Source organism: Mycobacterium colombiense (assembly GCF_001672755.1).
Taxonomy (GTDB): Bacteria; Actinomycetota; Actinomycetes; order Mycobacteriales; family Mycobacteriaceae; genus Mycobacterium; species Mycobacterium colombiense_C.
The window spans coordinates 1-55,797 of sequence record NZ_LZKI01000131.1 but is presented as its reverse complement, the minus strand read 5'-3'; the positions used below and the strand labels follow the sequence as shown (position 1 = coordinate 55,797).

The window sequence follows — 55,797 nt, the reverse complement described above, 5'->3', positions numbered from 1 at the left end:
GATCCGCATCCGCATCGCCGAATGGCATGGGACGGCTTCTCACTGGCGCGTTGACCTGGCACGCTAACCCTCATGCATGCCGAGACCGAGCAAGTCATCGAACGACCGAGTGACCTCACCGCCTCCTGGCTGGCCGCGGTCATCGGCACCGGACCCATCGCCGACTTCTCGGTGGAACGCATCGGTACCGGTCAGATGAGCGAGTGCTACCGAGTCCGGCTGAGCTATGCCGAGGGGCCCTCGGAGGGACCCGAGTCGGTGGTGCTGAAGGTCGCGGCCACCGACCCGATCAGTCGGCAGACGGGGCTGGCGCTAGGGCTCTACGAGCGGGAGGTGCGCTTCTACGGCGACATCGCGCCGCGGCTGGGTGGGCCCATCGCGCCCTGCTACCACGCGGCGGTCGACACCTCGACGGGCGTGTTCGACCTGCTACTGGGTGATGCCGGGCCGGCCGTCGTCGGCGATGAAATCGCCGGCGCCACAGTCGAACAGGCCCGCCTGGGGGCGGACGAATTGGGCCGGCTGCACGGGCCCCTGCTCGGCGACGCCTCGCTGGCCGAGGCGCCGTGGCTCAACCGTGAGCCTCCGCTGAACCAGGCCGTGATCACCCCGCTGTACGCCGGCTTCGTCGACCGCTACGGCGACCAGATCGCGCCGGAGCACCGCGTGGTGTGCGAACGCCTGGTGGCCACGTTCGACGGCTACCTGGCCCAGGAAGGGGAGGAGCCCGAGCGCCGCCGCCTCCAGGGCCTGGTGCACGGCGACTACCGCCTGGACAACATGCTGTTCGGTATCGACGGCGCCGATCGCGCGCTGACGGTGGTCGATTGGCAGACCGTGTCCTGGGGTCCGCCACTGACCGACCTGGCCTACTTCCTCGGTTGCGCGTTGCCCACCGAGGACCGCCGGCAGCACTACGGCGCGCTGCTGCGTGCCTACCACGAGGCGCTGGGTCCGCAGGCACCGCTCACGCTGGCCGATGTCGCCGGCGGGGTGCGCCGGCAGAGCTTCTTCGGGGTGATGATGGCGATCGTCTCGTCCATGCTGGTCGAGCGCACCGACCGCGGCGACCGGATGTTCATGACGATGCTGCAACGGCACTGCGACCATGTGCTCGACACGGACGCGCTGTCGACCCTGCCCGCACCGGTCGCGCCCGAGCCGTTGCGGCCGTCGGACGAGGACGAACTCGCCCACGATGCCACCGCCGAACCGCTGTGGAGCGAGAGCTGGTACGCCGACTTCGCCGACGCGGCACAGGGTTTGGGCGGCTGGTTCCGCCTGGGCCGGGTGGCCAACGAGCAGACCGCCTGGGTGCACGTCCTGTTGTGCGGCCCCGACATGCCCACCGTCGCCGTCGACGCGCAGGTGCCGCTGCCGTCGGACCCGTGGGCGGTGCGCACCGAGGACTTCGAGCTCGGCCATTCCGCCGAGGTGCCGCTGCAGAGCTACCGCGTCGACGTGCGGGCGCGGGGCCAGGCCTACGCCGATCCGTCCGCGTTGTTGCGCGGGGAGCCTGGAACGCCGGTCGAGATGGTCCTGAACCTGGTGTGGGCCACCGACGGCACGCCGTACAAGTACGGGCTGACGACGCGCTACGAAATTCCGTGCACCGTGTCGGGCACCGTCACGATCGACGACAAGGGCTACCGTCTGGAATCCGTTCCCGGGCAGCGTGATCACTCGTGGGGCGTGCGCGATTGGTGGGGCATGGACTGGATCTGGAGCGCGCTGCACCTGGACGACGGCACCCACCTGCACGGCGTGAACATCCGCATTCCCGGGGCACCCGCGTTCAGCATCGGCTACGAACAGGGCGCCGACGGCAAGGTCACCGAGCTGCAGAACGTTGACTCGCGAGAATCGTTCGCCGACAACGGTTTACCGCTCGATGCGACTTTGCGGCTCGCGCCGGCGGAGATCACCGCGGACGTGAACGTGCGCGGTCAGGCGCCGGTCCGGCTCGTCGCGACGGACGGGCGGGTCAGCCAGTTCCCCCGGGTCTGGGCCACGATCAGCACGGCCGACGGGCGCAGCGGTGTGGGCTGGCTGGAATGGAACCGCAATCTCGGCGACCGCACGTAGGTGAACGGATCGGCCCCCGTCGTGGTGATGGGCGTCTCCGGATCGGGCAAGTCGACGGTAGGGGCGGCGCTCGCGCAGCGCTTGCGGGTTCCGTTCGTCGACGCCGACACCCTGCATCCGGCCGCCAACATCGCCAAGATGGCGGCCGGCGAGCCGCTCGACGATGGTGACCGCTATCCCTGGTTGGAGCGGGTCGGCGACTGGTTGGCGGCCCACCGCGACGGCGGCGTGGTGAGTTGTTCGGCGCTGAAGCGCAAATATCGCGACCAGTTGCGCGCGCACTGCCCGGGCGCGGAGTTCCTGCACCTCTCGGGATCGGCCGAGCTGATCGGCGGCCGGTTGGCGACCCGGACCGACCACTTCATGCCGGCCGCGCTGCTGCGCTCGCAACTGGACACGCTGGAACCGCTCGGTCCCGACGAGGCCGGCATGACCGTCGACGTGGGCCCCGATGTCGACGCGATCGTGGATACCGTCGTACAGACTCGCGGGTAGCCGGGACCTGCCCAACCGTGTAGCATTGTGCTACAGATTGTAACGAAGTGTTGCATTGGAGGAAGCCATGGCCGAGGCGCTCGATCGTGTCACGCGGGTCGCGTCCGACCTGATGGACAGCGCGGCGGCTGAGGGTGCCCGGCAGAGCCGCTCTGCCAAGCAGCAACTCGACCACTGGGCGCGGGTCGGGCGCGCGGTGTCCAGCCAGCACACCGCTTCGCGGCGACGGGTGGAAGCCGCCCTTGCCGGCCAGCTCGCTACCAGCGAGCTCACCGTCGAGGAGGGCGTGGTGTTCAACGCCGAGATCTCCGCGGCCATCGAAGAAAGCCTGGCGCGCACCAACTACGGGGCGACGCTGGCCGGGCAGGGGGTCACCACGGTGGCCCTCAATGATGACGGCGAGATCGTCGAGCACCGGCCCGACGGCGCCGCGGTGGTGCTCGCGGTCGGGCGCTGACCCGGCGATCGTCGGCGGTTCGGCGGCCCGATGGATCGACTTGATCTGGTGGTCGGGCCGAACGGTGCCGGTAAATCCACGTTCATCGCGTTCACCCTGGCGCCGCTGTTGCCGGGAAGCCTCGTGGTCAATGCCGACGAGATCGCGCGGCAGCGCTGGCCGGAGGATCCGGCGTCGCGTTCCTACGACGCCGCGCGCATCGCCGCCGAAACCCGCGCCAAGCTGATCGAACTGGGTCGGTCCTTCGTCGCCGAGACGGTGTTTTCCCATCCCTCCAAGCTGGACCTCGTCCATGACGCGCGCCGCGCGGGCTTCACCGTCGTGCTGCATGTGCTCCTCATCCCGGAAGACCTTGCGGTGGAACGCGTCCGGCACCGCGTAAGGGCCGGCGGTCATGACGTGCCGGAAGCCAAGATCCGTGAGCGCCACCGTCGGTTGTGGACGCCGGTTGCCGAGGCCATCGCGTTGTCTGACCTCGCGACGGTCTACGACAACAGCCGGCTGCGCGGCCCGCGCGTCGTGGCGCGGCTCAGCGGCGGCCTGACGGTCGGCGCACCCGAGTGGCCTGCGTGGGCGCCGGAGAACCTGCGGGCCCGCTGGCCCGACTAGCTCGAACCGGGCTGACCGCTCCCGTGACTACCAGGACAGCTTGCGGCGGCCGGTGTCGACCTGACTGCCGACTCGCTCGCGCGCGGTGTCGGCCAGATCGCTGCCACGCTGACGGGCGGTTTCGGCGAATTCCTCGCCGCGTGCCCGTGCCGTGCCGGCCAGCTTCTCGCTGCGTTTGCGCGCCTTCTTGGCCAGTTTCTCACTGCGCTTGCGGGCCTTCTTGGCCAGCGGCGCGGCGCGGTCGGCGGCCTCGTCGGCGAGTTCTTCGCTGCGCTTGCGTGCCTTCTCGGCCAGGTACGCTGCGCGGTCGGCGGCCTCGTCGGCCCATTCCTCGCCACGCTTGCGCGCCTTCTTAGCCAACGGCCTGCTGCGTTCCGCCGCGGTGCTGGCCAGTTCGCGGCCGCGTTCGAGTGCGGCCTCGGCGTAGGGCGCGCCACGCTCGGCGGCGGTGCTGGCGAGTTCGCGGCCCCGCTCGGCGCCGACCTGCAAGCCGTGTGCGATCCGATCACCCAGCTCGGAGAAATCGGCATCGAAGGCCGAGTCATCGGAACCGGGCCACGCCGACGACACCCGCTCGGAGAGCCGTTCCGCCGCCCGCCGTCCGCGCCACCCGAGTGAGGGCTTACCGGCGGTGTCGGCGGAGGCGATCAGCAGGCCGCCCAACAGGCTGAGGTCGGTGAGAAATTGTTGGCGTTTCTGGGCTTTGGCCACCGGGTCGCTCTCGTTCCAGAACGAGTGCGTCCCAAGGTTGGCCGGCAACACCGTCACCGCGAGCGCCGCCGACGCGATGCGGGGGAGTTTGCCCGTGGCAAGCAGCAGGCCGCCGCCGATTTGAACCGCCGCGGTGATCTGCGCGACCGTCTCGGGGTCGCTGGGGATGCTGCTGCTCACCGAATCCGGCAACGCCTGAAGACCGTCCACCGCCGGGGCCGCGGCCTCGGCCGCGGATTTGGGATTGAGCAGTGAATTGACTCCTTGCCCGATGAAAGCCACTGATAACAGGGGTCGCGCGATTCTCCTGAGCACCATGGCGGGTGTATTACCCGGCTGCCTGTCGAGCAAACCGTGGGGTCGATATCCCCAGCTAGACCGGCATAGACATGGAGGTGCACACCGATAGGGTGGAGCGCGTGCGAGCGTTGATCATCGTCGACGTGCAAAACGATTTTTGCGAGGGCGGCTCCGTGCCGACGGCCCGCGGCGCCGCGGTGGCGCCCGCGATCAACGACTATCTGTCCGGCGATCCGGGCTACCGCTACGTCGTGGCCACCCAGGACTTCCACATCGACCCGGGTGATCATTTCTCCGACCGGCCGGACTTTTCCGCAACCTGGCCAGTGCACTGCGTCGCCGGAAGCGCGGGCGCGAATCTACGGCCCGACCTGGACATCCGGCGCCTCGATGCGATCTTTCGCAAGGGCGCTCACGCCGCCGCATACAGCGGTTTCGAGGGCGTCGACGAGAACGGGACGACGCTGCTTGATTGGTTGCGGCGGCGTGGGGTCGACGAGGTCGACGTGGTCGGCATCGCCACCGACTTCTGCGTCCGCCGAACCGCCGAGGATGCGGTGGCGGCGGGCCTGACCACCAGGGTGCTGGTAAACCTGACCGCGGCCGCGGCCGTGGACTCCGCTGCCGAGGCGCTGGCGGAAATGCGCTCCGCCGGCATCGAGTTGGTCGGGGGGCCGTAATGGTGATGCCGCTGGATCGGGAACTGCTGGCCGCCGTGGAGCGCTCGCCGCAGGCGGCGGCCGCCCATGATCGCGCCGGGTGGGTGGGACTGTTCACCGGTGACGGCCGGATCGAGGACCCGGTGGGCTCGCGACCGCACGTGGGGCATGAGCAGATCGGCCGCTTCTACGACACATTCATCGGTCCGCGTGACATCAAGTTCCATCGCGATCTCGACATCGTCGTCGGCACGGCGGTGTTACGTGACCTCGAGCTCGAGGTGGCGATGGGTTCGGCCGTGACGATGTACATTCCGGCCTTCCTGCGCTATGACCTCCGAGAAGCCAACGGCGAGTGGAAGATTGGCGAACTGCGGGCCTACTGGGAGCTTCCCGCCATGATGGCGCAGTTCCTGCGCACGGGCTCCGGCGCGGTGGGGCCCGCGCTGAATCTGTCCAGGGGGCTGCTGAGCAACCAAGGCTGGCGGGGGACCGTCGGTTTCATGACCGGATTCCGTCGGGTAGGAGCGCGTCACCAGCGGCTGGTGACCACCTTCCTCGACGCGGTCGCGCGGAAAGACACGTTTTCCGCGGCACGGCTGCTGTGCTCGGATGCCGCAATAACTGTGGGCGATCGCGATCCACTCGAGCTGGCCGAGCTGGCGCAGCAACTGGACGGGGCTGACACGACCAAGATGAACAGCGCGGGGCCCACCGTTGCGGTGTCGCTCCACTCGGGTCACGGGCGCGCTATCGTGTTCGCCGATGTGGCCTGGCGCGGCAACGCGATCAACCGGATCAGGTACTTTCCCGCCTGACCACCGCATGCCTCACCGGACCACCATCAGCGCCAGCGAAGCCGCGGACAGGCACAAAAACGCGCCGGGAAACGCGATGTTGTACAGGACGCGTGCCCTCAGGTGCGTTGCCACCGCTCCGACGAAAAACGCGACCAGGCCGGCGGCGGCAGCGATGCCCAATTCCCGCGGGCCCAGCAGGCCGACAACGATGCCGGCGGCCCCGGCCAGCTTCACTGCGCCCAGCGCGGGCAACCACGACCGCGGCACCCCGACCTGGGCAGAGTTCGCCAGCACGAATCGCGCCGGAACGAAGTCGGCGATCGCGATCGCGGCGGTGATGGCGGCAGTGATCAGCGTGATCACGACAAGTGCGGTGTTCATCTGGATCAATCCCTTGTCGCGCAGCGATTTCCGCAGCGGCGAGTCGAATGCCTGCAGTGCGCGCCGCGGCGCACAATCGGTAAGGTCATGGTGCTTGTCTCCTTTGTCACAGGAAGTCCGTTGGACGCGGTCATCTACTTGACGACTTCCGTGCGGGAAAGGTGACCCATGAGCGCAACTAAGGATCTGGCAAATCTGGCACGCCGTTTCGACGCCGATCGCCGGCACCTCAGGTCGGTCGCGTTCCAGCTGCTGGGCTCGGTGGCCGACGCCGACGACGCCGTGCAATCGGCGTGGCTCAAGGCCAGTCGTGCGGACTTCGACGCCGTCGACAACCTCTCCGGCTGGTTCACCACGATCACCGCGCGCGAGGCGTTCGACCAGCTTCGGGTGCGCAAGCGTCGCCCCGAGCTACCGCTGGGCGGGTCCGACGAACTGGACCGGCTGGCCCAGACGGCGTCGGCGGCGGCCGACGAGGACACTCTGCTGGCGGAGTCGGTGAGCGGCGCCCTGCTCGTCGTGCTCGACCGGCTGTCCCCGGCGCAGCGTGTTGCGTTCGTGCTGCACGACGTCTTCGGCATGCCGTTCGAGCAGATCGCCGGGCTGATGGATCGGTCACCGGAGGCCACCAAGAAGCTGGCCAGCAGGGCGCGCGGGCGCCTGCACGCGGAGCCGCCCGCCCCGCCCCGCCGCACGGCCGACCACCTGCAGGTGGTGGAGGCGTTTCTGTCGGCCTCGCGCGGCGGCGACATCGCCGGCCTGCTCGACCTGCTCGCCCCCGAGGTGGTGCGCACGGTCGATCCGGCCCTCGTTCCGGCGGGCGTGCCGACCACGTTGCGCGGCGCCCGCCGGGTCGCCGAGGAGACCCGCCGGTTCGCCCAGCGTGCGCGCGCCGGTGCTGTCATGCTCGTCGACGGGGCGCCGGGCATCGTGCTCGCGGCTCGCGGACGCGCTCAGGTCCTGCTGGTGATCGGCATCGGCGCCGACGATCGCATCAACACGATCGACATCACCGGCGATGCCGAGCGAATCCGTCGGGCCGCGCTGACGCTGCCGCGGTGGCCGATCCAGGAACGTCACATGCTCGTCGGGTACCAAGGACGTCAGACACAGTCGACCGGGAAACCGGACACGGGGCAAGACCGGGAGAGCCATGCTCGATAAGCCGTTCGGACGGCGCAACCTGCTGCGGGGCGCCGGCGCGCTTTCGGCGGCGGCACTGGCACCGTGGCCGGCCGGGTGCGCTTCGGACGACGACGACGCCCTGACGTTCTTTTTCGCGGCCAACCCGGACGAGCGTGACGCCAGGATGCGCATCGTCGACGAGTTTGCGCGCCGCCATCCCGATATCAAGGTACGGCCGGTGCAGTCCGGTCCGGGCGTCATGCAACAGCTTTCGACGTTTTGTGTCGGCGGGAAATGCCCCGACGTGCTGATGGCGTGGGAACTGTCCTACGCCGAACTCGCCGACCGCGGTGTGCTGCTGGACATGAACACGCTGTTGGCCCGCGACAAGGCGTTCGCCGACCAGCTCAAGGCGGACAGCATCCCGGCCCTGTACGAAACCTTCACCTTCAACGACAAGCAGTACGCGCTGCCCGAACAGTGGTCGGGCAACTACTTGTTCTACAACAAACGGCTGTTCGCCGAAGCCGGGGTGCCCGCACCGCCCAAGACGTGGGAACAGCCTTGGGATTTCACCGAATTCCTGGACGCAGCGCGAGCGCTGACCAAGCGTGACGCATCCGGGCGGGCCGCGCAGTACGGTTTCGTCAACACCTGGGGTTCCTACTACTCGGCCGGTCTGTTCGCGATGAACAACGGCGTCGCCTGGTCCAACCCGAGGCTGAACCCGACCCACTTCAACTTCGACAACGCAGCGTTCCAGGACGCGGTGCAGTTCTACGCCGATCTGTCCAACAAGTACCGGGTTGCGCCCAACGCATCAGAGACGCAGTCGATGTCGACGCCCAACCTGTTTGCCGTGGGGCGGGCGGCGATCGCGCTCGGCGGACACTGGCGCTACCAGACCTACATCCGCGCCGAGGACCTGGATTTCGATGTCGCCCCGCTGCCCGTCGGCCCGGCGCTGGGGAAGGGTCACGCCGCGTGTTCCGATATCGGCGCCACCGGACTGGCCATCTCGGCGAGCAGCCCCCGCAAGGAGCAGGCGTGGGAATTCGTGAAGTTCGCGACCGGGCCCATCGGGCAGGCCTTGATCGGTGAATCCTGTCTCTTCGTTCCGGTGCTGCGGTCGGCGCTGCGATCGGACGGATTCGCCAAGGCCCATCGACGACTCGGCAATCTCAGCGTGCTCACCGAAGGGCCGGCTTTCTCGGAGGGCTTGCCGATCACGCCGGCATGGGAGAAGGTCAATGCCTTGATGGACCGCAACTTTGGCCCCGTCCTGCGGGGCCGCGAGCCGGCTACCTCCTTGAGCGGGTTGTCCCGCTCCGTCGACGAGGTGCTGCGCAGCCCATGACCTCGATGGACGCACCTGGCGTGACCGCCCCGGCCGGGCGGGCGACGCGGAAGGCCCCGGACGATCCGAGCCCGTGGCGCCGACACGCCTGGGCGGGCCGGTTGTTCGTCGCCCCCAACATGGTGGCGGTCTCCGTGTTCATGCTCTTTCCGCTGGGCTTTTCGCTGTACATGAGTTTTCAGCAATGGGATGTGTTCACCCCGCCGAAGTTTGTGGGCCTGAAGAACTTTTCAGACCTGTTCACCTCCGACCCGCTCTTCCTGATCGCGATCCGCAACACGGTGATCTTCACCCTCGGAACGGTGGTGCCGACGGTCCTCATCAGCCTGGCCGTCGCGGGCGTGCTGAACCAGAAGGTCCGGGGCATCGGCATCTTCCGTACGATTGTCTTTCTGCCGCTGGCCATCTCGTCGGTCGTGATGGCGGTGGTGTGGCAGTTCGTGTTCAATACCGACAACGGCCTGCTCAACATCATGCTCGGCTGGGTCGGGCTCGGCCCGGTTCCGTGGTTGGTCGACCCTCACTGGGCCATGGCCTCGCTGTGCATCGTCAGCGTCTGGCGCAGCGTGCCCTTCGCCACCGTCGTCCTGCTGGCCGCGATGCAAGGCGTACCGGAAACGGTCTACGAGGCGGCCAAGATCGACGGCGCCAGCGAGGTAAGGCAATTCGTCTCCATCACCGTCCCGTTGATCCGCGGGTCAATATCGTTCGTGATCATCATCTCGGTCATCCACGCTTTTCAGGCGTTTGACATGGTCTATGTGCTCAACGGCCCCAGCGGCGGGCCGGAATCGGCGACCTACGTCCTGGGCATCATGCTGTTCCAGCATGCGTTCTCGTTCCTCGAATTCGGATACGCCTCCGCGCTGGCGTGGGTGATGTTCGCCGTCTTGCTGGTGCTGACCGTGGTGCAGTTGCGCGTCAGCCATCGACGATCTTTGGAGACTTCGCGTGGCCTTAAGTGAGGGCGCCATCAGGCACACCGTGGTGCGCGGCGGCACAGTCTATGGCGCGCTGCTCGCCGTCGCCTGGTGTGCGCTGTTCCCGATCGCGTGGGCGGTGTCGGGTTCGCTGAAGACGGAAGGCGAGGTCAGCGAGCCCACGCTGCTGCCGGCCCACCCGCGGTGGTCCAACTACACCGAGGTGTTCGCGCTGATGCCGTTCGGGCGGATGTTCTTCAACACCGTGCTGTACGCGGGATGCGTCACCGCGGGGCATGTCTTCTTCTGCTCGCTGGCCGGATATGCCTTTGCGCGACTGGATTTCCGCGGCCGCGATGCGCTGTTCGTCGTGTATCTCGGCACGTTGATGGTGCCCCTGACGGTGACCGTGATCCCGCAATTCCTGGTGATGCGGACCCTGGGTTGGGTCGATACCCCGTGGGCGATGATCGCGCCGGGTTTCTTCGGCAGCGCATTCGGCACGTATCTGATGCGGCAGTTCTTTCGCACGCTACCCACCGATCTGGAGGAGGCCGCGATACTCGACGGCTGTACGCCGTGGCAGGTCTATTGGCGAATCCTGCTGCCCCACGCGCGACCGGCGGTGATGGTGCTCGCCGTGCTCACCTGGGTCAACGTCTGGAACGATTTCCTGTGGCCGCTGCTGATGATTCAGCGCAACAGCCTGGCCACCCTGACACTGGGCCTGGTCAGGATGAAGGGCGAATATGTTGCCCGGTGGCCGGTTCTGATGGCAACCTCGATGCTTATCATGCTGCCCCTGGTCATCATCTACGCCGTCGCGCAACGCTCCTTTGTTCGCGGAATCGCCGTCACCGGGATGGGCGGCTAGCCATGGCCTCGGTGACATTCGACCAAGCGACGCGGCGCTACCCGGGAGCCGACCGCCCGGCCTTGGACAACCTGGACCTCGTGGTGGGCGACGGCGAATTCGTCGTCCTGGTCGGACCGTCCGGCTGCGGCAAGACCACGTCGCTGCGCATGGTGGCCGGGCTGGAAGTCGTGGACTCGGGGCATATCCGGATCGGCGACCGGGACGTGACCAACGTCGACCCCAAGGATCGCGACGTCGCCATGGTCTTTCAGAACTATGCGCTCTACCCGCACATGACGGTGGCCCAGAACATGGGCTTTGCCATGAAGATCGCCAAGACGCCGAAGGACCAGATTCGTGAGCGGGTGTTGGATGCGGCGAAACTCCTTGACCTGCAACCCTATCTCGATCGCAAGCCGAAGGACCTTTCTGGTGGGCAACGCCAGCGCGTGGCGATGGGCCGCGCGATCGTGCGCCGGCCGCACGTGTTCCTGATGGACGAGCCGCTGTCCAATCTCGACGCCAAACTCCGGGTGCAGACACGTAACCAGATCGCCGCGTTGCAACGGCGGCTGGGCACCACCACCGTCTACGTCACCCACGACCAGGTCGAGGCCATGACCATGGGCGACCGCGTTGCCGTCCTGCGCGACGGGGTGCTGCAGCAGTTTGCGCCGCCCCGCGAGCTCTACCGAAACCCGAACAACGTCTTCGTGGCGGGTTTCATCGGATCGCCGGCGATGAACCTGTTCACCCTTCCCATTGTGGATTCAGCGGTGTCGCTTGGCGATTGGCCCATCAAGCTACCGCGTGAGATCACCAGTAGCGCGGGCGAGGTCGTGGTCGGGGTCCGGCCTGAACATTTCGAGCTGGGTGGCCTCGGTGTCGAGATGGAGGTGGACGTCGTTGAGGAGCTGGGGGCAGACGCCTACCTGTATGGGCGAATCACCGGCTCCGGCAAGGGAATCGATGGGCCCATCGTCGCGCGGGCCGACGGACGCAACCCACCGGAGAAGGGCAGCCGAGTACGCCTGCATCCGGAACCCGGGCACCTGCACTTCTTCGGTGTGGATGGCCGCCGAATCTGTTGATCGTGCTCCCGGCACAAATCACCGCGGCGGTGGTCAATCGCTCGGCGACGCCTATCCGCGGGAGCAGCGAAGCGCATGAACGCGCCGCTGGATGCGCGCGACGTCGTCGGGGGACGGCAGCTGATTGGTGATCCGGGTGATCTCGACGCCGATATCAACGAAACCGATCGGCCAGAGCCGAAGCGCGATGAGATCCCTTGCGATGGCGGTGATGTCGTCGTCGCAGAGCCGTCGGCGCGTGAGCGCCACCAGCGGAACGTACCCGGTGGCCGGCATGCCGGCGGGGTAGCCGGCCCGCACGAAAGCCACAATGCTCGTCACCCAATGCGACAGGTCCATATGTCCACCTCGCTAACCGCCGCAAGTTGTCAAGCGGCAGTGCTTGCTTGGCTAGCAACGTACCATCGGCGAGCCCATCAGCTGCGTAACGCCACACAGTTAAACGCATTTTTTACGGCCGTAGTTGCGGGTGCACCGAGAGTGACTTGGGCGACGATTCGCCGAACGTGGCGCGCCGTAACGGCGTTTGGCCGCAAGGGTTTCTAGTATTGCCGCGTGGTGGATCGCTATGGAACCGATGTCCTCGCCGCGGGGCGACGCAAGCCGCGCTCGACCGAGCACCCGGCCGAACTGGGACTGGTGGTCGAGGACGCGGAGACGGGTTATGTCGGCGCGATCGTGCGCGTGGAATACGGTCGAGTGGACCTGGAAGACCGGCGCGGGCATGTGCGTGGCTTCCCCTTGGGCCCTGGGTATTTGCTCGAGGGGCGTCCCGTCATCCTCACCGCGCCGCGGCGGCCGGCGCCGACCGCCGGGGGCAGGACCGCATCCGGTTCGGTCGCCGTGTCGGGCGTTCGTGCCCGCGTCGCGCGGGCCAGCCGAATCTACGTCGAGGGTCGCCACGACGCCGAGCTCATCGCGCAGGTGTGGGGCGAGGACTTGCGAATCGAAGGCGTCGTCGTCGAGCAACTCGGTGGCGTGGACGACCTGGTGGACATCGTCACCCAATTCGCGCCGCGGCCGGGGCGCCGGCTGGGGGTGCTCGTCGATCACCTTGTCGCCGGTTCCAAGGAGGCGCGAATCGCCGATGCGGTGCGGCGAGGGCCGGGCGGCAGAGACACGCTGGTCGTCGGTCATCCCTACGTCGACATCTGGCAGGCCGTGAAGCCGCAGCGGTTGGGCCTGGGCGCCTGGCCGAAGGTGCCGCGGCAGGTGGAATGGAAGCACGGCGTTTGCCAGGCGCTTGGTTTGCCCCACAACGACCAGGCGGACATCGCCAGGGCCTGGCGGCACATCCGTTCGCGGGTGCGCGACTGGAACGATCTGGAGCCGGCACTGATCAGTCGGGTCGAAGAATTGATCGACTTCGTCACGGCGCCGGTCTCCTGATACGGCAGCCACCGGACCAGGGCTGATGCCCTTCGCTTCAGTTAGGCTACGCTAGCCGACAGTCCCGACCGGCGGGACAGAAACAGAGCATATGCAGGGCGTATTCGGCGTATTCATCGGCACGTTCCTCATCGGTCTCCGTGAAGGCCTAGAGGCGTCGCTCATCGTGAGCATCGTCGGTGCCTTCCTCAAGCGAAACGGCCAGTCCATCCGCCCGATGTTCGCCGGTGTCGCCCTGGCCGTGCTGCTCAGCGTCGGCGTGGGCGTCGGCCTCGACCTGTTCGCCGCCAGCCTGCCGCAGGCCCAGCAAGAGATGATGGAGACCGTCATCAACGCCATCGCGGTGGTGTTCGTGACGTCGATGATCATCTGGATGAACGGCAACGCCGCGCAGCTCAAGGGGGAACTCGAGCGCGAAGCCCGTCAAGCCGTCAACCGTGGTGGCGCGTTCGCCCTGGTCGTCATGGCGTTCCTGGCCGTGTTGAAGGAGGGCTTCGAGACGTCGGTGTTTTTGCTGGCGGCCGCCGAGACGTCGCACGGCAATCGGTGGTTCGCCGTGCTGGGCGGCGCCGTGGGCATCGTTACGTCGGTCGGGCTCGGGGTGGGGCTTTACTACGGCGGCCTGCGGATCAACCTCGGCCGATTCTTCCGGGTCACCGGGGTGTTTCTGGTGCTGATCGCCGCCGGGCTGGTGCTGGGTGCGCTGCGCACCGCACACGAGGCCGGCTGGGTGACCATCGGCCAGCAACAGGTGCTCGACCTGTCCGGCTGGATACCCAGCAATTCGGTGCTGGGCGCGGCGACGACCGGGGTGTTCGGCATCCCCGCCGATCCTCGCCTCATCGAGGTGCTGGGCTGGCTGCTGTATGCCGTGCCGGTGCTGGTCGTGTTTCTCTGGCCCGCCCGGCTCACCGCCGCTCCGCGAGCCCGCAGCAGGCTGCTGGCGGCGGCGTCGGCGGTGCTGATCATCGTCGGGGCGGCACTGGCCGTCATGACGCCCGCCGCGGGCTCGTCGCAGACGCACGGCGCTCGCACCGTCATTGACCGCGACGGCCACACCGCCGCGGTGTCGATGGTGACCGGCCCGCACGGACGCGAGCTGGCCGTCGCACCCCAGGGCACCTCGACCGTCCGCAACATCGTGCTCATCCCCGCAGACGACCAAACGGTGGACGGCGTGCCCGTACAGGTCTGGCAGGCTACCGAGGCCGCCGGGGCCGACGGTGCGCCGGAAGTCACGCTGGATCAGTTGCTGAGCATGGCGGGGGGCCGGCTGCCGGTCGGTCTCGCGGCCGGCCGCACTCCGGGGCCGTTTCAGGGTCAATGGTCAACGACCACGACGTACACCGTGTTCGCCCGGGGCGATTCCGTGATCAGTGCGCACACAACGAGCAACCGCACGGCGATTTTGACCGGCGGCGGGCTGACGGGCGCCAAGACCGTCAGTCTCGGCGGGCTGGCGACGGACTGGTCCACGTCCGCTGCCGAAGACCACGCGACGGTGGCTGAGATCGTCGCCGGTGACCGCGATCGCGGGGAGCGGCAGCTCTGGACTGTCTGGCTTCCACTGTTGTTAGCGGGATTTGCGTTGGCGTGCGCGCTGTCAGCGATAGCCTCGCTGCGCGTGGACCGCAGGCAAGAGGATGAGAGGAAATCGATTGATGGTGAGTCGCATCGCCTCGGCAACGTGCCGGTCTCGTGACTTCTGGTTGACCGCAACAGTTCTTGTTGCGGTGGCGGTGTTGCCGGCGACCGCGTGCGGCCACTCGGGCGAGAACTCGAACCATGCTCAGCAGCCGAAGCCGGGGACCGCCAATGCGGTCAAGGTGACCCTGGCCAACAACGGCGGCACTGACGGCTGCGCACTGGACACCACCAGCGTGCCCGCCGGCCCGGTGACCTTCACGGTCGCCAACACGAACGCACCGGGCATCAGTGAGGTCGAATTGCTCAGGGACCAGCGGATTGTGGGGGAGAAGGAAAACCTCGCGCCCGGCCTGGATCCGGTGTCGTTCACCGTCTCGCTGGACGGTGGCGCCTACCAGCTCTACTGCCCGGGGGCGAGCACCGAATACCAGACACTGACGGTGACGGGCAAAGCGCCGGCGACGCCTACGGGCACCGTGGCCAGCATCCTCAGCCAGGGCACCAAGGACTACGCCGCCTACATCGTGAACCAGATCGGTCAGCTCAACGACGGCGTGAAGGCGCTCGACGCGGCCGTGCAATCAGGCAACCTCGACGCGGCAAAGGCCGCCTACGCCAAGGCCCGATTGTTCTGGGAGCGTTCGGAATCCACCGTGGAGGGTTTCGTGCTGCCGGGCTTCGCGGTCGGCGACAATGCCGGCAGCCTGGACTATCTGATCGACATGCGTGAGTCGACGCCGGTCGATGCGAAGGTGGGCTGGAAGGGCTTCCACGCCATCGAGCGCGATCTGTGGGAGGGCGGCGCGATCACGCCCGGGACGAAGGCGTTCAGCACCGAATTGGTGGGCAACGTCGGCAAATTGAACGGCATCGTCGCGAGCCTGCAGTACAAACCCGAGGATCTGGCCAACGGGGCCAGCGACCTGATCGAAGAGATCCAGAACACCAAGATCACCGGAGAGGAAGAGGCCTTCAGTCACATTGACCTGGTGGACTTTTCGGGCAACGTCGAAGGCGCCCAGCAGGCGTACGCGTCGCTGCGGCCGGGCCTGGAGAAGATCGACGCCAATCTGGTTCACCAGATCGATCAGCAGTTCCAGACCGTGCTCGCCACGCTCGACGGGTATCGCGACCCGGCCGCACTAGGCGGCTACAAGACCTACACCCCGGCGCTGAAGGCCAGCGACGCACCGAAATTGACCGCGGTGATTCAGCCGTTGCACCAGAGCTTGTCCACCGTCGCCCAAAAAGTAGTCACGGCCGGCTGATCATGACCGACGACATCACCGGACCCTCGGACCGCGATCCGAACAACGCCGGCACACCGACCGACGCCACCGCGGTGTCGCGTCGGCGCGCGCTCGGCGGCGCCATGCTGGCCGGGTTCGGCGGCGCCGCCCTCGGTGCCGTCGGTGGCGGTTTCGCCGGTCACGCCATGGCGGCGGGACAACGCGGGGACGACGACGACACCGTCGATCTACGCCGCAGCTACCCCTTCTACGGCCAGCCCCACCAGGGCGGAATCCAAACGCCGCCACAGCGATACGCCATGTTCATGTCGTTCTCGGTGGCCGGCGGCGCAGGCCGTACCGAGCTGCAGACCCTGTTGGCCCGCTGGTCGGCGGCCGCCGCGATCCTGCAGCAGGGCAAGCCGGTCGGAACCGTTCAGCCCCAGGTCGAGGTGCAGCCGCCCGTCGACACCGGCGAGGCCTACGGGCTGAGCCCCGCCAGTCTCACCGCCACCATCGGGTTGGGGCCGTCGCTGTTCGGCGATCGGTTCGGACTGGCCGCCCGGCGACCCGCCGTGTTCACCGACCTGCCGCCGCTCAACGGCGACAACCTGGATCCCCGTCTGCACGGCGGCGACCTGTCCGTGCAGGCGTGCGCCGACGACCCCCAGGTCTGCTATCACGCCGTGCGCAACCTGGCCCGGCTCGGCCGCGACATCGTCTCGCCATACTGGGCGGTGTTGGGCTTCGGTCGCGCCTCCGCCGGCCCCGGCCAGCACACGCCACGAAACCTCTTGGGATTCAAGGACGGTACCCGCAACATCGCCACCGACGAGGAGTACGCCAAGTTCGTCTGGGTTGACAACAGCGACCAGCCTTGGATGAACGGCGGGACGTACCAGGTCGTCCGCAAGATCCGGATGTTGATGGAGACATGGGATGTCGACCGGATCGGCAATCAGCAGAGGATCTTCGGGCGCTCGAAAGAAGAAGGGGCGCCGCTGAGCGGCAAGCACGAATTCGATACACCGGATTTCGCCGCCAAAGGCGCCGACGGCAACCCGCTCATCGATCCGATGTCTCACGTCGGCCTTGCCGCCCGGGAAAACAACGACGGCATCATGATCCGCCGACGCTCCTACAACTACACCGACGGGCTCGACGCCAACGGCCAACTCAACGCCGGACTGCTGTTCATCTCGTACCAAAAAGATCCCCAAGATTTTATTCGCCTACAGAACCGGCTGGGCGCGCACGACCTGCTCAACGAATACATCCGCCACATCGGATCAGCAATCTTCGCGGTGCCGCCACCGCCGGCTGAAGGCCACTACATCGGGCAAAGCCTGTTCAGCTGAGCAAATCTCGCCGATCGGCGGTGGGCGGTCGGCGGCGGAGCGTTTCCGACGCGTGACATTTCGTGTCGGGCCGGTAAATCAAGCGCGCCCGCCGTCACGCATCGGCGCCCGCCGCGCACTAACTCCGTGAACCCGCAGAATCAGCGAGAAACGGAGAGAGTCACATGACCGATGCGCTCGTCATCGACGCCGCAGGCCTTGACCGGCTGTCGTGTAACGCCAAGGCCAACCCCGAAACAGGCAGAAAGACACTCAAAGCCACGACGGTGTGCGAGACCGGGTTCCGCAACATGACCTACGTCCGGGACCTGGCGCCGATGCTGGTGGGCGAGCCACCCGCGCTGCTGGGTGATGACTCGGCCCCCAATCCTTCGGAGACCGCGCTGGCCGCGCTGGGCTCGTGCGTGTCGGTGGGCCTGTTGGCCAACGCGACCCATCGTGGTGTGACGTTGACCAAGATCGAGGTCGAGATGGAAGGCGACATCGACATCTCCGCGGTATGGGGCGTGGGGGACACCCCGCAGGGCAAGCGCCTGGGATTCAGCGCGGTCCGCTGCAGGGTGAGCCTGGCCGGCGACGCCGACGACGCCACGCTCAAAGAGATCCACGACAACGCCGTCGCCTGGTCACCTGTGCTGAACACGTTTCGCAACCCGGTGATCGTCGACTCGACTCTGAGCACGGAATGAGTGCAATGACGGCGACCATCGATCCCGCGGCCGGCACGCTGGATGTCGAACTGTTGGAGGATATTCGGGCTCACGCCGCCGCGCTGGACCGCGGCGAAGATCATTCCCGTCGCAGCTTCCCCAGGCTGGGGGAGGCGGGACTGCTCGGGATCGGCGCCCCGGGCAACATCGACAACCGGCTTCCGGCGATGGCCGAGGTGATTCGGGTGATCTCCGGGGCATGCATGAGCACCGGGTTCTCGTTGTGGGCCCATCGCATGGCGGTCGAGTATTTGCTCACGGCCGCAACCGAATTCAGTGTTACTGCGGTCGCACCGTTGCTTTCGGGAACGGTGCTGGGGGTCACCGGCATGGCCGCGGCGTTCAAGGAGGTGGCCGGGTGCGGCAGCGTGGAGCTGACCGCCACATCCGTGGCCGGCGGCTACCAGGTGTCGGGCCCGATCAGGTGGGCAAGCAATCTATATCCCGACTCGACGATGGTGACCGCGGTGCGTACCGATGCCGGCGAGAAATTGATCGTCGCGCTGGCCCTGGGCACGCCCGGGGTGGTCGTCGGCGAGCATTTCGATCTGCTGGCCATGGGCAGCACCGCCTCCTCCTACCTGAACCTGGACGGCGCCTACGTTCCCGCCGAACAAGTGCTGTCGCGCGACTTCGATGGTTTCCTGCAGGCGGTGCGCCCGACATTCCTTGTCCTGCAGTCGGCCATGTGCCTGGGGCTGACCCGGACGACCCTGGATCAGGCCCGGCTGGGGCTCGACGGCGTCAACGCGGTCTTCGGTGACGATGTCGACCGCGTCACGCAGAAGCTGATCGGCGCCGAAGCCGCGCTGGCAAACCTGGCCGCGGCCGTCGGAGGAGCCGAGCCACCCGCCAAGAAGGAGCTGCTGTCCCTACGTCTTACGGCGGCCGAATTGTCCAGCGCCAGTGCTGATCTGGAGATCCGTACCGCCGGCGGAAAGGGGTACGCGAGCAGGACGCCGGCAAGCCGGCGCTATCGGGAGGCCGCGTTCATCCCCGTCCAGTCGCCGTCCGAAGGGCAACTGCGCTGGGAACTGGCCAGATGCGCCTGAGCGCGGGTCGATGGTGACTCCGGTGGCGGTGCCGCCGGAGGGCACCGAATCCGAACGCCTGGTCGGCGGGGTGCCGCTGGCCAGCCTGGTGCGCGATTTTCACCGGCCGATGGTGAATTTCGCTCGCACCATGGTGGATTCAGCGACGGTCGCCGAGGAAGCCGTGCAGGAGGCATGGGTGCAGGTGCTGCAGTCGTCGGATTCGTTTCAGGGCCGTTCATCGGTGAGCACCTGGCTGTTCGGCATCGTGAAACACACCGCATCCCGGCACCGGCGACGGGAATCGCGGATCCGTCACCATGAGGTGCTGGCCGCCGCCGCGGAGGGTGAGGCCGACGACCCGCTGTCGGACCGCATGCATCCCGCCGGTCATCCCGATGCCGGGCATTGGCGCCTGCCGCCGTCGCGGCGGTTTCTCCCCGAAGATCACACCGTCGAAAACGAACTCCTCGGCTACGTGCGGGCGGCGCTGGACGCGTTGCCCGAACGGCAGCGGCAACTGGTCATCTTGCGTGACATCGTCGGAACCTCGGCGGACGAGGCGGCCGCGCTGCTCGAACTGTCCGCCGAGGCGCAGCGGGCGCTGCTCTACCGCGCCCGGGGAAATCTCCGAGCCGAATTGGAAAAGCGGTACCAACGATGACCGTTCATGACAACACCGTTCCCGCCATCGATTGCGTCGACTTCGTGCGCCTGGTCGACGATCTCGTCGACTCCGACCCGCAACAGTGGGGACCGATCGTCGCCAAGCACCTCGACGAATGCCCACCATGCCTGATCTATCTGCAACAGATGCTCGACCTCAAGATCCTGCTCAGCCACGTCTTCGACGGTGAGCAGCTCAGCGAGGACCACGTTGCCGGTGTCATCAACGCGATCAACACCTTGAGGAAAGGCGAACACGGATGACGATCAACGCGCAAGCGCCGCAGCTGAAAAGCGATGCCGCGGTCGCGGATAACGTGACCGCGTTCCCATCGGGCGTCAGGGCAAGCGGCCCGCCCGAGGATCCGTTCGAGCCGCTGTCGGTGGGCGCGATGGTGGATCGGGTGGCGGCCATGGCGGTGGAAAAGGCCGCGCACCCCTGGGCATTCCTGATGCGCTCGTTGGTGGGCGGTGTGATGGTGGCGTTCGGCGCCCTGCTGTCGCTGGTGGTGAGCACCGGGGTCAAGACCCCTGGTGTGGCAAGCCTTTTGATGGGCCTGGCCTTCGGGATGTCTTTCGTCCTCATCCTGGTGTCGGCCATGTCACTGATCACCGCGGACATGGCCGCCGGCTTTCTCGCCGTGCTCAAGCGCACGCTGAGCGTGCGCGGCTACATCGTGTTGGTCACCGTCGGACTCATCGGCAACATTCTCGGCGCGCTGGTGTTCGTCACGGTGTGCGCCGCGGCCGGCGGCCCCTACCTGGGCGCGTTCGCCGAGCGAGCCGCGACCGTCGGCACGCTGAAGGCCGGCCAGCCCTTCTGGACGGCACTGCTGCTCGCCGTCGTTTGCACGTGGTTCCTGCAGACCTCGATGTGCATGTTCTTCAAGGCCCGCAGTGACGTGGCCCGGATGGCGTTCGCGTTCTACGGGCCGTTCGCCTTCGTCATCGGCGGCACCCAGCACGTGATCGCCAATGTCGGATTTCTCGGTCTTCCTTTGCTGCTCAACCTCTTTCACCCGGTCGCACCGCGCGGCACTGTCGGTTGGGGTTTCGGTCAACACGGTCTGCTCACCAACATCGGCACCACCACGCTGGGCAACCTCATCGGCGGCACCGTGTTCGTGGCGTTGCCGTTCTGGATCATCGCGCAACTGCAACGCCGCGAGATCTAGCCGGCGACGGGAGACCTCCGGCCCGACGGTTGAGGACTAAAGCCCCACGACTGACACGCCCTCCTCGGATAGCGTGGGTGACGATGGAGGGAGAACGTAATGTCCGCACCCGTCAAAGAACTCGGTATCGTCGTCGCGGTCGACGGTTCGCCGGCGTCAACTGCCGCCGCGGCCTGGGCGGCCCGGGAGGCGGCGATGAGAAACATCCCGCTGACCGTCGTCCACGCGGTGTCGACTCCCACCGCAACGTTCCCGCCGGTTCCGTACCCCGAATCCCTCGTCACCAGCCTGGAAGACGAAGGCAAAAAGGCGATCATGCACGCGACGAAAATCGCCGAAGACGTGGTGCGGGCCGACCGCGCGGTGCCCATCGGCAGGAAACTCGTGTATTCGCCCCCGGTGCCGGCCCTGCTGAAGATGTCGGATGCGGCGGAGATGATCGTCATGGGCAGCTCCGGGCGCGGGCTGTTGGCACGTGGTCTGCTCGGGTCGGTGAGCTCGGCCGTGGTGCGGCACGCGAATTGTCCGGTCGCGGTCGTCCGGGACGGTGAGCTGCCGGATCCGCGGAATGGTTACGTCCTGTTGGGCACCGACGGCTCACCGGCGTCCGAGCTCGCGACGGAAATCGCCTTCGACGAGGCTTCGCGTCGCGGTACGGACCTGGTGGCCATTCACGCATGGAGTGACGCCGCGGTGGTCGAGGTTTTCGACATCGACTGGCCGGCAGTCGAAGGCGAAGCGCAACGCAGCCTGGCCGAGAGCCTGGCGGGCTGGCAAGAACGCTATCCCGACGTCTCCATCCATCGCTTCGTCGCCCGGGATCGGGCGGCGCGGCACCTCATCGACAATGCGGATGCTGCGCAGCTGGTGGTCGTCGGCAGTCATGGTCGGGGTGGGCTGAGCAGGATGCTATTGGGCTCGGTCAGCAACGCGGTCCTGCACTCGGTCCGGGTGCCGGTCATCGTCGCTCGGCCGCCCTCCAAATAGGCCCGTCACCGCCGTTCGCGTAGCACTCCGGTTATCCACGCGCACAACGCCGCAACGTCGCGTCCGGCCCCTGCGACGGTCCGGTCGGGGCGCACCACGGCGGCGTCGGCGCGCCCGCGGCGCAACCACGTCGCCAGGTCATCGCCGGGCTGGGCGACCAGGATGACGACGCCGCGGCGCCGCAGGGACGCTTCGTCGGCGGCCGCCGGGCGAACCGTGGTGATCAGCGCGAAACCCGCGCCGAGCGCATCATCCAGGCGCCGGCCATCGCGCAGCAAGGGATTCGGGCAGAGCCTGCCGGCGAGCCCGCGCGAATTGCACACCAGCGCAGAGCAATGCAGCGGCGGGGTCGTGGAATCGACGATCCGGTGGCGCAGGCCCGGGATGAAGCGCAGCCGCGGCAACACCAGCCGGCGGGCCGCGTCGCCCACGCGACCACCGCCGGTCATCGCCCAGCCGACGCCCAATGCCAAGCGGATCATCTGTCGGGTATGCGGCGCGCGTTCCTGTTCGTAGCTGTCCAGAACGTCCGCACCCATGGTGCCGTGCTGGACCGCGGCGAGCTTCCACGCCAGGTTGACTGCATCCCGAACCCCTGCTCCCATACCCTGGCCGATGAACGGGGGAGTGAGGTGCGCCGCGTCGCCGAGAAGGAACACGTTGCCTCGGCGCCAGCGATCGGCGATCTGAGCGCGAAAGGTGTACTCCGCGACGCGCAGCAGGGTCAGCTCGCTGTCGGCCACCGTTGCCGTCCAGGGTGTGATCAACGGCCGTACTGCATCCAATGTGCCGAATTGATCGGCGTTTTCGTCGGCCAGCAGTTGAAATTCCCATCGGTAGCGTGCATCTCCGATGCGCATGTAGGTTGCGGCGCGGGCAGGGTCGCATACCTGGTGCACGCCCTCCCACTGGGCTAGATCGGCATCGGTGGCGACATCGACGACCAGCCAGCGCTGTTCGAAGTTCAAGTCCCGCATCGTGGCATCGATGTGCTCGCGCACCATGCTGTTGGCGCCGTCGCATCCCAGCACATAGTCGGTGTCCACGTGGTCCACGTGACCGTCGGAGCGGTCGGTGAACGTGACACGGATGCCGTCGGCGCCGTCGGTGATCTCGGTGACCTCGGCGTTGCCGCGCAACCGTGCGTTGGGGTAGCGCTTGAGGTTGGCGCGCAGCAGCGCCTCCAGCTCCGGCTGGTCGAACATGTTGGCCTGCGGGAAGCCGTTCGCGACGCGCGATTGGTCGCGGTTGAACTGGGCGAGGACACCGAAATCCGCTCCCAGCAACCGTAGCCCGAGCGTGGGCCTGGAGATCGACGCGAACTCGTCGGCGATGCCAAGACGGGCGAGGACGCGATAGACCTCGTCGTCCAGGTGCACGGCCCGCGGCTGCGGGTACACGGCGGGCCAACGATCGAGCACCAGGCAATCCACGTCGTGTTGCGCCAGCAGGGTCGCGGCGGTGATGCCCGTCGGTCCGGCGCCGACTATGACAACCGAGCGGCGCCGACCGTCTCCGTCGCTCACGCGAATCGTACTGTGGCGCGCTGTGTTCCGAGATCGATGGCACCGTCGTCGGTGCCGATCGAAGCCTCCACGATGTCACCGTCTTGCAGGTAGTTCGTGTTGTCGGCCTGGCGTGAGAAGAACACCTTCCACTTGAGGTTGGGCGGCAACAGGTTTCCGATGATCTGCAGCGGCTTCGGCGGAGCGCTCAATGCGGTTCCAGCCGGGGTTCCGGTGAGCACCAGGTCGCCGGGCGCGAGTTCCTGAAACTGGGTGAGTGACTGCAGGGCCTGCAGCGGCCGGTAGAGCATGTCGGGGTCGACGAGCGCGTTCTGGCGCTCGTCGCCGTTGACGCTCAACCGCAGCCGCAGGTCGCCGAACCGCTTGAGTTCGTCCGCGCTGAGCAGCACCAGCTCCGGGCCCACCGGGGTGAACGTCGGATACGACTTGGCCTCGTAGAACTGGGTCTGGGGAAGCTGGACATCGCGCGCCGAGACGTCGTTGGTGACGACCAGCCCGGCGATGAGGTCGCCGAGGTCGGCATCGCAGACGGTGGTGCCGACCGGGATCGTGCGCCCGATCACCAGCCCGATCTCCACCTCGTAGTCGAGGAGCCTGACGTGTGCCGGTTTGACGATGTCGTCGAACGGGCCGTTGATCGACGCGGACGCCTTGCGGAAGAAGGTCAGTGGAACCGACGACGGGTCCATGCCCGCGTCCTTGACGTGCGACTCGAAGTTGGTCATCTGGGCGATCACCCGGCACGGCCTGGTCACCGGCGAGACCAATCGTAGACGGTCGAGCTCCACGATGTCGGTACTGTTGGCCGCCGCGTCGACAGCGGCCCGGTCGGCAAGCAGCCCGGCGGTGCTGGTGGCGGCGGTGTCGATCTTTGCGGCACCGTTCGCGGTTTTGAGCCACCAGGCATCGGCGGTGTGCAGGACGGAAACGGTCATGAGGTAGGCACTTTCAGTAGTCCGGCCAGGCGGCCGATATCGAATTCGTTGCGTGTGCGCAGTGCGGTGGCGATCGAAACCAGTTCGTGTCGAGCAGATTTGAGGTCCGTGCCGAGGAAGTCCCTGCTCGCCGCGGGCCCCCATTGGGCCAATCCGGAGGCGCTGAACGGTGCCCATCCGGGGTCGAGGGTGTTGTCGAAGAGGTCGCCGTCGGTGAAGTGCTCGAACAGGTAGCCGTCGGGATCGCGCCAGTAGTCGAATATCTGGCTGCCCTGAATGTGTCTGCCGATTCCCCAGGACCGGAAATATCCACGCTCGCGCAGGTATTCGCCGCCGGCGGCCAGGGCGTCGAGGTCGCTGACCTGATACGCCGAGTGGATGTAGCGGTTGGCCGGACCCAGCGCCAACGCGAGCGTGTGATGGTCGGCCGGGGTGAGGCCTCGATCGCAGCGGATGAAGCTCATCGTCGGTCCCCGGTCGCGCTGGCCGGGGAAGTGCAAGAAGTCGCTGACGATCATCCCCAGGTTGTCCAGGTACCAGTTCAGCGCCTCGAGGTACTTCGTCGACTGCATGACCAGATGGCCCAGACGCAACACGCGGGCGGGTGCCCGCGGCGGACGCTGGGTTTCGTTGAGGCGCTGCGGGTCTGCTCCGTAATTGAGCGAAAGAGGTTGCTGCGCGGATAGTTGCGGTAGCTCGATCATGCCGGCGGCAACGCTTACCGGTGTCCCGCTGGGGTCGACCAGGTCGACCGCGATGCCACCGATGGCGTCGGGAAGCGGCCGCGTGCGAGCGCCGTGGGCATCGGCCAACCTCAACACGTCCGCCTCGTCGCAGGCGCGGAACGCCACCCCGGCGAAGCGTCGCCTGTGTCCGCGACGAAGGATGAGGCACGGTCCGCCGGGCAGCGTGCCACGCAACTGCACTTCGTCCGGGGTGCGCTGGGCCGTCTGAAAACCGAAGGCCCGCGCGAATGTCTCGGCGCGTGTCAGGTCCGGTCGCTCGAACACCAGCCAGGCGATGTCGACGATTTTGATCACCGGGTCGCGCGACCGGCCGGGGTGCTCGCCGGGTAGCGCACCCTGCGGGCTGTGCGCACCCCGCGGGGCGCTGTTGGTCAGATTCATCAGCCGTCTCCCAAACTAACTGACGAAATCGTCACATACGAGTCAACGTTCAGTCAAGGTTTCTGACGGAATCCTCATAACTGATGCATACTGCTGAAGATGAGCGCAATGCCCGACCGTCAGACGCCCAACCGCTTGGCGCGGCGCAAGCAGCGCACCCGAGCGGCGCTGGTCAGCGCCGCGCAACGGCTGATCGCCGAGGGCAAGGTCAACGTGCCGGTCCTGGAGATCACCCAGGCCGCCGACGTCGGGATGGGTTCGTTCTACAACCACTTCGACAGCAAGGAGCAGCTGTTCGACGCGGCCGTCGCCGACGTACTCGACGCGTACGGGGCGATGCTGGACCGGCTCACCGACTCCATCGACGACCCGGCCGAGACGTTCGCCACCAGTTTCCGGCTGACCGGCCGGCTCTTCCGGCGACGCCCGCAGGAGAGCCAGATTCTGTTGGCCAACGGGTTGGCGCTGTTGTCCTCGCCCGATGGGCTGGCGCCACGCGCGCTGCGCGACATCAAGGCGGGCGTCGAGGCCGGCAGGTTCACCGTGGACGATCCCGAACTCGCCCTCGCCATGGCCGGGGGTGCGTTGCTGGGGCTGGGCAACCTGTTGCGGGATCAGCCGGACCGCGACGACGCGCACGCCGCCGACACTGTCACCGAGAGCGTTCTGCGGCTGTTCGGGCTCAGTGCCGCCGAGGCGCGTGCGGTGTGTCGACGTCCGTTGCCCGACAGTGTCTTCGGCGAAGCTTAGCAATTGTGACCGGACGCCCGATCACGTTGTGGCTCAAGGCATATCGACGGACATCGCTACTTATTGGACGGACCGACCGGCTAGCGTTGCGACGGCGTCGACCGAGAATGCGACATTCCTTCCAACAGCGCCATCATCACCGGCCGCGCAGGGCGTGGTCCACCGCACGTGCGCGGTCCCGCTGATCTGCAAACTGGCGCCGGTATCGAAGTCGAGGAACAGCAAGGCGGCTTTGTCGTCGACCGCCAGGTTGCCGTAGCTGTTGAACATGTTGTTCCCCGGAAAATCCGGCCACCAGAGCCGGTCCGGTGTGTCGACGCGGACAAATCCGGGTTGGCCGCCGCGGTGTGAGGCATCGCTGCCGCGGGTGGGATGGCTTGTGCCCAAGAAGAACGTGTCGGACGTTGCGATCATTGCCCGATCAGACGGGCCGAGAAGCGTTGCGCGTTGCGCGCGTTTCGAAGGAGGGGCAGCAAGACTAGCGACGTCGATGGCGCGGCGGTGAATGTACTTGGGGCAGTTGCCGTACGACTGGTCGACGCGGACGGTCATGCTCTTGTGGTCAGCGCCGACAAGTTCGCCGTTTATCCGTAGCCTGCGGCGGGTGGCGAAGTCGATGGCGATCAGTCCGACCTGCTGACCGATCTGGATCTCATGCAGGGGATCCCCGTCACGGGGAGAGGCAGACACGTGCAGGACACCCTCTGCACCGCGGAGAAAACCCGGTGGCGCGGCCAGCGGCGATACCCAGAGTAGGCCGTTGTGGTCGCGTCCGGTCAGCGCGGCGAACCGCTGTGACGCGAGAAAGCGGGCGGCGCCTCGGGACAGATCCGACGAGTCAAGCATGCTCTCGAGCCGTCCGGCCTCGGCTTCGACACCCGCTCGGCGCTGCATTGACAGTTCTCCCTCGTGGAAACCCGTCGCGGTCATGCCCTTCGTAACAACCGCACCGACGTAATGCTTCCTGGCGGCACGGGCGGGCCCGAGGGTTGTTAGCGCCAGGGTTAGGCCTCGCGGCCTTGCTGGGCCGCCTGTGCACGAGCTGCGGAGCGCGACGCCGGGCGAAATGCCGCCAGTAGCGCTCCGGCCGCGAAGATCACTGCGGTCAACCACGCAAAGCGCCCGTCAGGAGCGAAGCCCTCGGCGGCAATCATGGACAGCGCGTAGGCCGCCATCGCTGCGCCCGCCAGCATCACCGGCTCCGCCCAGCGCTCGGTGAGCGAGACACCGAGCAGGGGCAGGGGAGCGGCGAAAAGCCTTCGCGCCCAAAACAGCAGCACCATTTCGACCGCGGTCACGACGCTCAGGATGACCACCCATTCCAGCCGGGCCAGCCACCAGTCCGCGCTACCTTCGGGTGGCTGCGGCAACAGGCCGGCCGGATAACCCACAATCGCCACGATCACGACGGGAATCATGTGCCACAGGTAGAGGGCCATGATGTTGTTGTTGGCGATCGACAACGCGCGCTCCACGCGGATGGCGCGTAGCGCACGGTTGAGCGCGGGCGCGACCGCCATCGCGATTCCGGTTTGGGCGCACCCGAACGCCAACAGGGCCACGGTCGGTGGTGTCGTGTTGTCGATGGTCTGTCCGGGAACGCCGATCATGCTGACCGGATAAATCTTGAGCCAAACCAGCAGCGCCAGCGCCAATGCGGAAGCACTGGCCAGTATCCAGGGCCTGCGCCCGGCCAATGATCCGCCGTGCCAGGCGATCCCGAGCTGATACAGCGTGCCCCACCCCAGCAGATAGTTCACCCAGTTGAGGTAGGGCACGTGCCCGGCGAGCCGGGCGACATCCACCATCGCGACGGCCAACGCGAGCACACCGGGCACCAGCAGTCCCCAACGGCGTTGTGCGGCAATCGCAATCGGCGTCAGTGAGACCACGACCAGATACACGGCCAGGAACCACAGGTGCATCGCCACCGCCCAGCCGGCGTACTCGAGCACCGAGCCGGCCACCCCGGAGGCGCCAAGCGCCACCACCACCAGCGACACCAGCACGACGTACACCGCCGTCGGCCCGAGGACCCGCGCCAACCGGTGCTGCACCCAGGTTCGACGCGATACCCCGTCGGTGTCGTGCCGATGGGTCCAGGACACCGCGGCGGCGTAGCCGGCAACCAGGAAGAACGCCGGCACCGCCTGGAAGGGCCACGTCAGCCACTGGGTCCAGGGCAGGTCGACGAGCGGGTTCTGCCGCCCGAACTGCCCGTCGTGGTAGGTCACCGATCCGGCCAGCCAGTGTCCCAGCACGATCAGCACCACGCCCGACACTCGGTAGTAGTCGACCGCCAGATTGCGGGCCGGCCGCGGGGTGTTTGCGTGGTCCATCAGATCGGGGGAAGCTCGACGCGATACACAGCGCCACGGTACCGTCCGGCACTCAGCGGGGTCTCGCGCAACCGTAGAACAGGAGACATCCCATGAAATTGGCTCAACTCGCCGAATTGCAGGTCGGTCGCCTCGGATTGGGCGCGATGGGGATGTCGGTGGCCTATGCCGGCGCGGGCAGTGACGACGCCGAATCGATCCGCACCGTTCATCGCGCCATCGATCTGGGTGTCACGCTGATCGACACCGCCGAGGTCTACGGCCCGTACGTCAACGAGGAACTTCTGGCCCGTGCCCTGCAGGGACGACGCGATCAAGTAGTCCTGGCAACCAAATTCGGGCTGATTTCGCACACTGGTCGCGACGGCCTCGACAGCAGCCCCGCCAGCATCCGCGTCGCCGTGGACGGTTCGCTGCAACGGTTGGCGACCGACCATATCGATCTGTATTACCAGCACCGCCTCGACCGCCAGACCCCGATCGAAGAGACGGTCGGTGCGCTGGCCGAGCTGGTCGCCGCCGGGAAGATCCGGCACATCGGCCTGTCCGAAGTCGGCGTGGACACCATTCGTCGCGCCCACGCGGTGCACCCCGTTACGGCCGTCCAATCGGAATACTCGCTGTGGACACGCGATCAAGAAGACGAGATCCTGCCGGCGCTGCGCGAGTTGGGGATCGGGTTCGTCGCCTATTCGCCGCTGGGTCGTGGCTTCCTCACCGGCGCCATCCGCTCCACCCGGGAGCTACCCGATACCGACTACCGCAAGACCAACCCGCGGTTCTTCGACGACAACTTTCAGCACAACCTGCGGTGCGCGGACGAGGTGCGCGACATCAGCGCGGACGTCGGCGCGACGCCGGCTCAGGTCGCCCTGGCCTGGCTGCTTGCGAAAGGTCCTGACATCGTGCCCATTCCGGGAACCAAGCGTGTCACGCGCCTGGAAGAGAACGTCGGTGCCGACGCGGTGGAACTGTCCGCCGACCAACTGGCCAGACTCGATGGACTCACCCCGCCCGTCGGAGGGCACCACGCCGAGGCGCAAATGGCCTGGATCGACCGCTAGTCGACGCTCGCCAATGCCGCTGTGCCGTACTTCTTTTCGATCAGCGACCACGGGTCGGCGTAGGGGCCGCGTCCCTCGAGCCGGCGCTGAACGATCAGAACCGCACGCAACGCCGGCCGCAGCACCGGGGCAAGCACCCGCAGCAGCAGGCGCAGACGGCCCTGCGATTCGGCCATCCACGCCAGCGTCTGGCTCCAGTCGTGCTCCTGAAAGTCCAGCAGCGCCTGCGCTTCGGTGGTGTCGTACCAGCCGGTGAAACTCCAGCCGCGGTCGTCGGCCGGGTCACCGGGCAGGCTCGCCGACGGGCCCAGCGGGCCCACGCCGATGGCCTGCATCATGCTGTCCTCGAGCCCGCGCTGCGTCAGCACGTAGGACTCGTTGCCGCCGATGAGCACGACTTTGCCGGAGATGGTCGCCTCGCGATCGACCCCGTTGGCGAATGCCAGCGCCACGTCGCGCGCGTCCACCGCATGCATGCGGTTGTCACCGGGCATCGATCGCATCAGCAACAGGGAGTCGCCGTTGACGGTCGTGTGGGTGTCCGGCGAGATGACGCCGCCCAGCCGGAAGAGCGCGTACGGCAGTCCGCTGCCGCGGATGGCCGCCTCGGCGAGCACCTTGTCCTGGCCGTATTGATCGATGGGGTTCACCGGGGTGTCCGGGGTGATGCGCTCGGGCTGGCGGTAGGGGTTGCGCGATCCGTACACCGCGGCGCTGGAGGCCATCAGGAACAGCGGCGGGCGGGGGAGCGTCGAGCAGGCCGCCAAAAGGTTCTCGGTGCCACCGACGTTGACGCGCCGGGCCAGCCCGGGGTTGCGGTAGGACAGCGGGGAGACCACGGCGGCCAGGTGGACGACGGCTCCGGGCTGATGAGCCGCGACGAGCTCGCTCACCGCCTCGGCGTCCAGGAGATCGGTGTACGCGGGAATCAGCGTCCCCGGCTGCCCGCCGGCGGCGAGTTCTTGTTCGGCGGCGACCGTGTTGTCGTTGCGCAGGTCCATCGCGACGACGGTCCGTCCCCGCTCCAGCAGGATCTGCGTGCAGCGCTTACCGATCTGCCCGAACGCGCCGGTGACCAATACGGTATCGACTGTCATGGGCTTGTCACCGATCCATCAGGCGGCCGGCGATCCGGCCGATCGCCGTGCGAACCCGGGGGGAGACGTAGATCGAGAAGAACGGCGTCATGATGTCCTCGCGGAGTCGAGTTAGCTTGGAGCTCTTGATAAGCCACACGCCGGCGATGTTCTCGTAGGTCTCGTGGTAGTGGCCGTAGCCGACCAAGGTCACCCCGGGCCCGAATCGGACCACGTCTTGCAGTGCCCATATACCGCGCGCAGTCGTCGCCGAGGTGAGCTCGATTTCGGGGGTGTGCACCTGGTGGGCGGTGGGCTGCGTCGGGCGGGCAAGGGCGCGGCGGGTGAACGCCACGAAATCGTCGGCGCCGGCGATGACCTTGCCGCCGGCTTCCGACGTGTCGCTGACGAAGTCGTCGGCGAAGATCGTCCGCCATGCCGCCCAGTCCTTCGTGTCCAGGTGGCGGCAATAGCGGGCTTTGAGCTGTTTGATGGCTTCGATCGCCGGCAGCGTCTCGGCCACCAGGCCCTCCGCGCGCTCTGTCATTACGGCTCGATTCTTCGGGTAAGCGTCCCCGCGTGACGTTCCACTGGCGAAGTGTAAACCCGTCATCCTTTGAAGTAGACGATCTGATGTGTGGTGGCCAGCAGCCCGCCGTCGGCGGTCCACACTTTCGCGCTCTGGTCGAAATAGCCGCGGGAAAAACGGTTCGCATGCGCGGTGGCCAGCACGAAGTCATTGTGCAGGGCGTCGAGCTGGGGCTGGTCGGCGTGGAAATACGTGGTCAGCGAGATGGTCCCAGACGGGACGAAGCCGCCGCGACGCAGGAACACCCGCGGGTAGAAGATGTCGCACAGCGCGGCGAGTGCGGGATAGTCGACCGGGCGTCCCGCGCCGTCGCGGACCCACAGGGTGGACGTGGACGACGGGCTCGGATCCCCACCCTTGCCGGGCATCGCGCCCTCTACGTAGCGGGTGTCGTAAAGGCTGGTCCATCGAACGAGGCCCGGATCGACAGCGGGCACCTGCTCTGGCGGCGGCGCGCTCGGCGGGTGGCTCTCCGTGTCGGCCCAGCTCTCGCGCCGGACCGCGAAGATCGCGGTCGCCGTCGTCTTGACCACGTCGTCCTGGCTGAGCTCGACGATCCAGTGCTGATTGGTCCGGTTGGTGCGCGCGGCCCGCAGTGTGATGTCGAAGTCGCCGTCGGCGATGGGAGCGGCGTAGTTGACGGTCAGGGCCAGTGGTTCCCCGATGCGATCGGGGTGTGCCTCGACGGCGCGCAGCATGACGGCGGCGGTGATCCCTCCGAACGGTCCCACCATGTTGGCCCACTCCGGGTGCGTGCGGCCGCGCCTGACGTTTGCGCCGATCAGGTCGAGCTGGAGGGCTTCGTCGAAGGGATGTGTATCGGTCATGTGGGTTCCTTGTTCGCCAGGGCGGGCAGCGCCGTACGGCCGGGCCGCGCAATCGTCACAGGACCTGGCACGAGTCGACCGCAGATTACTTGCGGGTGCCCTCGCCGCCGGACACGGGGTCTTGGCGTGTGGCCGCGGCGAACACCATCGGTTGATGTACGGTCCGGCGAGCGACAACCTCACCGAAAGCGAGCCACGATGGCGACCCCCCAGGATGACGCCGCAGCCAAATCTCCCGCCGAACTGATCGACGCCAGGATCAAGGAGTTGGGGGATTGGCGCGGTGAGATGCTTGCGCGCATCAGGCAACTGATCAAGAAGGCCGACCCCGACGTGGTCGAAGAGTGGAAGTGGCGGGGCGTTCCCACCTGGTATCACGACGGGATGATCTGCACCGGCGAGACGTACAAGAACGTCGTGAAGATGACGTTCGCCAAGGGCGCGTCGCTGCAGGATCCCGCGGGCCTGTTCAACTCCAGCCTGGACGGAAACACCAGACGCGCGATCGACTTCCACGAGGGCGACAAGATCGATGAGAAGGCGTTGGCGGCGATCATTCGCGCCGCGGTGGCATTGAACGGGTCCTGAAGGCGCCGACCTGTACACCCGCGGGGCGGTGCTGTACAGTCGCCCAGCACAAGGTCGACGCTCGAACGAGAGGCCATCCGGTGACTGCCGAGTCGGTCGAGGAATTTCGGAGCCGGGCCAGGGCCTGGCTGGCCGCGACCATGCCACGACTCGATCCGGCCAAGGCGGCGCAGCTGGAGCGCGATGAGTTGCCGTCCTGGCACCGGGCTCGCGAACTGCAAAAGCTGCTGTGGGACGGCGGATTCGCCGGGATCTGTTTCCCGCGCGAGTATGGCGGGCTCGGACTGAGCTACGAATACAAGAAGGCGTTCGACGTCGAGTCCCAGGGGTATGAGACTCCGCTCCTGCTCAACGTCCCGTCGTTCGCCATCTGCTGCGCAACGATTCTCGACATGGGCAGCGAGGAGCAGAAGCGCGCACACATCGCCGCCGCATTGCGCGGCGACGAGGTGCTGGTGCAGTTGCTGTCCGAGCCCAACGGGGGATCGGATCTGGCGGGCGTCATCACCCGCGCCGAGCGCCGGGACGGACGATGGATCATCAACGGCGCCAAGACCTGGAGCACGTGGGCGTTCGCCGCCGACTATGGCCTGTGCCTGGCCAGGACCAACTGGGACGTGCCCAAACACGACGGGCTGACGATGTTTCTGGTGCCGCTGCACCATCCCGGTGTCACCATCAACCGCATCCAGCAGGTCAACGGCTCCATCGAGTTCTGCGAGGAGTTTTTTGACGACGTCGACGTGGGCGACGACGCGGTGGTGGGTGAACCGGGCAAGGGATGGGACGTCGCGTCACGGCAGCTCTACCACGAGCGGCGCACGATGGGGGACGGCTCGGAGTACACCAGCGGGCCGGGAATCGCTGAGGCCCATGATGTTTCGGTCGATCTGATATCGCTGCTCGAAAAGACGAACCAGGCCGGCAACCAACGACTCGAGGAGATGGTCGGCCGGGCGCTGGTGCACCGGGCCGTGCATGGCCAACTCAGTGAGCACGTCTTCCACGCCGTGGCCGGCGGATCACTGCCGCCCGCCGCCGGGTCCATCATCCGGCTGTACATGGCCGAGGTGCACGACGTCGAGACCGACACGGCGCTGGCCGTAGCGGGCCCGGCTGCCGTGGTCGACGACGATGGCGGGTTGGTCGATATCGGGACGCGCTACCTGGGCCGCCAGACCGCGAGCATCGGCGGCGGTACCACCGAGATGGCGCGCAATGTGATCGGCGAGCGGGTGCTGAACTTCCCGCGCGAGCGAGCCGACGACCGCGGTGTGCCTTTCAATCAGGTGCGCCGCGGCAAAAGCTAAGGAGGCGAAGGGAATTGAGCGGTCAACTTCGTGACATCCGAGAGTTGATGGGAGATTCCGACGCCTACCGCGACGAACTCTACCGGCGTTGGACGGGCCTGCTGAGCTACCGCTATATCGGTCGCAAACACTCGTCGATGAACCTGGGGGAGACCGACGACACCGTGACCATCCGCCGCGACATGCGCAACGAGGCCGGCGGAATCATGGTGGCGCCGTTGGCTATTTCCTCCCCTGAGGGTTGCCAGACCGACATGGTCGCCGTGCCCAATCCGGTCATCGCGTCGGTACAGATCGTCGATCCCGGCTACGACGTCGAAAGGATCGAGATCGTCGGGTCGGGCATCGTGCACCAGGGCCGCACCATGGGCTACGGGCGCTGCACCATCGTCGACGCCGACAACCCCACTCGGGTGATCGCCTTCAACGAGGGGCAGGGCGCGATCATCGGCATCCCGCCGGAAGGCCTGGATCGCATGGATGTTTCGGGCACCGAACTGGTGGTCGAAGACTCTCCCGATCTGCCGCCGCTGTGGCAGGCCTTCGGTGCCAGCCGTCGGGACGACGGCCACTGGATCCTGCCCGAGCTCAGCACCGAACTCGCGTCGCCGGATGCCGCGCTGCACATCGGACCCCAGCACGTCGTCCTCGAAACCGCGGCGATCGACCTCGCCGCCGAGGTCGCCGGCACCAAGAAGTTGCAGGTCGTCAGCTGGCATGTGATGTTCATGTCGCGCGGCAAGGTGGGGCCGTTCCGGGTCGAGGGCACCGCCCATCCGGGCGGACCCGGGCGCGTCGGCGTGCGCATGCTGCTGCACGACGAGGGCAACGCCGACAAGCCGGTCACCTCGGCCGCCGCGGTCTTCGACATCGTCGGCTGAGCCGGGTTCGAGCGGTCATTCGGTCAGGGACCTGGTGACGTATGGCACTAGGCGGTCGTCGCCGTCCCGTACAGGCTCAAGAGCGTGCGGGAAAGGAGTATTCGATGATTGAGGTGCTGCCGGACATGCCGGACGGCGTCACCGGAATTCGCGTCTCGGGCCGGCTGCGAGGTGATGAACTGCGCGAGATCAGGCCCATCCTCGAGGAGACGCTGAAGTCCGGTGAGGTCAGGATCGTGGAGGTCATCGCGCCGGATTTTGAGGGCTTCGGCCCCGGTGGTTTGGTCGAGGACCTCAAGCTGGGCTTGGGCACCGTCTTGACGCATTATTCGGCTTTCAAGCGAATCGCGGTCGTGTCGGATAAGGATTGGGTCGCCCACACCCTGCACGCGCTCGCGTGGATGGTCCCCGGCGAGCTCGCGGTGTTCGGGCTCGACGAGCTGGAGCGCGCCAAGGTCTGGGCGTCCGGCTGAGGCCTGGGATCTCCACGCTGCGTTCTGGCAGCTTGGTGGCACTACCCGCTGAAAGCCCGTTTAAGTCAGAGCAATTCGGCGAACTGGTGGCAATGGCTGCTGTGCGCGTGGGCTCGGTACCCGACGAAGGTCTCTCGTCCATGTGGTTGGGGACGAAAGTCTCATGACCGGGCTGAGATTGGGCCATAGCGTTGTGGATGGACTAGGAGACCGAAATGACTGAATCCACACAGCGATACGGCATCGTCGTCGGAGTCGATGGATCACCTGCGTCGAATTTCGCTGTCTGCTGGGCCGCACGTGACGCGGCAATATCTAATGTTCCGCTGAGCTTGGTCCACATGGTGAACGCCACGACGGTCTGGCCACAGGTGCCGATGGCGGCTGAAGCGGTGGCATGGCAGGAGGACGATGGCCGCCGGCTCTTGCAGGAGGCGGTCAAGATTGCCGAAGACGCCACGAGAACAGGCCGGAAGATCGACATCACGAGCGAGCTGTGGCATGCGCCCCCGGCGCCGACGTTGGTCAGGATGTCGGAAGAGGCAGCAATGATCGTCGTCGGATCCTATGGGCGCGGAGCCCTTGGTAGGGCCTTACTAGGTTCGGTCAGTTCCGGAATCGTGCGACGCGCGAGCTGCCCGGTTGCCGTCATTCACGATGAAGACCCCTTGATGCCGTACCCGCAACAGGCACCGATATTGGTCGGAATCGATGGTTCGCCGGCCTCCGAACTCGCCACGGCCATCGCCTTCGACGAAGCGTCACGACGAGGCGTCGAACTCAAGGCGGTTCATGCCTGGTGCGACACCGGAGTCTTCGAACTTCCCGGAATGGACTGGGCGGCGGTGAAGGCGGAAGCCGAACGGAGCCTGGCCGAACGCCTGGCGGGCTGGCGGGAACGCTACCCCGATGTCACGGTGCACCGAATCGTCGTCTGTGACCGGCCCGCTCGGCAGCTGATCGAGCAGTCGAAGACCGCGCAGCTGACCGTCGTGGGCAGCCACGGCCGCGGTGGCTTATCCGGTGTTCTGCTGGGGTCGGTGAGCAACGCCGTCGTGCACTCGATTCGGATGCCGGTGATCGTGGCCCGGCCGTCTTGAAGGGCGTGCCGAGCCCCCGGTACTGGTCATGCACCCTTCAGTGACATCCGACGATAATGGTCAGGCAACGCCTGGCCGTAGAGTTGACCCACGACAACCTTCCCACCGCGGAAGCGACGCAGAGGAGCGTGTTGGTCATGCAGGTCAGTATGTTCGGGCAGCTCAGCGGAACGGGCAGCGAATCGCCGATCGACGCGACGATCGCCAACCTCGCGATGCTTCGCGATGAAGGCTTCAAGCGCTTGTGGATGAGCCAATTGCCTTACGAGCCGGACCTTCTCACGATCCTGGCCATCGCGTTGCACGAGGTCGACACGATCGAGGTCGCCAGCGGTGTGGTCCCCATTCAAAATCAGCATCCGATGCAGATGGCGCAACGCGCCCTCACGGTGAGCCTCGCCTCGGGCGGGCGGTTCACGCTCGGGTTGGGCATGACCCACCAGGCGGTCACCGAGGGGATGTGGGGCATCCCGTGGGACAAGCCGGTGCGCAGGCTGAACGAATTCCTCGACGGGCTACTGCCCCTGCTGGCCGGTGAACGCGCCGACGCGACGGGGGAGACGGTGACCACTCGCGGCGCGCTGATGATCGCGGGGGCGCCGCGGCCCGACGTCTACATCGCGGCGCTGGGGCCCCAAATGCTCAAGCTCGCTGGGCGGCGCACGTCGGGCACCTGCACCTGGATGACCGGACCGGCGACGCTGGCCGGGCACGTCGCGCCCACGCTGCACCAGGCCGCCGCCGATGCCGGACGTGAGGGTCAGGTCCGCGTCGCCGCGTCGTTGCCGGTCAGCGTCACCGACGACGTCGACGCCGCCCGCAAGCAGGCGGCCGAACAGTTCGCCATCTACGGCCAGCTGCCGTCGTACCGCGCGATGCTCGACCGCGAGGGCTACGCGGGGCCGGAGGATGCCGCCATCATCGGCGACGAGGACACGGTCCGCGGCCGGCTCGACGAACTGCGCGCCGCGGGTGTCGACGAGTACGTCGCGGCGGCATTCGATCCGTCGCCGGAGGGCCGGGCGCGCACGCGGGCGCTGCTTCGGGCGTACGACTCCTGACCCGAAGAGATCGTCCAGCCCAGTCCTTCGGCTATGGCCATACATAGCTCCCGGTACGTATGGTGCATAGACGAACTCACACGACAGGAGAACGCAGTGGCAGAACGGTTGGCGGGCAAGGTCGCCCTCATCAGTGGCGGTGCCCGGGGGATGGGCGCATCGCACGTGCGGGCGCTGGTCGCCGAGGGCGCCAAAGTGGTGTTCGGCGACATCCTCGACGACGAGGGCAAGGCGGTGGCGGCGGAGGTCGGTGACGCATCCCGCTACCTGCACCTCGACGTGACCAAGCCCGAGGACTGGGATGCGGCGGTGGCCACCGCCCTGGGCGAGTTCGGCCGGATCGACGTGCTGGTCAACAACGCCGGCATCATCAACATCGGCACCCTGGAGGATTACGCGCTCTCGGAGTGGCAGCGCATCCTCGACATCAATCTGACGGGTGTGTTTCTCGGTATCCGCGCCGTGGTCAAACCCATGAAGGAAGCGGGCCGGGGATCGATCATCAACATCTCCTCGATCGAGGGCATGGCCGGTACCATCGCCTGCCACGGCTACACGGCAACGAAATTCGCCGTTCGCGGACTGACCAAGTCGGCCGCGCTCGAGCTGGGCCCGAGCGGAATCCGGGTCAACTCAATCCATCCCGGGCTCATCAAGACCCCGATGACCGATTGGGTTCCCGACGACATCTTCCAGACGGCGCTGGGCCGCGCGGCCCAACCGGTGGAGGTCTCCAACCTCGTGGTCTATCTGGCCAGCGACGAGTCCAGCTACTCCACCGGCTCGGAGTTCGTCGTCGACGGCGGCACCACCGCCGGCCTCGGACACAAGGACTTCGCCAACGTCGAGACCGACGAGCAGCCGGACTGGGTTACGTAGCGGCGGTTACCGATTCGCGTTCCTTGGCCGGCTGCGGCCAGGGTGACGGAACCGGACGCTGACGGACCCGTTGCGGCCACCAGAACCACTTGCCCAGCAGCGCGGCAATGGACGGTGTCATCAGCGACCGCACGATCAGCGTGTCGAACAGCAGACCCAATCCGATCGTGGTGCCGACCTGCCCGATGACCGTCAGCTGGCTGACCGCCATCGTCATCATCGTGAAGGCGAACACCAGCCCCGCCGAAGTCACCACCGAACCGGTGCCGCCCATCGACCGGATGATGCCGGTGTTCAGGCCGGCGTGGATCTCCTCCTTGAACCGGGCGACCAGCAGCAGGTTGTAGTCGGCGCCGACGGCCAGCAGGATGATGACCGACATCGCGAGCACCATCCAGTGCAACTCGATGCCGATCAGGTGCTGCCAGATCAGTACTGAAAGCCCGAAGGACGCTCCCAGCGAGAGCAAGACGGTTCCCACGATGACCGCCGATGCCACCACGCCTCGCGTGATGATCAGCATGATGATGAAAATCAGGCACAGCGAAGCGATCCCGGCGATCAACAGGTCGTAGGTATTTCCGTCGCTGAGGTCTTTGTAGATCGACGCGGTACCCGCGAGGTAGATCTTCGAGCCCTCCAGCGGCGTGCCCTTCAGCGCTTCGTAGGCGGCCTTCTTGATCAGGGGGATGTGCGAAATGCCTTCCTGCGACATCGGATCGCCGTCGTGGCTGATGATGAAGCGCACGGCGTGACCGTCGGGGGAGATGAAGTTCTTCATGCCCTTCTTGAATTCGGCGTTGTTGAACGTCTCCGGGGGCAGGTAGAACGAGTCGTCGTTCTTGGAGGCGTCGAACGCCTTCCCCATCGCGTTGGAGTTCTTCTGCGCCTCGTTCTGCTGATCCTGCAGACCCTTCTGGGTCGAATACATGGTCAGCATCGTCGTTTTCATGGCCTTCATGTTCTCGATCATGGAGGGCATCAGCGCCACCATCTGGGGCATCAGCGTGTCGAGATGATCCATGATCGGCAGCAGGCTCTGGATGTCGTCGGTCATCGTGTCGATGCCGTCGAGGCCGTCGAAGACCGAGCGGAGCGACCAGCACACCGGGATGTCGTAGCAGTGCTTCTCCCAGTACAGGTAGCTGCGGATCGGACGGAAGAAGTCCTCGAAATCCGCCATATGATCGCGCAATTCGTTGATGTCGATGGTCATGTCGTGCATCTTCTTGACCATCTGGTGCATGTCGTTCGACATCTGCACGGTGATGCTCGACATCTTTTCCATGCTCTCGATGGTCGTCTGCATCATGTCGGCCTGATGCAGCATGTCGGCCATCTGATCTTCCTGGTACTTCTGGTTCATCTGCTGGGTGACGCCCTGCATGCTGATCTGGAACGGGATCGAGGTGTGCTCGATCGGCGTGCCCTGCGGACGGGTGATGGCTTGCACGCGACCGATTCCCGGCACCCGGAAGATCGTCTTGGCGATCTTGTCGATCACCAGGAAGTCGGCCGAGTTCCGCAGATCGTGATCGCTTTCGATCATCAACACTTCGGGATTCATCCGCGCCTGGGAGAAGTGCCGGTCCGCGGCCGCGTAACCCTCGTTCGCGGGCAGGTCCGCGGGTAGGTAGTTGCGGTCGTTGTAGTTGGTGCGATAGCCCGGCAGGGTCAGCAGGCCCACCAGCGCGATCCCGATGGTCAGCACCAGGATCGGGCCGGGCCAGCGGACGACGAGCGCGCCGATCTTGCGCCACCCGCGAATCCGTTGCGTCCGTTTGGGTTCGAGTGTCTTACCAAAGCGCGTCGCCACCGAGATGACCGCGGGACCCAGCGTCAGCGCCGCGCCGACCACGACCACCATGCCGATGGCCAGCGGAATACCCAGCGTCTGGAAATACGGCAGGTTGGTGAAGTGCAGGCAGAATGTCGCGCCGGCGATGGTCATACCCGATCCGAGCACCACGTGGGCGGTGCCCTTGTACATGGTGTAGTACGCCTCTTCGCGGGTCTCGCCGATGGCCCGGGCTTCCTGATATCGGCCTATCAAGAAGATCGCGTAGTCAGTGGCGGCCGCGATCGCCAAGGTGACCAACAGGTTCGTGGCGAACGTCGAGAGCCCAATGATTTTGAAGTAGCCTAGGAAAGCGACCATGCCCCGCGCGGCGGACAGCTCGAGCACCACCATCACCAGCGTCAGCAGCACGGTGATGATCGACCGATAGACCAACAGCAGCATGCCGATGATGACGGTGAACGTGGCCGCCGTGATGAGCTGCAGGCTGCGGTCGCCGGCGGTGTGCTGATCCGCTGACAGCGCCGCGGGCCCGGTGACATAGGCCTTGACCCCCTTGGGGGGCTGCACGCTCTTGACGATCTTCTGGACGGATTCCACCGACTCGTTGGCCAGGGCCTCGCCCTGGTTACCGGCGAGGTAAACCTGGACGTAGGCGGCCTTGCCGTCATTGCTTTGCGCGCCCGCCCCGGTCAGTGGATCGCTCCACATATCCTGAACGTGTTCAACGTGTTTGGTGTCGGCGTCGAGCTTCTTGACGATCTGGTCGTAGTAGGCGTGCGCGTCGGCACCGAGGGGATTCTGGCCCTCGAGGACGATCATCACCGAGCTGTTGGACTTGTACTCGTTGAATATCGCGCCCATGCGCTTGGTCGCGACCACCGATTGCGCATCGTCGGGTGCCATTGACACCGAACGCATCTTGCCGACCTCGTCCAGCTGCGGAACGACGACATTCAGCACCGCGATGATCGCGATCCAGCCCAGGATGATCGGCACGGCCAAGGTGCGGATGATCCGGGGGATCTTGTCATGCACGGGTTCTTTGACGACGGGGATGGTGTCGGTTCGGGTGTCGTCGACTGTTGTGCTCATGCGGATTTCACCAAGCAGAAGGTCAGGGCGTGCACGCCGTTGGTCATGTTCTCGGCCTTGACTTCGTCATCGATCGTGATGCGGCAGCCGAGGGAGTTGCCATCGCTTTGTGCCGAAAGGTTCGGGAAGACGGAGGGGGCGGTCGTGCTCAGGACCAGCGTCCACGGCAGCGGCGCGCCGTCGACCCGCCTCGGATCGGCGGACAGGTCCAAGTAGTTCACGTTGGCCTGGCTGGCCGAGCCGAAGACCTCGTACTTGACGACCTTGGGCTTGAACGGCTTCGAGTCATCGAGCCGCGGGCTGCTCATGATGCCGGTGTCGTGGGCACCGAAAAACGATTTCACCCTGACGACCGCAAAGCCGCCGACCACCAGGACCGCCACGATCAACAGCGGCAACCAGGCGTTGCGCACAAGTCTCGATATCTGCACCTAGGTGGTCCCTTCCCCGCCACGCGGTCGTGACGTGGATCAGCGTCTGCGCGACCGGAGGTCGTGGGCGGGTGAGTGCCCACAAGTCGCATTGCTCAACAACGAAGTACGTCGATTGCTACGGTTCGCGCGCTGGAGCGCCGAGCGCGGTGAATGCTGCCCACCCACACCGGCTGACGTTCCCGGCACCGACACCCGGCTCGCCTTCTTGCTCAAGCCTCCCCGGGTACCGCCACCAGCGCATAGTACATAATGTGCATATCTTGCAGTGCATGCAACTTTTGCTACTGGTGTTTCAGGTCACTTTGTGAAGATGCTGTTGACCAGCGCCGCGGCACGCTCAACATAGGGCATCGGCGTGTCGGCGGTTTCATTTGCCTCCCCGCTGGCCCACCTCTCGATGCCGGAACGCACCGCCGTCAGCGCCAGTGCGGAGATCAACGCCGCCATCTCGTCGTCCGGCTTCATCGCCTGGCGACGCACGATGATGTCGGTCAGCTGCTTTTGAAACCGCTCCAAGTCGGCGAGGAACGCCGCCAACACGGCGGGAGAGGTCTTGGCGAGTTCCAGCATGTGGGCCGCGTGTTCGCGTTGCGGCGGCACGTCGCGGAGGTGGTGTGCGGCCAGAGTGATCAGCTCCGCCAGCACCACCGAGTAGGGGGCAGGACCTGCGGCGACGAAGTCCGCCACCAGTTCGGGAGGTATGTCCGAGGGGCCGTAGGCGAGCGCGGATTCCTTATTGGGGAAGTAGTTGAAGAACGTTCGCGTGGCGATTCCGGCTTCGGCACAGATCTCGTCGACGGTGACCTTGTCGAATCCGCGTTGCAGCGTGAGGCGCACCGCGGCGTCGCGAATGTCGGCGCTCGTCTGGCGTCGACGGCGCTCGCGTAGCCCCACGGGATTGCCCATGCCCATATAGTTGCACGTTGTGCACACTTTGCACCCAAAAGGTGCCGAGTTCGGGGGCGACGGCGTCGTCCGTCACGCCCGGCAGCAAAGATCGGCCGGTCGAGCCCAGTGGCCGAGGCGACGCGCCGGCTAACCCGACATCGGGGCACAAGCCGTTGTCGCATAACGTAATTCGGCTGCGTGCGGCGGATGATGGGCTGAATGATGGCGGTCATCCGCTGGGAGTAAGCGCGCCCCGCAGGTAATCGCATTGGCTTTCGAAGAACCGCGTCGATATCGGCGCCTTCTCCGCGATCTGATCGAACGCGTGAAACGCGCCCGGGACGATCTCCTCGTGCACCGGCACGCCTGCCTCGCGCAGGCGTCGCGCGTACTCGAGGCTCTCCTGATAGAAGAGGTCCAGGGTTCCGACTCCGATCCAGGCGGGCGGAAGACCCGATAAGTCTTTCCGGCGAGCCGGTGCCGCCTCTTCGGGATCGGCCCCGTTGAGGTACCACTGCCAGGCCAGTTGATTGTCGGATTCGGTCCACATGATGCGCCTGGGGCCGTCGCGCTTGGCGCCGGTGCGATCGTCGAGCATCGGATAGACCAGCATTTGGAAAGCGATTCGGACGTCGTCGCGGTCAAGCGCCCGCTGGGCGACCGCGGCCGCGAAATGCCCACCGGCACTGGCGCCGCCGATGGCGACCCGGTCCGGGTCCACCCACGGCTGGCGGGCCAGCCACAGCAGGGCGGCATAACAGTCCTCGACCGGTATCGGGTAGGGGTGTTCGGGTGCCAACCGGTGTTCTACCGCCGCAATCGCGAACCCGGTGCGGTGAGACAGCTTGCGCAGGTACTTATCGTCCTGGGCCGCGTGCCCCATGAGGGTCCCGCCACCGTGGATCCACAGCAGCGCGGGTGCGTGATCGGGAAGGCCGGCCGGGCGATGCAGACGGACGGTGACGTGCGCGTTGACGGTGGCGACGGGCACGTTGCGGAGGCGTCCCGCATTGCCCATCAAGTTCATGACGGCACGCTGAAACTTCATACCGCGGTACAGGGCATAGCCGCGCGGCACGAATCGCGCGACCTTGCGAAGGCCGGGGTCCAGAACTTGTGGGGACGTGAAGGCGTTGTCGGGGAGCCTGTTTGCCATCGAAAAGCCCCTGTTCCCTTGCGCCGGCAGACATCGCTGACCATACAGGAACGGGCTTAGTGTCCAGGGGCAGTTATTGCGACTCGTTCGCGTCATCGATCAGTGCGCGCACCACGTGACCGAACATGGTCTGTTTGATCGCCCCCAGCGTGCCCGGATCCTTGCCGTGCAGCGGTCGCAGCATGTCGACGGCGGTATCGGTGACCGCGTCCTCGGGGCAGACGGCGTCGACGATGCCGAATTCTTCCGCGTCGGGGCCGCTGAAACGTCGGCCGGTGGTCATCGAAGCGACGGCGGCGCGGGGCGCGAGTTTGGATTGGATCAGCGCGGCCATGCCGGGGTTGAACGGGATGCGGATGTCTACCTCGGGAAAACAGAAGTACCCGCGGTCGGCGCGCATCACGCGAAAGTCGTGCGCGACGGCCAGCATCGCGCCGGCACCGAACGCGTGACCCACCACCGCGGCCGCGGTGGGTATCGGCAGGGTCAGCATGCGTGCGAGCAGTTGGTGCACCCGGGCGATGTACCACTGCCCCTGGTCGGTGTGAGCGCCCAGCCATTCCAGATCCAGGCCGTTGGAGTAGAACTTTCCGCCGGCGCTTGTGATCAGTCCCTGGGCGCCGTCGGAGACGGCTTGGTTGAGCGCATCATCGATGTCATCCAGAAAGGTAGGGGAGAAACGGTTCTCGTCCTCGCCTAAGCGGACGATGGCGATTTTGTCCGCGTAGTCCAATGTCAGTGTCATGTGTTACCTCCTGAGTTGCGCTGGTAGTCAGAATGATTCGTCAGCCGCGCCGCTGTCGGGGTGGGGGCCCTACCGTCAGCACGGCGCGTACGGCCGCGTGCAGTTGCGTGCGCGCGGTGACACTCCCTAGCCGGTCGCGACGCAGTAGTAGCGCGGTGGGCAGGTCGACGACACAGCTCGTTATCGCGTCCACCGCCGCCGCGTCTTTGCGGTCCCAGACTGCGATGGCAAGCCGCACCATCAACGCGACGAGAAGCTTGTCGAGACGGCGCAGCTCCTCGGCAACGTCGTCGGGAACGTCGTCGGCGAGCACTTCCTCGCGGCGTACGCGCAGCACGAGGGCCGATGAGCCGGGATACTGCTGGGCGAACACCACCGCCGCGTCGGCGGCGGCGACCACGGCCTCGAGGGGACCGCCACCACCTGTCATCGCTTCGTCGGCCAACGCAGTCTGCACCGCCAAAAAGCGCTGACCGGCCCGCAGCCAAGCCTGGCCCATCAGGCCGCCACGCGACGTAAACGTGTGATAGACAGCGCCGTTGGACATACCCACCGCCGCGCTGATTGCCCGGATGGTCACCGCGGTCGGGCCTGACCGCGCCACCAGGTCCTCGACGGCGTCGAGCACAACGTCGCGATCGTGAACACGCGGGCGTGGCATGCGGCCACTATAACAGAGCGAGCGCTCTGTTACTCTCCACCGGCCGCTGAGGCGTTCGAGACCGCGGTTAACATCGGATGTCCGGATGTCGATGGGGAGGGCAAGGGTTTGGCTGCGATACCCGTCATCGCGCTCACCGGCCATCTCGGAGCCGGCAAGACGACGCTGCTCAACCACCTGCTGCGGCATCCTGGCACACGAATCGGTGTGGTGGTCAACGACTTCGGCGATATCAACATCGACGCCGGTCTGGTGGCCGGCCAGGTCGACGAGCCGGCCTCGATTGCCGGAGGATGCATCTGTTGCCTGCCCGACGACGGTGGGCTCGATGAAGCGCTGATCAAGCTCGCCGACCCGGCCCGGTGCCTCGATGCCATCGTCGTCGAGGCCAGCGGCCTGGCCGACCCGGTGGCGATCGCGCGGATCATCGGCTTCAGTGAGATCCGCGGCGTCCGGACGGGCGGGCTTGTCGACGTCGTCGATGCCGTGAACCACTTCGACACCGTGGACTGCGGCGCACTGCCACCGATGCGCTACGGTGCGGCTTCGCTGATCGTGGTCAACAAGCTCGACCAGATTCCTGAGGATGAGCGGTCGGCGGTGGTCGGACGCGTCACGCAACGGGCGGCACAACGCAATCCGCGCGTACATGTCGTCGGCACAATGGCTGGGCGGATTGACCCGGGACTCCTCTTCGACGCGTCCGCCGCGCCCCGAGAGGTTGGGCAGCTCTCGTTTCTGGATCTGGAGCCCGAGCACGACCATGACCACGTCCATGCCGATGCCGTCACCGTCAGCAGCGCGGGCTGCGTCGACCCCGATGCCCTGTTCGATCTCCTCGAAGATCCACCGTCGCAGGTGTTCAGGATGAAAGGCATTGTGGCGGTGCGCCACCGCGCGACCGTGCGCGACTACGTCGTCAACCTGGTCGGTAGCGCGGTCGACATCGGGAAGGCACCCCCGGGGTCCGTCGCGAATTGTCTGGTGGCGATCGGGATGCACCTCGACACCGACGCCGTCCGTGCGCGACTCGACGACGCGCTGCAGCCGGCGTCCGGGGCGGCGTCCGCGCAGGCCTTGCGGCGGTTACAGAGGTACCGGCGACTCGGCGCGTGACACGCGGTCCGGCAAAATACGTCGTGATGTCATCTTCGTTGGGCGACGTGCTCGCCACCTTGGAGCTCGAGAGGATCGACCAGTGGGTCTTCGTCGGGCGGCAACTACCTGCACCCGCCAACCACATTCTGGGCGGCCATATCTCCGCTCAGGCTTTGCTGGCGGCAAGCCACACCGCGCCGGGTCGCATCCCGCACAGCGTCCACACGTACTTCCTGAGGTCCGGCGATTCGCGCCGGCCGGTGGACTTCGAGGTCGTCGACCTCCAAGAAGGCCGGACGTTTTCGGCGCGACGGGTCACCGCGCGCCAGGACGGCAAGATTCTGATGGAGGCGATGTCGTCGTTCAAGGTCGCCGATTCCGCGCCCAGGCAGGTCGTCTATCAACCACCCATGCCAGAGGCGTCCAGCCCGGAATCCCTGCCGTGGGTCGCGCCGCATCTGGCCGAGTCCGACGAGAGCGCTTCGGGGCGGTGGTCGAGCCTGCGCTGGTTCGAGCGCCGGATCATCGACACCGAGGTCGCGCCACCCGCCCGGGCGCCGATGTGGTGGCGACCCGACGGCGAGGTTCCCGATGATCCGGCGCTCACCGCCAGCCTGGTGGCCTACCTGTCGGCTGTGACGCTGACCGAGCCGGCATACGCCGCACGCGGTGGTGTCGGGGCGTCGGCTCAGCGCGATCATTCGGTGTGGTTCCACGCGCCGGCCACGCTGTCGGACTGGCTGCTCTACGACCGGTCGTCGTCGAGCAGCGCTGGTTCCCTGGCGCTGGCGAGCGGGACGATGTTCAACCGCAGCGGCGACCTGGTCTGCACGGTCAAGCAGGAGATGTACTTCCCGCCGGACACCGACTGAGACTCCGGCCCGGTGGTCTCATCGGGCTAGGCGGGCAAGCATCGGCAGTCCTCAAAAGCCCTGTCCTGCAGACATATTCGTCACAGTGACGTATTGTCGGCGACGGGCGGGAGGGGAGCCGGGGGCGCGCGGGCCGGTTTCGGGCTTGCTGCGGGCTGCCCCCCTCGCGTCGTCGTCGCCGCGTCGACCGGCGCTCGTGGGTGCCGGTGTTCGGCGCCGAGTGTGACGAACGTCAACCGGGGACAGTGACGTAGGTCATAGCTTGACCGGAGTCAGTTAGGGAATCCTGACCGTTCGTTTGCATATCTATTCAATGGCTGGGAGCGCGATGGCCGACCTCGATTTTGCCTATGACCTGACCCTCGACGAGGCGCGTAGGCGCAGCGCGATGTTCGAAGCAATGGGTGACGACTGGGACCCGATCGCTGCGCTGAGCGAGGAAGACCAGGCGTACGACATGCTGTATTCGAATCTGGATGAGCACCAGCAGCGGGTCTACGACGAGTTGGTCAGCGCCGGCGTTCTGCCCGACCGGATGGCTGCTCGTGCTACCGATTGATCCGACCGCCGATCGTGGCCGCCGCGCATGGCTGCCTTGCCCGCGCTGCGATCACAATGCCAGGTGTGGTGATTGCCGAAGCAGCCGCAACTGCGATACGCACTGGCAGTATCTTCTGAGCAACAAGGGCACCCTGGTGCATCTGCAGTGCTCGGATTGCGGCCATCTCTGGTCGACCGATACGCACCGCCGCACGCGTCCCAGATCGTGGGGGCACAAGGCGAACTGATGCCGGTCTACGCCGCAACCCGATAACCCTGCGCTGCAACGATATTCGTCACGGTGACGTATTGAAGGCGATGGGCGGGGAGCAGGGGACGGGGCGCCCGGGCGGTGCCGTGGGCAAAACCCTGGATCACGGTACATTGCGTTGACGGCGCCTCGCTTCGGATGCGACCTCGATATGCCGGGCGTGCCCGACGCCGCCGGCGCTGCGCATCGTTGAGCGGCCACCCGCAATGCCTCCAGGTGTCATCTCGAAAGCGCCTGCACTGCAGAGCGATTCGTCACAGTGACGTATTAATCCCTGTGCAGCCCGGAAGGCGGAAGGGGTAAGCGGCCGCCATGCGTTGGGCGGTGCTCGAGTTCATCGCCTGCTCGAGTTCATCGCCGCCATTGGCCGCACCGGTCCCGGCGCACCGGTCGATGACTCGTATCCGCACGGCCAGCAGGCGAGTCCGCACGTTGGTGTGGGCCACCGCGTAAAACGGCAGGTCACCGCCCGGAACGGCGCAACCTCGGCGTTTTCGATTGCCGATAAGCAACATTATGTCAAGTTAAATACTTCATTTTCACCTATGCAACTGCCGCAACTGGATCCCCTGCTCCTTAAGGGAGATCACGCCAATATCAAGTGCGCTGCGCTGGCCGCACCGCAATCGGCAAGTAGAGGAACTTCAGCGGGACAAGACACTCTTGGACTGCTTCGAACCGCCGATACATACGCATAAAGCGGCTGGCGAAGCTGCGTCGGGCTAACCCATTGTCAAGATTGCGCCCGCGGCGATGCCAATCACCGTCACAAGGGCCACCAAAATCACCGTGATCGCCGCGCGCACGATCTCTTCTTCCGTGAGCCTCGGGCGCGGGTTCAATTCGACGCGATCGGTGTCCCCTAGGCAGCCATTTGCGTTGAGTTTTGCGACCGCCAAAAAGAGATCGTCATGCCCGTCGGTTCCGACTGGGTCGTGCGCGGCGATTGCGGTCGTCATATCAGCCCCCGGGCTTTCGGCTTTCTCGTATATCCGAAGATACGAGGCCGAGATCACGATTGCGGTAACGATCCTTAACGGTCACAGCACACAGTCGATCAGTCGTGTATTGCCTCGTACCTCAGCAGGACCGTGCCGCCCGGAAAGGTGCGGTTTTCCACAAGTCGCAGCGAGGTCCATGACGGCAGTGTTGGGAAGAACGGGGTGCCGCCGCCGACGACGATGGGCGCGACCACGATCCGGTACTCGTCCACCAGTCCGGCCTGCACGATCGGTGCGGCCAGCGTCGCGCCGGCCACCTCCAAGCTGCCGTCGGTTTCGGCTTTCAGCTTCGTCACCACCTCGACCGGGTCGCCGCGTTCCAGACGGGAGTTCCAGTCGACGGACTTACACGTGTGCGAGAAGACGACCTTGGGCATCTCGCGCCAGATGTGGGCGAAGTCGACAATCACCGGGGTGGCGTCCGGGGCCTCGTCGGCGGTCGGCCAGTACGCGGACATCAGTTCGTAGAGCCGACGACCGTAGAACGACAGGGCGGTCTCGCGCTCGAGGTCATTCCAGTACTGGTGCAGTTCCTCGCTCGGATCAGCCCAGTCGATACTGCCTTGTGCGTCGGCGATGTACCCGTCCACCGACACGTTGAAGCCATAGATGAGTTTGCCCATGAAGGTAAGACTGCACCGGAGAGCGAGACTCATCGCGACACCAACAGTTTTCAGATGCCGAGGCTAAAGCCTTGTGCTTGGTCATGGTCGGCTCTGGTGGGGGCCACCCATTCCCCGACGAGACGACGCCATCGTCGCGCACACTAGGACGCGCATCCGACGCTTGGAGGACCGATACCGGAATGAGCACGCTCACCGAATTCGACTTCATCATTGTGGGAGCAGGCAGCGCAGGCTGCCTGCTCGCAAATCGGCTCAGCGTCAATCCCGATCGCCGTGTGCTTCTCATTGAGGCCGGCGGCAAAGACGACTGGTTCTGGATCAAGGTGCCGGTGGGCTATCTGTACACAATGGCCAACCCTCGTACCGATTGGGGTTTCACCACCGAGGCCGACCCAGGTCTGGCCGGCCGCAGCATTCTCTACGCGCGGGGCCGCGTGATCGGCGGCTGCTCGTCGATCAACGCGATGATCCACATGCGCGGACAGGCCAGCGACTACGACCTGTGGGCGCGGGCCACCGGCGACGACCGATGGCTTTGGGGCGGTTCGGACTCCCCAGGCGAGACGCTGGCGATCTACAAAAAGCTGGAAAACTACTACGGCGGCGCCGACGACTGGCATGGCGCCGGTGGTGAGATCCGCGTCGAGCGGCCGCGCGTGAGTTGGAAGATCTTGGACGCCTGGCAGGCCGCCGCTGCCCAGGTGGGCATCGCGCCCATCGAGGAGTTCAACCGGGGCGACAACGCCGGCAGTGCGTACTTTCATGTCAACCAACGGCGTGGCCGTCGCTGGTCGATGGCTGATGCCTTCCTACACCCTGTCGCCCACCGACCCAATCTCACCGTCTACACACAGACGCAGGCATTGCGGCTTCTGATGGACGACCAGGTCCACGATGATCAGCGTCGCGGTGCCTGGACCACGGCGCAGCAACGCGTCACCGGCGTGCGGCTGCTCAAAGGTGATCAAATCATCGACGTCCGAGCCCGCCGGGAGGTGATCCTGAGCGCCGGAGCCATCGGCTCTCCGCACCTGATGCAAGTTTCGGGTCTGGGCCCGGCCGGTCTGCTCGCCCAGCATCAGGTGCCGGTGGCCGTCGATCTGCCAGGAGTGGGCGAAAACCTCCAGGACCACCTGCAGCTTCGAACGGTCTACCGGATCCGGGGCGCCCCTACCGTCAACACGCTGTACCGGAACTGGATCACCCGCGCGGGCATGGGACTTCAGTACCTGCTGTTGCGGTCGGGGCCCATGACCATGCCGCCTTCCACCCTGGGAGCTTTCGCGAAGAGCGACCCCGCGCTGAGCAGTCCCGATATGGAGTGGCACGTCCAGCCCCTGTCTTTGCCGAAGTTCAGCGAACCCCTGCACCCCTTCGGAGCCATCACTCCCTCGGTCTGCAATCTGCGACCCAGTTCGCGTGGCCATGTGCGCATGGCCGACGCAGACCCACTGACCCACCCCAAGATTTCCTGCAATTACCTGTCGACTGACGCCGATCGTCAAACCGCGGTGATTGGCCTCCGGATGACCCGGCAGATCATGGCGGCGCCGGCTCTCGCCCGCTACCGCCCGCAAGAGTTGCTTCCCGGCCCACAACTGGTGAGCGACGACGAGCTGCAGCATGCCGCTGGTGAACTCGGTACCACGATTTTCCACCCGGTGGGCACCTGCGCGATGGGAGCCTTCGACGCACGCGGCCGGCCGCGGTCGGCCGCCACGGTGCTCGACACCGACTGTCGCGTGTATCGCGTCGCCGGCCTTCGTGTGGTCGATGCTTCGGCGATGCCCACCATCACTTCCGGCAACACCAACGCGCCGACCATGCTCATCGCCGAGCGCGCAGCGCGGGCGATCGTGGGACAACCCGGTTAACCGCGAGACATCAATCTGCTTGCACGGCGGGTTGTTTCGTACGCGGCTGCCGAGGTCATAGCCGAACGGTCACCACTCGGTATCTATTTGGGAATGCAACCGCGTTTCAGCTGGCGCAGGTCTATCGGTAACAACAGTCACATCGTTAACATCGCGCGATGCATAGTTTGCGCCCGCCGGCCAGCGAAGTGCGACTGCGCACGGTTCCCCGGCGCGACGTGCTGCGCTACGCCGCCGCGTTGGCCGGCCTGGGCGCCGCATCGATAGCCTGCGGCATGCCCACGGCGGCTGCCGCCGCTCCCCCTCAGCTCATCGACTTCGCTGCCCGCCAGATCCCCGCGCAGCAGATCCGCGCTGCCGGCTATAGCGGCGTAGTCAACTACGTTTCGATGTCACGTCCTGGCTCGTCGTTTGGCGCCAAGCCGATCACTCGGTCCTACGCCGACTCGCTGATAGCCGCGGGCTTGGCGATCGTCAGCAACTACCAATACGGCAAGCCGGGTGGGTCGGCACCGTCAGACTTCACGCGGGGCTACGCGGGCGGCGTCGCAGACGCGCGCACCGCCTGGAGTTTGCACACTGCGGCAGGCGGCTCCCAGCGTGCACCGATTTTCTTCACCATCGACGAGGACATCAATCGCGACACCTGGAATCACACCGCGCTGCCGTGGTTTCGCGGAATCAACTCGGTTCTTGGGGTTCAGCGCACTGGGGTCTACGGAGGCGTCAGGGTGTGCCAGTGGGCCGCGGCCGACGGCGTTATCGGGTCTTCGAGCACACCTGGCCGCCGGTGGGCCTGGCAAACTCGAGCCTGGTCCGGTGATCAGGTCCACCCCGCCGCCGTTCTCTACCAGCGCGTCGTGAGCACCGCGTCCAATCCCGGGCCGAAGGTCGGCGGACTCGAAGTGGACGTCAACGACGTCCTGGCCCCCGACTGCGGCCAGTGGAACCTCAATGCGGGTCGCCCAACGGGCGATGTGCGATAGGTGTTGCTGTCACTTCCGGCAACATCAACGCGCTGGTCATGCTCATCGCAGCGTGCGCAGCGCAAGCGATCGCGGAATAAGTCGATCAGCAGGGACATCAAACATGTTGCAGAACAACATGTTTCGTACCCATGAACGCAGGGTGTCGGTCTACGGCCCGGCGCGACGGCGGCCAGGCCGACGTCTGCCGCGCGGCGGTACGCGATCGTTCTCATGGGTTTCCTTTCGCGCGGTTACAAAAGGCGAGCCAAGCCGCCGGCGGGCGCTATTCAGCAAACATCAGGTTTGAAATTCCGGGCTTTGGATAGACCTCAATTCAGCTGCCGCTCCTGGATAGCCGGCACATTCACGAAGGGAGCCCGACGTGGCGTTCTCACACATTGCATCGAAAACAATGGCAGCAACAGCTGTATTGGCGGCGGCCGGAATCCTCGCGGCGACGCCGGCGTTCGCCGATCCGCAGGTGCTGCAATTCGGCCAGATGGCAGAGCTTTCCAGTAACGGTGGCACTATCGACTACACCGTGAGCAACCTGCAGCCCAGCGGCCACAACGACGGTATTTGGTATTCCGACGTCACGGCCAAAGGCGTGAGCGGTAATGCGACTCCGAACATTGCCGACTTCAACGCTCGGGCCGTCAACAGCTCCACTTTCGCGGTGATGAAAGGCAACCAGACCGACGGCCTTCCTGAGGGGCCACTCCCCTTGGGCAACCCTGTTACGGGACGCATTTACTTTGACGTTCGCAACGGTACGAACCCCGACAGTGTCGTCTACCGGGATGCCGGAGGCACGGACAAGGTCGTCTGGAAAAGCTAGCAACTCGCCCCGCCAGTAAGCAGTCGTGCACTCGGTTGGGCACCGCATAGTGCGCAGCGCCCAAACTTGTCATACCCGGCTGCAATGCTGATTTCATGTCCCCGACTGCGACTGCAGCAAGCGTCGAAGTGCGCCCCAACGAACGTCTCGAGGTGCTCTTCGACGAACTGGCCGAGTTGACCGGTCAGCGCAACGCGATCGATGGACGCATCGTCGAGATCGTCGCGGAAATTGAGCGCGACGAGCTCTGCGGTGCCACCGGGGCACGGTCCGTCGCGGCGCTGGTGGCCTGGAAGACCGGCTGTTCGCCGAGCAACGCCGACACGATCGCGACCGTGGCGCGCCGGCTCGACTCGTTTCCCCGGTGCGCCCAGGGCATGCGGGAGGGCCGGTTCTCGGTGGACCAGGTTGGCGTGATCGCGCAGCGAGCGGGCGATGGATCCGACGAGCACTATGCGGAGCTGGCCAGGAACGCGACGGTCAGCCAACTGCGCACCGCGGTCAAGTTGGAGCCGCGGACGGAACCCGGTCCTCGGCCCGAACCGCAGCCGACGATGACGAAGACCGCCAATGCCGAGTTTGCCTGCTGGCGAATCACACTCCCCCACGTCGACTCGGCGAAGTTCGACGCGGCGCTGCAGTCTCACCATGATGCGCTGATCACCGAGTGGAAAGGCTACTCCGACGTCCGCGACCAGGCGTCAGGCCCAAAACCCCCAATGCCGACGAACATCGATGCGTTCCTACGGCTGGTCGAGGCCGGATGGGACACGGAAGTGGAACGTCGTCCCCACGGGCATCGCACCACGGTGGTAGTGCATCTGGATATCAAGGAGCGGGTCGCCTCCCTGCATTTGGGCCCGCTGCTCACGAGCTCCGAACGGCGGTACCTGACGTGCGACGCCACCTGTGAAGCGTGGTTCGAACGCGACGGCGACGTGATCGGCTCCGGTCGGTCTACCCGCATGATCAGCCGCCGGCTCCGCCGCGCGCTCGAGCATCGGCACCCCACGTGCGCTGTTCCGGGTTGCGGAGCCACCCGCGGTCTGCACGCGCATCACATACGGCACTGGGAAGACGGCGGCCCTACTGAGCTGGACAACCTCGTGCTGGTTTGCCCCTATCACCATCGTCAGCACCACCGAGGTGCCATCACCATCACCGGACCGGCTAGGCGCCTCGTCGTGACCGACAGCGTCGGGCACGAACTCCGCCCAGGATCGCTGGCCCGTGTGCCGAAGAGCCCACCGCCCGCAGTCGCACCCTGTCTCGGCCCGACCGGCGAGCGGGCCGACTGGTGGTGGTATGAACCGTTCCAACCTCAACCGCCACCGACGACGAACTAGGCTCCGTCTACAGCCCGGACGGTACGACCTTGCCGTTTACCGTTACCTCGACCTGGCCGGTCGTCGGGTTGAACTCGATCTTGCCGTGTTCGAAGTTCGACACTTGCAGATCGCCGACGGCGGTCACATCACTGGTCGGGAGGCCCAGCGGACCTGCCGAACCGTTCGTGCCGGTGACCGCAGGCACGCCGTCCGGGTCGCGTGGGATGTTCCATGCCTCCCGGATCTTGCCCAGGGTGATGTATGCGGGCGTGCCGGCCTGGTCGTTCTTGGCGGTGATCGCGCCGCCCTGGAACTGCTGGAATACCACCCCGCTATCCCGTGTCCCCGCGTTGCGGTCGCCGGTCAGCGGCTTGCCGAGTGCCTTCTTCTGATCATCGGTTGCCGACAAGTACTTAGCGGCGATCGGGCCGGTCAGAGTCACCTCGACGTCCCTGTCCCCGGTTAGCTTGACCTCGGTGGGCTGCGCTGGGGGTTTGGACGTGGAGGTGGCGTTCGCAGCGACCTGAGGCGATGTCGATGTCGATGCCGACGCGTCGACGCCCTTGCCATTGCTGCAGCCCACAGTGATCAGTGCGACGGCGGCCAGGCCGGCGACTGTCGCATGGCGGTATGCGATCGTTCTCAAGGGCTTCCTCCCGCGTCTTCCCGTGGTGTCGTAGTTCCGAACGAACTTACGCCGCGGTCATAGACGGCGGGCCAGATCACCCCGCGCGCAGTCCCCCGGCAAAGCTTCCGCCATGGAAGCCGTCGAGCCTTAGGGCGCAGTCGCCTCTAGGAGCACGGATACTGCCCGTTGAGCACACAATTCGCCGGTGGCGAGTAGGAACCGCTCAGCACGCGTGGAATAGCACTGTCACCCAATCCGGGACTCACTACGTACTCACCCCTGCGAATTGGAATCGCGTCATACCGCCCGGTGGTTCGGCCACAGGTGGCCTAAGAGGCGTGCTGAGCGGTTCCTACTCGCCACCGGCGAATTGTGTGCTCAACGGGCAGTATCCGTGCTCCTAGAGGCGACTG

59 protein-coding genes and 1 pseudogene (1 of these 60 only partly in view) are annotated in these 55,797 nt (G+C 66.1%); 39 read left to right on the top strand and 21 right to left on the bottom strand.

Annotated elements, in window-relative coordinates:
• The 5 genes from A5708_RS17860 to A5708_RS17840 all read left to right on the top strand — a co-directional run.
• Window positions 1-54, top strand: the end of a protein-coding gene (locus A5708_RS17860) for a carboxylesterase/lipase family protein (RefSeq protein WP_065029905.1). 1,464 nt of this gene lie to the left of the window's left edge; only the last 54 of its 1,518 coding nucleotides appear in the window; its start codon lies off the left edge, out of view; its stop codon occupies window positions 52-54.
• 18 nt (window positions 55-72) lie between these two features.
• Window positions 73-2,085, top strand: a complete 2,013-nt coding sequence (locus A5708_RS17855) for a phosphotransferase (RefSeq protein ID WP_065029904.1) — start codon at window positions 73-75, stop codon at window positions 2,083-2,085.
• Entirely contained in the window at window positions 2,086-2,580 is a 495-nt protein-coding gene (locus A5708_RS17850; protein WP_065029903.1) for a gluconokinase, read from the top strand.
• A 67-nt stretch (window positions 2,581-2,647) separates the two neighbouring features.
• A complete protein-coding gene (locus A5708_RS17845) occupies window positions 2,648-3,037 on the top strand; it encodes a TA system antitoxin ParD family protein (RefSeq protein ID WP_065029902.1) in 390 nt (129 codons plus the stop codon).
• A 30-nt stretch (window positions 3,038-3,067) separates the two neighbouring features.
• The gene (locus A5708_RS17840) at window positions 3,068-3,646 is read left to right on the top strand and encodes an AAA family ATPase (RefSeq protein ID WP_065029901.1); all 579 of its coding nucleotides are present in this window, start codon (window positions 3,068-3,070) and stop codon (window positions 3,644-3,646) included.
• 27 nt (window positions 3,647-3,673) lie between these two features.
• Here the strand turns inward: A5708_RS17840 and A5708_RS17835 are convergent, their stop codons facing one another.
• Window positions 3,674-4,675 (bottom strand): DoxX family protein, encoded by a 1,002-nt coding sequence (locus A5708_RS17835; protein WP_065029900.1) that lies wholly within the window; start codon window positions 4,673-4,675, stop codon window positions 3,674-3,676.
• Between the two features lie 101 nt (window positions 4,676-4,776).
• Between A5708_RS17835 and pncA the strand changes: the two genes are divergently transcribed.
• Both pncA and A5708_RS17825 read left to right on the top strand, forming a co-directional pair.
• Window positions 4,777-5,337, top strand: coding sequence for a pyrazinamidase PncA (gene pncA, locus A5708_RS17830; RefSeq protein WP_155766062.1), 561 nt, complete (start codon window positions 4,777-4,779; stop codon window positions 5,335-5,337).
• Entirely contained in the window at window positions 5,337-6,134 is a 798-nt protein-coding gene (locus A5708_RS17825) for a ketosteroid isomerase family protein (RefSeq protein WP_065029898.1), read from the top strand. The genes pncA and A5708_RS17825 overlap by 1 nt, the downstream gene beginning before the upstream one ends.
• A gap of 12 nt (window positions 6,135-6,146) precedes the next feature.
• On the opposite strand, the gene A5708_RS17820 is transcribed toward A5708_RS17825, so the two are convergent.
• Window positions 6,147-6,497, bottom strand: a complete 351-nt coding sequence (locus tag A5708_RS17820; protein ID WP_065029897.1) for a DoxX family protein — start codon at window positions 6,495-6,497, stop codon at window positions 6,147-6,149.
• A 168-nt stretch (window positions 6,498-6,665) separates the two neighbouring features.
• On the opposite strand from A5708_RS17820, the gene A5708_RS17815 reads away from it, so the two are divergent.
• From A5708_RS17815 to A5708_RS17795, 5 genes are all read left to right on the top strand, one after another.
• Window positions 6,666-7,661: a sigma-70 family RNA polymerase sigma factor gene (locus tag A5708_RS17815; protein WP_065029896.1), complete on the top strand. Its 996-nt coding sequence runs from the start codon at window positions 6,666-6,668 to the stop codon at window positions 7,659-7,661.
• A complete protein-coding gene (locus A5708_RS17810) occupies window positions 7,651-8,979 on the top strand; it encodes an ABC transporter substrate-binding protein (protein ID WP_065029895.1) in 1,329 nt (442 codons plus the stop codon). The genes A5708_RS17815 and A5708_RS17810 overlap by 11 nt, the downstream gene beginning before the upstream one ends.
• A gap of 119 nt (window positions 8,980-9,098) precedes the next feature.
• Window positions 9,099-9,944 carry a carbohydrate ABC transporter permease gene (locus tag A5708_RS17805; RefSeq protein ID WP_196772672.1) on the top strand — a complete coding sequence of 282 codons (846 nt, stop codon included), beginning with the start codon at window positions 9,099-9,101 and terminating at the stop codon, window positions 9,942-9,944.
• A gap of 7 nt (window positions 9,945-9,951) precedes the next feature.
• Window positions 9,952-10,773: a carbohydrate ABC transporter permease gene (locus A5708_RS17800; RefSeq protein WP_419538334.1), complete on the top strand. Its 822-nt coding sequence runs from the start codon at window positions 9,952-9,954 to the stop codon at window positions 10,771-10,773.
• A 2-nt stretch (window positions 10,774-10,775) separates the two neighbouring features.
• Entirely contained in the window at window positions 10,776-11,846 is a 1,071-nt protein-coding gene (locus A5708_RS17795) for an ABC transporter ATP-binding protein (RefSeq protein WP_065029892.1), read from the top strand.
• 51 nt (window positions 11,847-11,897) lie between these two features.
• On the opposite strand, the gene A5708_RS17790 is transcribed toward A5708_RS17795, so the two are convergent.
• On the bottom strand, window positions 11,898-12,185 hold the full coding sequence (locus A5708_RS17790) for a DUF3349 domain-containing protein (RefSeq protein WP_065029891.1): 288 nt from the start codon (window positions 12,183-12,185) through the stop codon (window positions 11,898-11,900).
• Between the two features lie 216 nt (window positions 12,186-12,401).
• Between A5708_RS17790 and A5708_RS17785 the strand changes: the two genes are divergently transcribed.
• From A5708_RS17785 to A5708_RS17740, 10 genes are all read left to right on the top strand, one after another.
• A complete protein-coding gene (locus A5708_RS17785; protein ID WP_065029890.1) occupies window positions 12,402-13,235 on the top strand; it encodes a DUF3097 domain-containing protein in 834 nt (277 codons plus the stop codon).
• 91 nt (window positions 13,236-13,326) lie between these two features.
• Window positions 13,327-14,937, top strand: a complete 1,611-nt coding sequence (gene efeU / locus A5708_RS17780; protein WP_065029889.1) for an iron uptake transporter permease EfeU — start codon at window positions 13,327-13,329, stop codon at window positions 14,935-14,937.
• Between the two features lie 37 nt (window positions 14,938-14,974).
• Complete coding sequence (efeO, locus tag A5708_RS17775) at window positions 14,975-16,150, top strand: iron uptake system protein EfeO (RefSeq protein WP_196772671.1); 1,176 nt, start codon at window positions 14,975-14,977, stop codon at window positions 16,148-16,150.
• A 2-nt stretch (window positions 16,151-16,152) separates the two neighbouring features.
• Window positions 16,153-17,469, top strand: a complete 1,317-nt coding sequence (efeB, locus tag A5708_RS17770) for an iron uptake transporter deferrochelatase/peroxidase subunit (protein WP_065029888.1) — start codon at window positions 16,153-16,155, stop codon at window positions 17,467-17,469.
• Between the two features lie 164 nt (window positions 17,470-17,633).
• Window positions 17,634-18,158 (top strand): OsmC family protein, encoded by a 525-nt coding sequence (locus tag A5708_RS17765; protein ID WP_065029887.1) that lies wholly within the window; start codon window positions 17,634-17,636, stop codon window positions 18,156-18,158.
• 5 nt (window positions 18,159-18,163) lie between these two features.
• Complete coding sequence (locus A5708_RS17760) at window positions 18,164-19,231, top strand: acyl-CoA dehydrogenase family protein (RefSeq protein ID WP_065029886.1); 1,068 nt, start codon at window positions 18,164-18,166, stop codon at window positions 19,229-19,231.
• Window positions 19,232-19,241: 10 nt separating this feature from the next.
• Window positions 19,242-19,874, top strand: coding sequence for an RNA polymerase sigma factor (locus tag A5708_RS17755; RefSeq protein ID WP_065029885.1), 633 nt, complete (start codon window positions 19,242-19,244; stop codon window positions 19,872-19,874).
• A complete protein-coding gene (locus A5708_RS17750; RefSeq protein WP_065029884.1) occupies window positions 19,871-20,140 on the top strand; it encodes a hypothetical protein in 270 nt (89 codons plus the stop codon). Before A5708_RS17755 ends, A5708_RS17750 begins: the two co-directional genes overlap by 4 nt.
• Window positions 20,137-21,051, top strand: coding sequence for a formate/nitrite transporter family protein (locus A5708_RS17745; protein WP_065029883.1), 915 nt, complete (start codon window positions 20,137-20,139; stop codon window positions 21,049-21,051). Before A5708_RS17750 ends, A5708_RS17745 begins: the two co-directional genes overlap by 4 nt.
• A gap of 99 nt (window positions 21,052-21,150) precedes the next feature.
• Window positions 21,151-22,038, top strand: coding sequence for a universal stress protein (locus A5708_RS17740; protein ID WP_065029882.1), 888 nt, complete (start codon window positions 21,151-21,153; stop codon window positions 22,036-22,038).
• Window positions 22,039-22,043: 5 nt separating this feature from the next.
• Here A5708_RS17740 and A5708_RS17735 read toward each other — a convergent pair whose 3' ends face one another.
• Genes A5708_RS17735 through A5708_RS17725 form a run of 3 tightly spaced genes read right to left on the bottom strand, consistent with a single transcriptional unit; the run spans window position 22,044 to window position 25,626 of the window.
• On the bottom strand, window positions 22,044-23,564 hold the full coding sequence (locus A5708_RS17735; RefSeq protein WP_231117946.1) for a bifunctional 3-(3-hydroxy-phenyl)propionate/3-hydroxycinnamic acid hydroxylase: 1,521 nt from the start codon (window positions 23,562-23,564) through the stop codon (window positions 22,044-22,046).
• Window positions 23,561-24,499: a fumarylacetoacetate hydrolase family protein gene (locus A5708_RS17730; RefSeq protein ID WP_065029880.1), complete on the bottom strand. Its 939-nt coding sequence runs from the start codon at window positions 24,497-24,499 to the stop codon at window positions 23,561-23,563. Before A5708_RS17730 ends, A5708_RS17735 begins: the two co-directional genes overlap by 4 nt.
• Window positions 24,496-25,626 carry a VOC family protein gene (locus A5708_RS17725; RefSeq protein WP_065029879.1) on the bottom strand — a complete coding sequence of 377 codons (1,131 nt, stop codon included), beginning with the start codon at window positions 25,624-25,626 and terminating at the stop codon, window positions 24,496-24,498. Before A5708_RS17725 ends, A5708_RS17730 begins: the two co-directional genes overlap by 4 nt.
• Before the next feature lie 99 nt (window positions 25,627-25,725).
• Here A5708_RS17725 and A5708_RS17720 point away from each other — a divergent pair, with 99 nt between their 5' ends.
• Entirely contained in the window at window positions 25,726-26,376 is a 651-nt protein-coding gene (locus A5708_RS17720) for a TetR/AcrR family transcriptional regulator (RefSeq protein WP_065029878.1), read from the top strand.
• A 60-nt stretch (window positions 26,377-26,436) separates the two neighbouring features.
• Here the strand turns inward: A5708_RS17720 and A5708_RS17715 are convergent, their stop codons facing one another.
• Window positions 26,437-27,270, bottom strand: coding sequence for a pyridoxamine 5'-phosphate oxidase family protein (locus tag A5708_RS17715; protein ID WP_231117945.1), 834 nt, complete (start codon window positions 27,268-27,270; stop codon window positions 26,437-26,439).
• Between the two features lie 110 nt (window positions 27,271-27,380).
• Window positions 27,381-28,715, bottom strand: a complete 1,335-nt coding sequence (locus A5708_RS17710; protein WP_065029876.1) for an acyltransferase family protein — start codon at window positions 28,713-28,715, stop codon at window positions 27,381-27,383.
• 92 nt (window positions 28,716-28,807) lie between these two features.
• Between A5708_RS17710 and A5708_RS17705 the strand changes: the two genes are divergently transcribed.
• A complete protein-coding gene (locus tag A5708_RS17705; RefSeq protein ID WP_065029875.1) occupies window positions 28,808-29,779 on the top strand; it encodes an aldo/keto reductase in 972 nt (323 codons plus the stop codon).
• Here the strand turns inward: A5708_RS17705 and A5708_RS17700 are convergent.
• The 3 genes from A5708_RS17700 to A5708_RS17690 all read right to left on the bottom strand — a co-directional run bounded on the left by A5708_RS17700 (window position 29,776) and on the right by A5708_RS17690 (window position 32,271).
• A complete protein-coding gene (locus A5708_RS17700) occupies window positions 29,776-30,876 on the bottom strand; it encodes an NAD-dependent epimerase/dehydratase family protein (RefSeq protein ID WP_065029874.1) in 1,101 nt (366 codons plus the stop codon). The genes A5708_RS17705 and A5708_RS17700 overlap by 4 nt on opposite strands.
• A gap of 7 nt (window positions 30,877-30,883) precedes the next feature.
• Entirely contained in the window at window positions 30,884-31,402 is a 519-nt protein-coding gene (locus A5708_RS17695; RefSeq protein WP_065029873.1) for a nuclear transport factor 2 family protein, read from the bottom strand.
• A gap of 62 nt (window positions 31,403-31,464) precedes the next feature.
• Entirely contained in the window at window positions 31,465-32,271 is an 807-nt protein-coding gene (locus A5708_RS17690) for an acyl-CoA thioesterase (RefSeq protein ID WP_065029872.1), read from the bottom strand.
• Between the two features lie 198 nt (window positions 32,272-32,469).
• On the opposite strand from A5708_RS17690, the gene A5708_RS17685 reads away from it, so the two are divergent.
• From A5708_RS17685 to A5708_RS17655, 7 genes are all read left to right on the top strand, one after another.
• Window positions 32,470-32,859: a DUF1801 domain-containing protein gene (locus tag A5708_RS17685; protein WP_065029871.1), complete on the top strand. Its 390-nt coding sequence runs from the start codon at window positions 32,470-32,472 to the stop codon at window positions 32,857-32,859.
• Window positions 32,860-32,939: 80 nt separating this feature from the next.
• The gene (locus A5708_RS17680) at window positions 32,940-34,169 is read left to right on the top strand and encodes an acyl-CoA dehydrogenase family protein (protein ID WP_065029870.1); all 1,230 of its coding nucleotides are present in this window, start codon (window positions 32,940-32,942) and stop codon (window positions 34,167-34,169) included.
• Between the two features lie 14 nt (window positions 34,170-34,183).
• A complete protein-coding gene (locus tag A5708_RS17675; RefSeq protein WP_065029869.1) occupies window positions 34,184-35,050 on the top strand; it encodes a hypothetical protein in 867 nt (288 codons plus the stop codon).
• Between the two features lie 104 nt (window positions 35,051-35,154).
• Window positions 35,155-35,523, top strand: coding sequence for an STAS/SEC14 domain-containing protein (locus A5708_RS17670; protein ID WP_065029868.1), 369 nt, complete (start codon window positions 35,155-35,157; stop codon window positions 35,521-35,523).
• Window positions 35,524-35,738: 215 nt separating this feature from the next.
• The gene (locus tag A5708_RS17665; protein WP_065029867.1) at window positions 35,739-36,623 is read left to right on the top strand and encodes a universal stress protein; all 885 of its coding nucleotides are present in this window, start codon (window positions 35,739-35,741) and stop codon (window positions 36,621-36,623) included.
• Between the two features lie 137 nt (window positions 36,624-36,760).
• Window positions 36,761-37,684: a TIGR03564 family F420-dependent LLM class oxidoreductase gene (locus A5708_RS17660; protein WP_065029911.1), complete on the top strand. Its 924-nt coding sequence runs from the start codon at window positions 36,761-36,763 to the stop codon at window positions 37,682-37,684.
• A 96-nt stretch (window positions 37,685-37,780) separates the two neighbouring features.
• On the top strand, window positions 37,781-38,563 hold the full coding sequence (locus A5708_RS17655) for an SDR family oxidoreductase (protein ID WP_065029866.1): 783 nt from the start codon (window positions 37,781-37,783) through the stop codon (window positions 38,561-38,563).
• Here A5708_RS17655 and A5708_RS17650 read toward each other — a convergent pair.
• The 6 genes from A5708_RS17650 to A5708_RS17625 form a co-directional block, all read right to left on the bottom strand.
• Window positions 38,556-41,456: an RND family transporter gene (locus A5708_RS17650; protein ID WP_065029865.1), complete on the bottom strand. Its 2,901-nt coding sequence runs from the start codon at window positions 41,454-41,456 to the stop codon at window positions 38,556-38,558. The two genes, A5708_RS17655 and A5708_RS17650, sit on opposite strands and share 8 nt — an antisense overlap.
• Window positions 41,453-41,887 carry an MmpS family transport accessory protein gene (locus tag A5708_RS17645; protein ID WP_269199399.1) on the bottom strand — a complete coding sequence of 145 codons (435 nt, stop codon included), beginning with the start codon at window positions 41,885-41,887 and terminating at the stop codon, window positions 41,453-41,455. Before A5708_RS17645 ends, A5708_RS17650 begins: the two co-directional genes overlap by 4 nt.
• A gap of 300 nt (window positions 41,888-42,187) precedes the next feature.
• Window positions 42,188-42,796, bottom strand: coding sequence for a TetR family transcriptional regulator (locus A5708_RS17640; RefSeq protein ID WP_065029863.1), 609 nt, complete (start codon window positions 42,794-42,796; stop codon window positions 42,188-42,190).
• A 211-nt stretch (window positions 42,797-43,007) separates the two neighbouring features.
• Window positions 43,008-43,934, bottom strand: a complete 927-nt coding sequence (locus A5708_RS17635; RefSeq protein WP_065029862.1) for an alpha/beta hydrolase — start codon at window positions 43,932-43,934, stop codon at window positions 43,008-43,010.
• A gap of 73 nt (window positions 43,935-44,007) precedes the next feature.
• Window positions 44,008-44,679 carry an enoyl-CoA hydratase-related protein gene (locus tag A5708_RS17630; RefSeq protein WP_065029861.1) on the bottom strand — a complete coding sequence of 224 codons (672 nt, stop codon included), beginning with the start codon at window positions 44,677-44,679 and terminating at the stop codon, window positions 44,008-44,010.
• 40 nt (window positions 44,680-44,719) lie between these two features.
• Window positions 44,720-45,340 carry a TetR/AcrR family transcriptional regulator gene (locus tag A5708_RS17625; RefSeq protein ID WP_065029860.1) on the bottom strand — a complete coding sequence of 207 codons (621 nt, stop codon included), beginning with the start codon at window positions 45,338-45,340 and terminating at the stop codon, window positions 44,720-44,722.
• 108 nt (window positions 45,341-45,448) lie between these two features.
• Between A5708_RS17625 and A5708_RS17620 the strand changes: the two genes are divergently transcribed.
• The 3 genes from A5708_RS17620 (at window position 45,449) to A5708_RS17610 (ending at window position 47,869) form a co-directional block, all read left to right on the top strand.
• A complete protein-coding gene (locus A5708_RS17620; RefSeq protein WP_065029859.1) occupies window positions 45,449-46,456 on the top strand; it encodes a CobW family GTP-binding protein in 1,008 nt (335 codons plus the stop codon).
• A gap of 26 nt (window positions 46,457-46,482) precedes the next feature.
• Complete coding sequence (locus A5708_RS17615; protein WP_065029910.1) at window positions 46,483-47,310, top strand: acyl-CoA thioesterase; 828 nt, start codon at window positions 46,483-46,485, stop codon at window positions 47,308-47,310.
• A 328-nt stretch (window positions 47,311-47,638) separates the two neighbouring features.
• Window positions 47,639-47,869, top strand: coding sequence for a DUF6400 family protein (locus A5708_RS17610; RefSeq protein ID WP_231117944.1), 231 nt, complete (start codon window positions 47,639-47,641; stop codon window positions 47,867-47,869).
• 506 nt (window positions 47,870-48,375) lie between these two features.
• Here the strand turns inward: A5708_RS17610 and A5708_RS17605 are convergent.
• The 3 genes from A5708_RS17605 to A5708_RS17595 form a co-directional block, all read right to left on the bottom strand.
• A complete protein-coding gene (locus tag A5708_RS17605) occupies window positions 48,376-48,636 on the bottom strand; it encodes a hypothetical protein (protein ID WP_065029857.1) in 261 nt (86 codons plus the stop codon).
• A gap of 207 nt (window positions 48,637-48,843) precedes the next feature.
• Window positions 48,844-49,080 carry a hypothetical protein gene (locus tag A5708_RS17600; RefSeq protein ID WP_065029856.1) on the bottom strand — a complete coding sequence of 79 codons (237 nt, stop codon included), beginning with the start codon at window positions 49,078-49,080 and terminating at the stop codon, window positions 48,844-48,846.
• Window positions 49,081-49,178: 98 nt separating this feature from the next.
• Window positions 49,179-49,745 carry a dihydrofolate reductase family protein gene (locus A5708_RS17595; RefSeq protein WP_065029855.1) on the bottom strand — a complete coding sequence of 189 codons (567 nt, stop codon included), beginning with the start codon at window positions 49,743-49,745 and terminating at the stop codon, window positions 49,179-49,181.
• Window positions 49,746-49,927: 182 nt separating this feature from the next.
• On the opposite strand from A5708_RS17595, the gene A5708_RS17590 reads away from it, so the two are divergent.
• The 4 genes from A5708_RS17590 (at window position 49,928) to A5708_RS17575 (ending at window position 54,774) form a co-directional block, all read left to right on the top strand.
• Window positions 49,928-51,622: a GMC family oxidoreductase gene (locus tag A5708_RS17590; RefSeq protein ID WP_065029854.1), complete on the top strand. Its 1,695-nt coding sequence runs from the start codon at window positions 49,928-49,930 to the stop codon at window positions 51,620-51,622.
• A gap of 158 nt (window positions 51,623-51,780) precedes the next feature.
• The gene (locus A5708_RS17585; RefSeq protein WP_065029853.1) at window positions 51,781-52,608 is read left to right on the top strand and encodes a DUF1906 domain-containing protein; all 828 of its coding nucleotides are present in this window, start codon (window positions 51,781-51,783) and stop codon (window positions 52,606-52,608) included.
• 364 nt (window positions 52,609-52,972) lie between these two features.
• Window positions 52,973-53,428: an MPT63 family protein gene (locus tag A5708_RS17580; RefSeq protein WP_065029852.1), complete on the top strand. Its 456-nt coding sequence runs from the start codon at window positions 52,973-52,975 to the stop codon at window positions 53,426-53,428.
• A gap of 95 nt (window positions 53,429-53,523) precedes the next feature.
• A complete protein-coding gene (locus tag A5708_RS17575) occupies window positions 53,524-54,774 on the top strand; it encodes an HNH endonuclease signature motif containing protein (protein ID WP_065029851.1) in 1,251 nt (416 codons plus the stop codon).
• Between the two features lie 7 nt (window positions 54,775-54,781).
• On the opposite strand, the gene A5708_RS17570 is transcribed toward A5708_RS17575, so the two are convergent.
• On the bottom strand, window positions 54,782-55,402 hold the full coding sequence (locus A5708_RS17570) for an LGFP repeat-containing protein (protein ID WP_065029850.1): 621 nt from the start codon (window positions 55,400-55,402) through the stop codon (window positions 54,782-54,784).
• Window positions 55,403-55,611: 209 nt separating this feature from the next.
• Between A5708_RS17570 and A5708_RS26910 the strand changes: the two are divergent.
• Window positions 55,612-55,788 (top strand): annotated as a pseudogene (locus A5708_RS26910) (cellulose binding domain-containing protein); the annotation flags it as partial.
• Window positions 55,789-55,797 lie beyond the last annotated feature (9 nt).

Excerpts from the sequence above, each read along its gene's own strand:
- A5708_RS17855 (WP_065029904.1), top strand. The coding sequence starts at position 73 with ATGCATGCCGAGACCGAGCAAGTCATCGAACGACCGAGTGACCTCACC.
- A5708_RS17845 (WP_065029902.1), top strand. The coding sequence starts at position 2,648 with ATGGCCGAGGCGCTCGATCGTGTCACGCGGGTCGCGTCCGACCTGATG.
- A5708_RS17840 (WP_065029901.1), top strand. The coding sequence starts at position 3,068 with ATGGATCGACTTGATCTGGTGGTCGGGCCGAACGGTGCCGGTAAATCC.
- A5708_RS17835 (WP_065029900.1), bottom strand. The coding sequence starts at position 4,675 with ATGGTGCTCAGGAGAATCGCGCGACCCCTGTTATCAGTGGCTTTCATC.
- A5708_RS17825 (WP_065029898.1), top strand. The coding sequence starts at position 5,337 with ATGGTGATGCCGCTGGATCGGGAACTGCTGGCCGCCGTGGAGCGCTCG.
- A5708_RS17820 (WP_065029897.1), bottom strand. The coding sequence starts at position 6,497 with ATGAACACCGCACTTGTCGTGATCACGCTGATCACTGCCGCCATCACC.
- A5708_RS17815 (WP_065029896.1), top strand. The coding sequence starts at position 6,666 with ATGAGCGCAACTAAGGATCTGGCAAATCTGGCACGCCGTTTCGACGCC.
- A5708_RS17810 (WP_065029895.1), top strand. The coding sequence starts at position 7,651 with ATGCTCGATAAGCCGTTCGGACGGCGCAACCTGCTGCGGGGCGCCGGC.
- A5708_RS17805 (WP_196772672.1), top strand. The coding sequence starts at position 9,099 with ATGGTGGCGGTCTCCGTGTTCATGCTCTTTCCGCTGGGCTTTTCGCTG.
- A5708_RS17795 (WP_065029892.1), top strand. The coding sequence starts at position 10,776 with ATGGCCTCGGTGACATTCGACCAAGCGACGCGGCGCTACCCGGGAGCC.
- A5708_RS17790 (WP_065029891.1), bottom strand. The coding sequence starts at position 12,185 with ATGGACCTGTCGCATTGGGTGACGAGCATTGTGGCTTTCGTGCGGGCC.
- efeU (WP_065029889.1), top strand. The coding sequence starts at position 13,327 with ATGCAGGGCGTATTCGGCGTATTCATCGGCACGTTCCTCATCGGTCTC.
- efeB (WP_065029888.1), top strand. The coding sequence starts at position 16,153 with ATGACCGACGACATCACCGGACCCTCGGACCGCGATCCGAACAACGCC.
- A5708_RS17765 (WP_065029887.1), top strand. The coding sequence starts at position 17,634 with ATGACCGATGCGCTCGTCATCGACGCCGCAGGCCTTGACCGGCTGTCG.
- A5708_RS17760 (WP_065029886.1), top strand. The coding sequence starts at position 18,164 with ATGACGGCGACCATCGATCCCGCGGCCGGCACGCTGGATGTCGAACTG.
- A5708_RS17755 (WP_065029885.1), top strand. The coding sequence starts at position 19,242 with ATGGTGACTCCGGTGGCGGTGCCGCCGGAGGGCACCGAATCCGAACGC.
- A5708_RS17750 (WP_065029884.1), top strand. The coding sequence starts at position 19,871 with ATGACCGTTCATGACAACACCGTTCCCGCCATCGATTGCGTCGACTTC.
- A5708_RS17745 (WP_065029883.1), top strand. The coding sequence starts at position 20,137 with ATGACGATCAACGCGCAAGCGCCGCAGCTGAAAAGCGATGCCGCGGTC.
- A5708_RS17740 (WP_065029882.1), top strand. The coding sequence starts at position 21,151 with ATGTCCGCACCCGTCAAAGAACTCGGTATCGTCGTCGCGGTCGACGGT.
- A5708_RS17730 (WP_065029880.1), bottom strand. The coding sequence starts at position 24,499 with ATGACCGTTTCCGTCCTGCACACCGCCGATGCCTGGTGGCTCAAAACC.
- A5708_RS17725 (WP_065029879.1), bottom strand. The coding sequence starts at position 25,626 with ATGAATCTGACCAACAGCGCCCCGCGGGGTGCGCACAGCCCGCAGGGT.
- A5708_RS17720 (WP_065029878.1), top strand. The coding sequence starts at position 25,726 with ATGAGCGCAATGCCCGACCGTCAGACGCCCAACCGCTTGGCGCGGCGC.
- A5708_RS17715 (WP_231117945.1), bottom strand. The coding sequence starts at position 27,270 with ATGCAGCGCCGAGCGGGTGTCGAAGCCGAGGCCGGACGGCTCGAGAGC.
- A5708_RS17710 (WP_065029876.1), bottom strand. The coding sequence starts at position 28,715 with ATGGACCACGCAAACACCCCGCGGCCGGCCCGCAATCTGGCGGTCGAC.
- A5708_RS17705 (WP_065029875.1), top strand. The coding sequence starts at position 28,808 with ATGAAATTGGCTCAACTCGCCGAATTGCAGGTCGGTCGCCTCGGATTG.
- A5708_RS17700 (WP_065029874.1), bottom strand. The coding sequence starts at position 30,876 with ATGACAGTCGATACCGTATTGGTCACCGGCGCGTTCGGGCAGATCGGT.
- A5708_RS17695 (WP_065029873.1), bottom strand. The coding sequence starts at position 31,402 with ATGACAGAGCGCGCGGAGGGCCTGGTGGCCGAGACGCTGCCGGCGATC.
- A5708_RS17690 (WP_065029872.1), bottom strand. The coding sequence starts at position 32,271 with ATGACCGATACACATCCCTTCGACGAAGCCCTCCAGCTCGACCTGATC.
- A5708_RS17685 (WP_065029871.1), top strand. The coding sequence starts at position 32,470 with ATGGCGACCCCCCAGGATGACGCCGCAGCCAAATCTCCCGCCGAACTG.
- A5708_RS17670 (WP_065029868.1), top strand. The coding sequence starts at position 35,155 with ATGATTGAGGTGCTGCCGGACATGCCGGACGGCGTCACCGGAATTCGC.
- A5708_RS17665 (WP_065029867.1), top strand. The coding sequence starts at position 35,739 with ATGACTGAATCCACACAGCGATACGGCATCGTCGTCGGAGTCGATGGA.
- A5708_RS17660 (WP_065029911.1), top strand. The coding sequence starts at position 36,761 with ATGCAGGTCAGTATGTTCGGGCAGCTCAGCGGAACGGGCAGCGAATCG.
- A5708_RS17650 (WP_065029865.1), bottom strand. The coding sequence starts at position 41,456 with ATGAGCACAACAGTCGACGACACCCGAACCGACACCATCCCCGTCGTC.
- A5708_RS17640 (WP_065029863.1), bottom strand. The coding sequence starts at position 42,796 with ATGGGCAATCCCGTGGGGCTACGCGAGCGCCGTCGACGCCAGACGAGC.
- A5708_RS17635 (WP_065029862.1), bottom strand. The coding sequence starts at position 43,934 with ATGGCAAACAGGCTCCCCGACAACGCCTTCACGTCCCCACAAGTTCTG.
- A5708_RS17630 (WP_065029861.1), bottom strand. The coding sequence starts at position 44,679 with ATGACACTGACATTGGACTACGCGGACAAAATCGCCATCGTCCGCTTA.
- A5708_RS17625 (WP_065029860.1), bottom strand. The coding sequence starts at position 45,340 with ATGCCACGCCCGCGTGTTCACGATCGCGACGTTGTGCTCGACGCCGTC.
- A5708_RS17615 (WP_065029910.1), top strand. The coding sequence starts at position 46,483 with ATGTCATCTTCGTTGGGCGACGTGCTCGCCACCTTGGAGCTCGAGAGG.
- A5708_RS17610 (WP_231117944.1), top strand. The coding sequence starts at position 47,639 with ATGGCCGACCTCGATTTTGCCTATGACCTGACCCTCGACGAGGCGCGT.
- A5708_RS17605 (WP_065029857.1), bottom strand. The coding sequence starts at position 48,636 with ATGTTGCTTATCGGCAATCGAAAACGCCGAGGTTGCGCCGTTCCGGGC.
- A5708_RS17600 (WP_065029856.1), bottom strand. The coding sequence starts at position 49,080 with ATGACGACCGCAATCGCCGCGCACGACCCAGTCGGAACCGACGGGCAT.
- A5708_RS17595 (WP_065029855.1), bottom strand. The coding sequence starts at position 49,745 with ATGGGCAAACTCATCTATGGCTTCAACGTGTCGGTGGACGGGTACATC.
- A5708_RS17590 (WP_065029854.1), top strand. The coding sequence starts at position 49,928 with ATGAGCACGCTCACCGAATTCGACTTCATCATTGTGGGAGCAGGCAGC.
- A5708_RS17585 (WP_065029853.1), top strand. The coding sequence starts at position 51,781 with ATGCATAGTTTGCGCCCGCCGGCCAGCGAAGTGCGACTGCGCACGGTT.
- A5708_RS17575 (WP_065029851.1), top strand. The coding sequence starts at position 53,524 with ATGTCCCCGACTGCGACTGCAGCAAGCGTCGAAGTGCGCCCCAACGAA.